Raw genomic sequence first — 45,552 nt, 5'->3', positions numbered from 1 at the left:
ACACACCCGCTTGGCACCAGAAAGACAACGGACGCGCCCGGGCTGGCGAGGCCGCGCCGGGGCGGGCCGGCGACGCCGTCGGCGCGGGCGCCGTGGGGACCGCCGACGTCGGCGCGGTCGCGCGGCCGGCGGCCGTCTGGGGCTGGTCGGGCGTGCGGGGCGCCGGCGCGGCCGGGCGGGACTCGAGCCGGGCGAGGCGGGCCTGGAGGGCCTTGACGGAGGGCTCGAGGTCGGGCGTCGCGGCCTTCACGAGGGCGAGCTCGAGCTGGGTGCGGGCGTCGGCGCCGTCCTTCATGGCGCGCATCGAGGCGGCGATCAACTCGATCAGGCGGACGACCTCGGCCTGGCCGACGCGCTCGGCCTGCTCAGCCAGGCGTGCATCCTGCTCGGCGGTGACGCGCAGCTCGGGCGGGACCTCGCCGAGCACCTGGACGACCATCAGGGCGCGGGCGTGGGCTTCGAGGTCACCGAAGAAGCGGCCGAGGTCGCGGCCGGACTCGGCCAGGCGGGCGGCGGCCTGCAGGGCCGAGCGGGCGTCGCCGGCGTGGACGGCGTCCACGGCGCCGAAGATCAGGTCCGAGTCGGCGGCGCCGAGCACGGCCAGCACGTCCTCGAGCGCGATCGACGAGCCCGAGTAGGCGAACAGCTGCTCCAGCGTCCCCAGCGCGTCGCGGAAGGACCCCGTGGCCGACCGGGCGACGAGGGCGATCGCCTCGTCGGGGATCGTGATCGACTCCGCGTCGGCGGCCCGGCGCAGCACGTGCGCGAGCTGGGGTACCGAAGGCCGGCCGAAGTCGAAGCGGTGGCAGCGGTCCACGACCGTCGGCAGGACCTTGTTGGCCTCGGTGGTCGCCAGCACGAAGATCGTGTGCGGCGGCGGCTCCTCGAGCGTCTTGAGGAACGCGTTCCACGCCTGAGGCGTGAGCATGTGCGCCTCATCGAGGATGTAGACCTTGTAGCCGCCGCCGACCGGGGCGAAGGCGACGCGCTCGCGCAGGTCGCGGACGTCGTCGACCGAGTTGTTGGAGGCGGCGTCCATCTCCACGACGTCCAGGGACGTCGCGCTCTGGATCGAGACGCACGACTCGCACTTCCCGCACGGCGAGACGGTGGGCCCGCCGTTCTGGCAGTTCAGCGAAGCCGCCAGGATCTTGGCCATGGACGTCTTGCCCGTGCCGCGGGAACCCACGAACAGGTACGCGTGGTGCACGCGACCCTGCTCGATCGCGTTGCTCAGGGTGCGGACGACGTGCTCCTGCCCGACCACGTCTGCGAACGTGCGGGGGCGATGACGGCGGTACAGCGAAGCGGCCAAGGGACGTTTGAGTCTAGTGGCGCGAGAGGCGGCGTCGGCGTGCGCGCCGCGATCGGAATCCCGCTCGGAGCGGTGCTCGCGTACGCCCTCATCGGCACGGGCTTCCTGAACTACGACACGGCCTACAGCCTGCTGTGGGGCGGCGACGTCCTCGACGGCCGCCGGCCCGACTTCGACCTGCCGCTCGCGCCCACCCCGCACCCGCTGGCGACGCTGCTGGGCATGCTCCTGACGCCGTTCGGCGACGTCGGCCAGACGATCTGGGTGCTCGTCGCCTTCCTGAGCCTCGGCGCGCTCGCCTGGACCACGTACGAGCTCGGCGCGCACTGGTTCGGCCCGGCGGCGGGGATCGTCGCCGCGCTGCTGATCATCACCCGCGTCCCCGTGCTGAGCTTCGGCGTGCGGGCCTACTTCGACATCCCGTACGTCGCGCTCGTCCTCGGCGCGATCCTCGCCGAGGCGCGCGGCAAGGACCCGCGCACGGTCCTGCTGCTCCTCGGGCTCGCCGGCCTGCTCAGACCCGAGGCGTGGGGCTTCGCGATCGTCTACGCCGCCTACCAGCGCGACCTGAAGCTGATCCCGTACGCCGCGGCCGCGCCGGTGATCTGGATGGCGCACGACTGGGCGATCGCCGGCAACCCGCTGCACAGCCTCCTCGACACCCAGGACAACGCGCAGGACCTGCAGCGGATCACGGGCCTCGACGACGTCCCGCTCACCGTACCGCGAAGGCTCGGCGAGATCCTGCGCGAGCCGGGCCTGCTCGGCGCGGCCGCGGGCGGTCTGCTCGTGCTCGCGTTCATGCGCCGCAGGGCCGCGCTGCCGATCGCCGCCGGGTTCGTGTCCATCGGCGCCTTCTGCGTGCTCGCCGGGGCCGGCCTGCCGATCCTCGGCCGCTACCTGCTGCTGCCCGCCGCGCTGCTGGCCGTCTTCGCCGGCGCGGGCGTGTTCGGCTGGCGCGCGCTGCCGGCCGATCACCCGTGGCGCACCCGCTGGGCGGTGATCGGCGCCGTCGTGATCGCCGTCGCGCTCGGCTTCACGCCCAGCCAGATCAACCGGATCCAGAGCCTGCGCAGCGCGATGCACACGCAGAACGACATCCTCGCCGACCTGCACGCGATCAGCGACGAACTCGGGTGCGAGCCGGTCACGGTGCCCAACCACCGGCCGGTGCCGCACATCGCGCTGTGGACGGGCATCCCGCCGGGAGAGATCGTTTCCGCGCAGCTCGAGCAGCCCACGACGGGCAGCTACATCGACCCCGCCAGCGAGCGCGTGGAGCGCAACTTCACGCTCGACCCGCGCGACCCGAAGCGCCTCACCGCCGCCGTGCCGCGGAACTTCGACGAGACGGCGCGCAACGCCAGCTGGGTGCTGTACGCCGCGTGCTGAAAAAGTGGACCGTGCACCCTCTGTCGAAGTCGGCCTCCGGGGACGCACACCTCACTGGCTCCGGTCGAGCGACCCCGCTACGCCCACCGGTGACCGCTTAAGGCTGCTTCCTTCCGGACCTGACCTGGTTCACGGGCCGACGTCGTGCGGGACCCGACCATCGACGCCGTGGCAGCGCACGTTGGCCCGGAGCCGTGCCCCTCGAGAGGGAATTCGGCCCCGCTAGAGCGGATTGCGAGTACAGGGCACCGCTAATTCCCCGCCTAGCACGGTCCGCTGCTTACGTTAGCGCCTCGCGCAGCTTGCGGAGCGCCCGATAGACGCGGCCTTCGATCGTCGTGAGCGGCTCACCGAGGATCGACGCCATCTCGGGGACGGTCAGCGCGGCGCCGAAGCGGAGCGAGATCGCCTCCCGCTCCTCGGCCGACAGGACCGCGAGCCCGCGCAGCAGCTCATCCCGTACCTCCACGTCGGCGAACGGATCGCGCGCGACACCCTCGTCGACCTTCTCGTAGGCGCGCGACTCCGCCGCCGCGCGCCGCAGGTGGTCGCGCAGGACGTTGAGCGCGATCGCGTACAGCCACGTCTTCGCCGACCCCTTGCGCGGGTTGAAGCGCCCCCGCAGCGCCCGCTCGAAGGCGTCCGCGAGCAGATCCTCCGCGAGCGCCCGGTCCCCCGTCCGATAGGCCAGGAACGAGAACAGCGAGGCCGCTTGATCCGCATACAGCTGCTCGAATTGGGCGTCGTCCAAAAATTTCTCAGTCGGGAATCGGGTGCGTGCTTCGTATCAGTCTGTGATGACCGAGTTCGACGACGTCATTCGGCGCCTCGAGGACGAACGGCCGCAGGCCACCGCGAGAGAGCTGGACGAGATCAAGCAGCGAGTTCGCCGCCGCGCGGCGGATCCCTCACGGAAGGGGAACCAGTCCATGAAGTCACGTTTTGCCATCCTCGCGATGCTGGTCACCGGCATGCTGTTCAGCACCGCCGGCGCCGGCCTGGCGGTCAGCGGGCTGCAGTCGGGTGGGGACGCATCCGTCGCCCAGTACGCCACGCCCACGCCGCAGGGCGAGGTGCTCCCGGCCGAGGAGGAGAGCCGTCCCGCCGAGGAGCAGCAGCCCACCGAGGAGGGCGGCGTCCTGCCCGCCGAGGAGCAGTCCACCCCGGCCCCGGCGGACGAGACCGGTGACGGTGGCGTCGCCGCCGCCACCACGGACCTGCAGCCCGAGCGTCAGGTCGCGGGCCAGAACACGAGCCAGCTGCCCGTGACCGGCTTCGCCGCGATCCCGGTGCTGCTCGGCGGCCTCGCGCTGCTCACCGGCGGCCTCGTGCTGCGCCGCCGCACGCGCGACCAGTAGAAGCTCCGACGTGGGCGAGCTCCGGCTCGCCCACGCTCACCCGCCCGGGAGCTGAGCCCGCGCCGCCGCGCGGAAGCGCTTGCCCGGGTCATCCGAGTCCAGCGCCTTGCGCAGGTCCTGGGCCAGCGGCTCGAACGGGTTCAGCCGCGCCGCGTCGGCCGCGGCCGGGCGCGGGTCCTGGCCCGCGATGGCCTGGGCCACGGCCAGGCCGTACGCGTAGCGCCAGTTGTCGGGGTCGCGGTCGCGCGCGGCCTGCATCTGCTGGACGGCGAGCTCGTACGCGCCCCCGCGCAGGTTGCAGTAGCCGAGCAGCTCGTACGGCTCCGGCGCGATCGGCAGCCGGTCGCGCGCGGTCAGGGCGGCGTCGACGGTGGCGCGACAGTCGCCGCGCGCGAACGCGGCGGACGCCGACTGCAGCGCGCGATCGGCGCCGGCGACCAGCCACGGGGTCACGGCCAGCAGCAGGCAGGCGAGCCCCGCCAGCACCCGTGCGGTGCGCCCCGGGTTGCCGGCGCGGGCGGCGCCCAGGGGCGCCGCGACGACCACCCCAGCGGCCGCGAAGAACCACACGAACACGGACGGCATCTCCCAGTCCCAGTCCACGCAGGCGTGCACCAGAAGCGCGACGCCCGCCGCGGCGACCACGGCGTGGGCGTCGTGATCCGGCGAACGCCGGACCAGGCCGCGTGCGAGCGCCACCGCGAGCGGCGTGAGCAGCACCGCCATCAGCAGGACGAGGCCGACGACGCCCAGCTCCGCGAGCATCTCGAGCGCGAGCGAGTGCGCGTCGCGGACGACGAAGAAGGACGGCCGCCGTTGCTCCCAGCCGAGCTCGAACGTCCCCGCCCCCGTCCCGAGCAGGCGTTGCTGCGCCCACACGTCGAGCGCCACCTCCCAGTGGCGCAGCCGCCCGTTGTTGCCGACCTGCGTGAGCCGGTCACGCGCGTCGCCGGTGTCCGGGACGACGGTGCCGGAGCGGAAGGACTCCACGGCCCGCTCCGCGTGCCCCGGCACGTCCACCCACAGCACCCCGGCCAACACGACCAGCCCGAGCGCGAGCAGCGCACCCGCTCGCTCAGCCGGACGCCGCGGCCCTTTGCCGTGCAGCAGGCCGTGCAGCTTCGGCTCCAGCGCCTGCGCCGCCAGCGCCAGCACCGCGGCCACGACTATCGACGCCGCGAGCACGAGCGCGACGCGATGCCCCTGGCTCGGCCCCGCACCCTCGGCGTAGTTCCCGGTCCCGAGCGCCTCGGCGCCGTACGCCACCCACAGCACGAGCGCCGTCGGCGGGGCGACCGCGACCAGCGTCAGCCACAGCCGCAGCGACCGCACGCACACGATGTAGAGGACGAGGCCGACCGCGCAGGCGGCGATCGCCCCGCGCGAGAAGGACAGGTACAGCGCCAGCGCGCCGATCGGCACGACCGCTGCGCTGAGCACCCGCAGGACCCGCGGCTGCTGCGCGTCGGCCGCGCCGGCGAGTGCCAGCATGGCGGCGATCGCGCTCGCGATCCCCATCGCGTTCCAGTACGTGAGCGGGAAGGCGAGCCGGCCGGCGACGAACCGTCCCGAGGTGGGGAACACGTCCGGCGCCAGCCGGCTCGCCAAGCCCGCCACGCACACGACGACGAACGCGAGCAGCAGCCAGCGCAGCAGCACGATCAGCGACGTGCGACCCCGCGGCGTCATCGCGAACAGCACGAAGACCTCGAGATACAGCAGCGCGCGGTCGAACTCCACCGTGGCTCGAACGGGCGCGTCCGACCAGGCCGCGGACACGAGCGTGAGACAGGCGAGCCCCGCTGCGCCAAGTCCCGTCACCGCCGCGAGACGGCTCCAGCCGGCGAACGGATCAGGGGACAGTGTCACGCGTAAGACCAGCGCGACCGCTCCCGCGATCGCCGCGACGGCGGTCGTCGCGGGGAAGAACCCGCCTGCCCGAAAGGCCAAGAACAAGGTGAGAGCGGCCGCGAAGGGCGCGGGAGCATGCTGAAGCAGGCGTCGCACCCGCTCGGCGCGACTTGCCCTTTCGTGCACCGAGTGGGGTGTCATGGGATCGGTCGAAAGCACCAAAAGTTTGTCGCACGGACGGATGTACTGGTTGAGTACGGCCGCGCCGACACCGAGAATCATCCCTGGACCCCGCAGAATTTGACGTCAGGCGCGTGGAGGCGCTCGCGATGGCAAGGACCGTTCGTCAATACCACGAAAGAACGAGTGTCTACGCTCTGATTTTGGGTAGTGCGGCGGCCGGGACGGCGGGGCGGCGCAACGCAAATCACGGCGGAACAAGGACGTAGGGCGGGCGCGTGAGCGATCAGACGGCTACAAGGGAAATGCTTTCGGGGACGCTGGAGCTGCACGCTCCTGGCCGCCGACGCACCAGCACCGCGGCGCGCCGCGGCAACCGTGCGCGCGTGCTCGCTCTGCTGAGCGTGGACGCGATCGCCTTTGTGCTCGCCGCCGTCGGCGCCCACGAGTGGAGCGCACAGCCGCTCGACCTGGGCACCGTCGCGCTCGTGATCCTCGCCACGATGGCCGCCTACGCCGCGGTCGGTTGTTACCGCCCACGCGCCACGCTGCCCGCCGGCGCCGAGCGCCGCAAGCTGATCACGATCCCGGCGCTCGTCGCGATCTCCGCCGCGTGCTTCGAGCTCGGGGCGGGCCACGTCGGCGCCGGCGACTCCGCCGCGCGCCTGTGGCTGCTGATGGCGACGCTGGTCGGTACGGGTCGGCTCGGAGTCGCGGGCGTCGAGGCGGTCACCCGCCGCGCGACGACGCGGACCGCGCACGCGACGCTGATCGTCGGCGCCGGCCAGGTCGGTCAGACCGTGGCCCAGCGCCTGCTCAACGAGCCGCAGTTCGGCTTCCAGCCGATCGGTTTCCTCGACAAGGAGCCGCTCGACGGTGACAGCGGGCTCACGCTGCCGGTGCTGGGCGCCTCGTGGGATCTCGAGGAGGTCGTCGCCGAGCACGACGTGGAGCACGTCATCGTCGCCTTCTCCACCGCGCCCCCGTCGGTCGTGCTGGACGTCGTCCGGCGCTGCTGGGCGCTGGGCATCGGGGTCAACGTGGTGCCGCGGCTGTTCGAGGTCGAGGGCCGGCGCACCCGCGTCGAGCACCTGGGCGCGCTGCCGATCGTCTCGCTGGACCCGTCCGACCCGCACTCGTGGCAGTTCACCGTCAAGTACGCGCTCGACCGCGTGATCGCGTCGCTCGTGCTGCTCGTCCTGACGCCGGTGGTGGCCGCGATCGCGATCGCCGTCAAGCTCAGCTCTCCCGGGCCGGTGCTGTTCCGTCAGCGCCGCGTCGGGCTGGACGGGCGCGCCTTCGACATGCTCAAGTTCCGGACCATGGCGGGCGAGCCCGGCCCGGCGGGCGAGAGCAACGCGGCGTGGGCGATGGCCGCGATCGGGATGTCCGCTGAGCCGGCGGCCGATGGGGACCGACGCACCCGCGTGGGCGCGTGGCTGCGCCGCACCTCGCTGGACGAACTGCCGCAGCTGTGGAACGTCGCCCGCGGCGACATGTCACTGGTCGGGCCGCGCCCGGAGATCACGCACTACGTCGAGCAGTTCGAAGACGCCATTTATCGCTACCCTGAGCGCCACCGGGTCAAATCGGGGCTGACCGGGTGGGCGCAGGTGAACGGGCTCCGCGGGGACACCTCTTTGCAAGACCGGGTCGAGTGGGACAATTTCTACATCGAGAATTGGAGTCCCCTCCTCGATCTGAAGATCGTCGCCAAGACGATTCCGGCCTTGCTCTTCGCCCGTGGCGACCGCTGACAGCCTGAGCGCCGCTCCCGGCCGCCGCGCGGCGGCTGATGACATCGTGGGCGTCGTCTGGCGGCGGCGCTGGATCGCGCTGAGCACGTTCGTCGCCGTGCTGGCCTCCGTGGCGGCGCTGACGGCCTCGCTGACGCCGGCCTACGAGGCGACGGGCTACATGCTCGTCACGCCGGACCGTCCGGTGTCCTCGGACTTCGAGCAGACGCAGATCTCGTCGGCGTTGCTGACCACGTTCGAGCAGCTGCTGCAGACGCAGAACCTCGCGGACGAGGTCAAACGGCGCGTGGGGAACCGGCCCGGCATGCCGCCCGAGCCGGCCAACGCGCTGACGGTCGAGGCCGTGACCGATTCGCAGCTGCTGCGCGTCACCACCGAGGCGGAGACGCCCGAGGCAGCGCAGTTGCTCGCCAACACCTACACGCAGGTCTTCCAGGAGCGCACGCGCCAGCTCGCGTCGGCCGGCGCCTCGACCGGCAAGGCGAGCGTCGCCGAACCCGCGACGCTGCCGACGAACCCCGTCCGGCCGCGACCGCGGCTGTACCTCGCCGCCGGCGCGCTGCTGGCCGCGCTCGCCGCGCTCGGCGCCGCGCTGGCCGCGCACCGGCTGGACCGCCGCCTCGAGATCACCGACTCGATGACCGAGGTGCTCGGGCTGCCGATCATCGGGCGCATCCCGCAGGGCTCGGGCGCGGACGTCGAGCGTCTGCTGCAGGGCGAGCGCCTGCAGAGCCGCGACGCGCGGGCGGCGGCCGAGGGCTTCCGGCTGGTGCTCGCCAACCTCACCTTCGCGAACGTCGGCCGGCGGCCGCGCTCCGTGGCCATCGTGTCCTCGGACGAGCAGGAGGGCAAGTCCACCGTCGCGCTCAGCGTCGGCCGAGCCGCGGGCGAGCTGGACCTGCCGACGCTGCTGGTCGAGGCGGACCTGCGCCGGCCGAGCCTGGCCAACAAGAGCGGCGCGGGCGCGAGCTCGCCACGCGGCTTCTCGAGCCTGCTCGTCCACGGGGCGACGATGGGCGAGGCGGTGTGGGCCGTCCCGGACTCCAGCATGGACCTGCTGCCCGCCGGGCCGCTGCCGCCGAACCCGGCAGCGCTGCTCGGGTCGGAGGCGCTGAGGGACTTCGACCGCGCCGCGCGCGAGCGCTACGAACTCGTCCTGTACGACACGCCGCCGCTGTCGGTGGCCGCCGACGCGTCCCTGATCGCCTCGGTGGCCGAGGGCGTGGTGCTCGTCGTGGACGCGCGCCGTACCCAGCGCCGGCTCGCCGAGCAGGCCGTGGATCAGCTGCGCCGCTCCCACACCACGATCTTCGGCGTCGTCGTCAACCGCGTCGATCCGGGCCCGTTCACCTCCGGCTACTACGCCGAGGGCCCACCGGACGAGCAGGACGGCGGCCGCCTCGGTCGGGCCGTTGAAAGTTCGCGCTGAGAACATTCTGGACGCTCATCGCAAGTTTGGACTTGTGTCCAGCGGGCACCCTGCCGATAACAGGTAGCGTCAGCCAACTTCCCGCCTGCGAAAGGGCAAATCCGTCGTGAGGCGGAGGCGCAAAGCCACGGGACTCCCCTGGAGTCAGCCGGGCTGCCGAACAGGACCATCGCGTAGGCGGACGCACAACGGGAGTCCGTCTTGCCACGTTCGCGAGTCCGCGCATATCTTGCTGCGATCTTCGCCGCCGCCATGGCCTGGTGCCTGATACCGGGCACGGCCGCGGCGGCCACCAAGCTGGCCGGCATGCAGACCCATCTGCTGTGGGGCGACGTCGACACCGCCGAGATGAAGCGTCAGCTCGATCTCGTCAAGTCGTCGGGCGCGACGATCACCCGCGTCGACGTCGGCTGGTCCTCGCTGCAGGAGACCGGCCCGGGCTCGTTCAGCGGCTACCACCTCGGCCGCCTGGACGCGCTCGTGGATGCGGCCGAGGCGCGCGGGATCAAGCTGCTGCTGACCTTCACGTGGACGCCGTGCTGGGCTTCCAGCGCGCCCGAGTCGATCAAGCAGAACTGCGCGGGCGAGTGGTGGTCGCGTGGTGTGGACCGGTACGCGCCGAAGGACCCCGCCGCGTACGCCAGCGCCCTGGCCAAGGTCGCCGCCCGCTACAAGGGCCGCGTCAAGGCGTGGGAGATCTGGAACGAGCCCAACCACGACGCCTACTTCAAGGCACCCGATCAGGCCGCCGCGTACGCCGCGATGGTCAAGGCGGCGTACCCCGCCGTCAAGGCGGCCGACCCGAGCACGACCGTCCTCGTCGGTTCGCTGTCCGGGTCCGACCACGCATTCACCGGACGCCTCTACACGCTCGGCGTCAAGGGCTTCTTCGACGCCTTCTCGATCCACCCGTACAGCGAGGACTACTCGCCGCTGGACCCGGTCGCCGGCCAGGACCCCCGCTACTCGTTCATCCGCGGCGTGCCCGCCGTGCGCGACGTGATGCTCGCCAACGGCGACGACAAGCCGCTGTGGCTGACCGAGGCCGGCTACAGCACGTCCACGGTCCGTTCCCGCGACCGCTGGAACAACGGCGTCACCGAGGAGACGCAGGCGCTCTACCTCAAGCAGCAGGTGCAGCAGATCGCCAAGTGGTCGTTCGTGGACGCGACGATCTGGTTCAACCTCCAGGACACCGGCCGCGACGCCAACGACCTGCACTCCAACTATGGCCTGAGGCGGTGGGACGGGTCGGCCAAGCCCGCTTGGGCGGCGTTTCAAGAAGGCACTGCGTTCCTCACGAATGGCCCAGAGCAGCCGGCTCAAGGCCCGCAACAGCCGCAAGTCCCGTCGGGCCCGCTGACCCCCGTCCCGCCCGCCCCGCAGCCTCCGGCCCCGGTGACCCCGGCGCCCGTGGCCCCCGTCGCGCCTGTGGCGCCGGTGGCGCCGATCGCGCCCGTCACCCCGGCGCCCCCCGCGCCGGCGGCACCGCCCGCGGCCCCGGCCGCGCCGCCGGTGACCAAGCGCCCGCCGGCCAAGACGCGCAAGCGGCCCAGCACGAGCAAGGTCTCCGCCAAGGTCTCACGCAAGGCGAAGGCCAAGGCCCGCGCCAAGGCCGCCGCCAAGCGCAAGGCGGCGGCCCGACGCGCCGCTCGCTGACGCCGCGCCGCCTACCATCGTCGGCGTGACCGTCGGCTCGCGCGTCCTGCTGTTGGGTGGCATCGCCGCCGCGTGCATGGTGGCGGCCGCCCAGGTCATGGTGATGGCGCAACTCGGCGCGCCGGCCGGGTTCGTCGTGCCGATCGCGATCGTGGTCGCGATCGCCGTCGTCCGCCGGCCCGTGCTCGGCCTGCAGCTCGCGCTGCTGGCCGTGCCGCTCGAGTTCTTCTCGTTCAAGGCCGGCGGCCTCGCCGGGTTCAGCGTCACGGAGCTGTTGCTGCTGCTCAGCGCCGCCTCCACGCTGCTCGAGTGGTCGATCCTCGGCCGCGTGCCTCCGGTGCCACCCGCGCTGCGCGCGCTGGCGGCCATCTGCCTCGTGATCGCCCTCGGGTTCACGGTCGCGCGCGACACCGCGCTCGTGACCAAGGTCCTGGTCATGTGGTCGGCATTCGCGGTCATCGGCACGCAGGTGGCCAACTTGCCGCTCAGCGAGGTGCGACGCACGCTGGTGTGCATGGCACTGGCCGGCGGGCTCGTCTCGTTGCTCGCCATCGCCACCAGCGGGACGCAGACGCTCGTCGCGGGAGGCGCCGCCGTCACGGGCCGCGCGCAGGGTAGCTTCTCCCAGCCGAACACGCTGGGCTTCTTCCTGCTGATGACGCTGCCGATCGCCATGGTGCTGGCCACGCGCGGCTCGGTGTGGTTGCGCGCCGTGATGGCCGTCGCGGCCGCGTTGAGCGTGGTGGCGCTGATGCTCTCGCTGTCGCGGACGAGCCTGCTGGGCGCCGCGCTCAGCTTCCTGGTGCTGCTGCTGTCGCCGCCGTTCCGCCGCCTGGCGTTCGTGGCGCTGGCGGTGCTGCTCGTGTTCGCGTTCGCGAACGCTCGGGCGCTGTCGCAATCGCACCAGGTGGAGGTGGTCACCTCGCGGCTGGGCACCCTCGGGCAGGGCACCAGCGTCGTCCGGGACGATCCGCGGTTCAAGATCTACAGCGCGGTCCCCGAGATCTTCGGCGAGCACCCCTGGCTCGGGGTCGGCGCAGCCAACTTCCGGCTGATCTCGCTGGCAGCGGGCCTGAACGAGGGCGGCGAGCCGTACGAGCACGCCCACAACGTCGTGTTGACGTTCGCCGTGGAACTCGGGACGGCCGGCGTGATCGCGCTGCTCTGGCTGCTCGCCGCCGTCGGCCGCCTGGTCGTGCACGCGGTCCGCTCCCGCGGCGATCCGGTCACGGGCGCCCTCGGACTCGCGCTCACCGCATCGATGGTGGGCAACGTGATGACGAGCCTCGGCGACTACCCGCCGCGCAACAACGTGGTCGCGGCGACGTTCATCGCGCAGGTCGGGATGCTCGTCGCGCTCGCGCGCGCTCAAGCCGCCGCGCGCTCGGCGTAGACCGCCTCGAGCTCGTCCACCATGCGCGTGAGCGAGAACCGCTCGGACCAGCGCTCGCGGGCGCGCGCGCCCATCGCGCGCAGTCCCTCAGGGTCCTGAGCCAGCGCGCCGATCGCTGCCGCCAGCGCCGGCGTGTCCTCGGGCGGGACGAGCCGGCCCGTGACCCCGTCCTCGATCGCTTCGGCCATCCCTCCGACATCGCTCGCGATCGTCGGCAGCCCGCACGCCATCGCCTCGAGGATGGCGAGCGGCAGCGACTCCCAGCGCGAGGGCAGCACGAGCATGTCGAAGCCGTGCAGGAAGCGCTCCACGGGCGGGTTGAAGGGCAGATGCAGGACCCGCTCGCCCAGGCCGTGGGCCGCGATCGCCTCGCGCACCTCGCCCTCGAACTGCCCGGAGCCGACGATCACCACCGTGCCGGGAAAGCGCTCGAGCGCCGCCGCCTCGATCAGCCGCACCGGCTCCTTCGGCGGGTCCAACCGCGTCAGGAAGCCGATGATCGGGCGTGGCAGGGCCGTGATGCGCGGGTCCGGCTCGACGCGTTCGCAGGCCGGCACGCCGTTCTGGACGACGCGCAGCTTCCGGTGCGCGCCGAGGAGGCTCCGCCGGCTCTTCGCCGCCTCCCAGCGCGAGCAGGCCACCACCGCGCCGGTGCGCGGCAGCAGCGCCTGTTCGGCCGCCCAGTAGACGGCGCGCGCGGCGCCGAACCCGGCCAGGAACGCGAAGCAGTGCGGCGTGTACACGATCCGCTCGGGGCGCGGCAGCGCCGCGCGGACCAGCGCGCCGGCCTTGGACGAATGGGCGTGGATGACGTCGTAGCGCCGTTCGGAGTCCAACTCGCGCAGGCGCGCGGCGGCCCGCGCGTCCCCGGCGCCGATCAGCCCCGTCATCGGCAGCGCGTGCACCCGCGCCCCCGCCGCCTCCAGCCGCGCGCGCTGCGGCGAGCCGGGCCCGGCCGCCTCGGAGGCGGCGACCTCGACCTCCCAGCCGCGCGCGCTGAGCTCGCCGCTCACGTTGGTCACGAGCTGCGGAACGCCTCCGTCGCGCGGCTGCATCACGTGCAGGATGCGCTTCACCGGGCGGCCTCGAGGTAGCGCTCCTGCATCCGCGCGCTCATCCGCTCGAGCGTGAAGTACTCGGCCACGCGGCGCCGGCCGGCGGCCGCGAAGCGCTGGCGCAGAGCCGGGTCGAGCAGCACGTCGGCGAGCCCGTCGGCCAGCGCTTCGGCGGTCGGCGCCACGAGCCGCCCGGCGTCGCCCAGGACCTCCGGGAGCGCCCCCGCCGCCACGGCCACCACGGGCGTACCGATCGCCATCGCCTCGATCGCCACCAGGCCGAAGCCCTCCCCCGGAGATCCGCCCGGGACGTGCGGCCCGCTCGGGACCGCGACCACGTCCGCGCCGGCGACCAGCCGGGCGGGATCGTCCTGCCAAGGAAGGAAGCTGATCGCGCCCTGCACGCCGAGCGCCGCTGCCTGCACGGGCAGCTCGTCCGCGACCTCCGGCTCCGCGATGTCGCGCTCCCCCGCGATCACGACGTGCGCGCGGGGAACGCGCTCGCGCAGCCGCGGTAGGGCCGCGACGAGCAGCCGCGCGCCCTTCACGCGGCTCAAGCGGCCGAGGAAGAGCACGACCGGCGCCGACGCGTCGAGGCCGAGCCGTTCGCGCAGCTCCGCCCGGGCCGCGTCCCGGTCCACGCTCACGGGCCGGGTGCCGTTGGGCACCACGTGCACGCGCGCGGACAAGGTGCCGGGTACGGCCGCCGTCACCGCCGCGCTCACGCCGACCACCTGCCGGCACAGCGCGGCGACCACGCTCGTGAGCCAGCGGCCGCCGGAGAAGTCGTGCTTGACCCAGATGACGGGCACGCCCGAGCCGATCGTCGCGAGCCCCGCGACCAGGGCCGCCTTCACGCCGTTGGCGTGGATGACGCGGGGCCGGACGCGCCGCAGCTCACGGCGTAGGCGCACCGCGCCCGCGAGCAGGTCGAGCCGCCGGCCCACCGGCACGACGGTCACCGGGTGCCCGGCCAAGTGCAGCCGATCCACCAGCCATCCGGCCTGCAGCACGATGACCTCCGCGATCCACGGCGGCCCGAGCTCGTCGAGCAACAGCTCGAGGTAGCGCTCCGATCCGCCCGGTTGTGCGTGCGAGGAGACGAACGCCACGCGCACGGGTGCGAGGGCGCTCAGAGGGTTCTCCGCCGTGCGACGTCCCAGAGCCCGTCGAGCAGTCCGCGCGCCCCCTGCCAGTCGGTGTTGACCGCGCGGTGGACGACGTGGATCGCCATCATCAGCCACCAATGCGCGTGCGCCCCACGCCGGTCCGAGAAGGACTTCTCGAGCGTGTAGTGGCGCCGGATGACGAGCCTGCGGTTGAACTCTCGCGCGCGCGAGGTGCGCAGGCCGGTGGCGCGGTGGACGAGACGGGCTTCCGGCGTGTAGATCAGGCGGCCACGTTGCGCGAGCCGGTACGCGAAGTCCTCGTCGTCGAGGAACGCGTAGCCGTTGGGCGCCTCGAGCCGCTCGTCGAAGCGCGTGGCGCGGGCATCGTCCATGCGCGCCGCCATGAAGCAGCCCGACATCGTCTCGACCGTGTGCCACTCGTCGACCGACCACACCCGGTTCGGATAGCCGCTGCGCGTCATCGTGCCCTGGGCGCCGGCACCGGGCAGCCAGCAGCGCAGCCGTGAGTGCTTGAAGGAGAACCGCCGCGAAGACGGCTCGACGAGCTTTCCCGTGGTACCGACCACGCCCGGGTCCTCGAAGGGCTTGAGCAGCTGCTCGAGCGCGTCGGGCTCGAGCAGCACGTCGTCGTCCAGGTACACGACGATCTCACCCTGGGCCTCGTCGAGCCCGCGGTTGCGCTGGCGACAGAGCCCGGGCGCGGAACGCAGATAGCGGAGCCCGAGCGCGGGATGCGCCGCCGCGGCGGCGCCGACCACGTCCCGGGTGGCCTCCCCATCGGACGCGTCCACCACGAGCACCTCGGCCGATTGCGGCGCACAGCCCGCAAGGCTGGCAAGGGTGTCGGCGAGGAGCGCCGGCCGATCCTTGGTCACGATCACGATCGACTGGCGCACGCGCGGACTAACACTAGCGGCGCTCCACCGGCGGCTAGCCTTGCCTGCGTGATGGAGCCCGTGACCGCCGTGATCCTGTCCCACAACCGCAAAGAGCGGCTCGTGGGGGTGCTCGAGGAGTTGCTCCGCCTCGACGTCTTCGACGAGATCATCGTCGCCGACTCCTCCTCCGACGGCAGCGCCGAAGCGGTCCAGGCGTTCGGCGAGCCGGTCCGGCTGGTGCCGGTCCCCAACCTGGGCGCCGCCGGCCGCAACCTGGGCGCGGAGGCCGCCCGCAACGAGCTGATCGTGATGCTCGACGACGACTCGCACCCGTGCCCCGGCGCGGTCGAGCGCCTGGTGGCCGCGTTCGAGGCCAACGATCGTCTCGGCGTCGCGACGGGCCTGGTCCGGGACGTCGACCCGGACTCCGGCGAGATCCTGGTGTCGACGGAGCTCGGCTCGTTCGACTGGTGGTTCCGTCGCGGCCGTCCGGGCGCGCCGGCCGAGGGGATGGACTGCTACTTCTTCGCCGAGGGCTGCTGCATGGTGCGGCGCACGCCGTTCCTGGAGGTCGGAGGCTTCTTCGCGCCGTACTTCTTCACGCTCTCGGAGATCGACGTCACCGTGCGGCTCGCCGGCGCCGGCTGGGAGACCCGGTACTTCCCGGACGCGCCCTTCGACCATCTGCGCCCGCTGTCGCGCAAGCCGGCCTCGGCGCGCACGCTGCAGCTGCGCACCCGCAACAACCAGTGGCACCTGTGGCTGCGGTATCCCGTGGCCATGGCCGTGCCGCGGATGGCGTTCCACGCCGTCTTCGATCTGGTCGACGCAACCTACCTCGGCCATCACAAGGCGTGGCTGCAGGGCATCCGCGAGGCCTGGACCCAGCGCGGGGACGTGGCCGAATACCGCCGCCCGATCCCGGCCGCCGTGCTGCGTCCCGTCGAAGGGCCGCGGACACGCCAGCACGTCGACCTGCTCATCGGGCAGCTGCGCAAGAAGCTGCGCAAGCGGCTGCCCTAGGAGCGGCGCAGCGTCGCCCACACGCGGCGGGCGTCCTCCGGGTAGCGCCAGCGCTCGACGGCGACCAGCACCGCGACGTACACCACCGGCGCGACGATCAGCGCCGCGACCGTGGGCCCGATCAGCAGCACCACGAGCGCGATCGCCGCACAGCCCGCGAGCGGCCCGCTCAGGATCCGGCCGGCGGGCAGGCGCCCGACCACGCGCACCACGTAGACCAGGAACGCCGCGGCCAGCAGCAGCTCCGACAGCGAGGTGACCAGGGCCGCGCCTCGGAACGACAGCGACGGGATCAGGATCAGGTTCGCGACGACGTTGAACGCCAGCACGCCCGCGACCACCACCGGCAGGATCCGTTGCCGCCCCTGGGCGATCAGGACCAACGAGGCGAAGTAGCCCACGCCGTACAGCGCCGCGGCGCCGCCCAGCAACCGCACCGCCGGGATCGCGGGGGCGTAGTCGCTGCCGTACACGAGGTCCACCAGCGGCTCGGCGAGCAGCGCGTACGCCGTCCCGAGCGGCGCCATCAGGCACAGGATGAGCTTCAGGCCCGTCGTCACGTACTCGCCGACCGGCGGGCTGCTGGTCCGCGACGCGCGTGACAGCGACGGCAGCAGCGCGCCGGTCAACGCGTAGGCCACGAACAGCGGGCTCTCGAGCAGGCGATACGCCGCGCCGTAGAAGCCGACGGCGGCGTTGTCCTTGATGACCGACAGCAGCACGGTGTCGATCCGGAACAGCGCCGTGTTGAGCAGGATGGTCAGGCCGATCGTGAACGTCATCTTCACCAGCGCGAACGAGCGCGCCGCTGAAGGCGACCGCTCGGGGCGGACGCCGACCGCCGCCAGGCGCGCGGCGACGAGCGCGGCCGCGGCCAGCGCGCACGCGAGGTAGATCGCCGCGACCACCACGATCCCGGCGCCCGCCAGCAGCGCGACGATGCCGAAGATGCCGATCGCGGCCCGCTCGATCATCGCCGCCGCCGCGGGCCAGCGCAGATCGTCGAGCCCCTGGAAGGTCGCGTTGAACGTGTTCATGAACAGCTCGGCGAGCGTGCCGAGCGCCAGCAGCGCGACCGCCGCCTGGACGGACGCCGAGTACCCCCCGATCCGCGTGAACAGCACCGCCGCGACGCAGCCCGCGACGCCGACGACGGCCTTGACCAGCAGGCCGTCCGTGATCAGCCGCGGCGCGGCCTGCGGGTCGCGCGCGACCGTCTTCCCGGTCCACTCGTCGATGCCGAAGCTGGCGAAGATCGTCGTCACCTGGGCGAGCGCGAGCGCGAACGTGTAGGCACCGAAGCCCTGTTCGCCGAGCACGCGCGCCATCGCCACGTAGAATCCGAGCGACGCCAACTTGCCCAGGACCTGGGCGGCCGAGACGACCAGCGCGTTGCGAGCGATCGTGCGAGCGCCGGTCACGTACCGCACCACCGTGGACGCAGCCGTGACCGACACCCACCCCCGGAACTAGCGCGATGCGCCGCGCAGTGGTGCTCGCGGGCGGCGAAGGCGTACGCCTGCGCCCCTACACGGCCGTGATCCCGAAGCCGCTGATGCCGGTCAAGGACCGGCCGGTGCTGGACATCGTCCTGCGACAGCTCCGGCGCGCGGGCGTCGAGCACGTCACGATCGCGACGGGCTACCTCGCCGAGCTGATCGAGGCCTTCTGCGGTGACGGCAGCAGCTACGGCCTGCGGATCAGCTACTTCCGCGAGCGCGTGCCGCTCGGCACGGTCGGCGCGCTGCGGCTGATCGAAGACCTCGACGACTCGTTCCTGGTGATGAACGGCGACATCCTCACCGACATGTCCTACGAAGCGCTGATGGCCGACCATCGCGAGTCGGACGCGGCGGCGACGATCGCCACCACCAGCCGCACGATCGAGGTCTCGCTCGGCGTCATGCACTTCCAGGACGTCGGCGACGACCGCCGCGTGACGGACTACACCGAGAAGCCCACGCTCTACTACGAGGCCTCGATGGGCATCTACGCCTTCCATCCGCGCGTGCTCGAGCACATCGAGCCGGAGGTCCGGCTGGACTTCCCGGACCTGATCCTGCGGCTGATCGACGCAGGTGAGGAGGTCCGGGCGCACCGGCCGGACGCGTATTGGCTCGACCTCGGCCGCCACGACGACTACGAGCGGGCGATGCAGGAGTTCGATCGCGTGCGACACCGGCTGCTGGGCGAGGAGACGGGTCAGGCCGCGGAGCGCTGACCGCGGACGAAGTCCATCCGCCGCGCATCGGCGCTCGCCGTGAAGCCCAGCGCGCTCAGGTCGCGCACGCAGTCCTCGATCGTGTAGTCGTGGTGCACCTGCAGGGCGATCTCGTCGACGCGATCGATCCAGTGCGGCGCCGACGGCGTGAGCAGCTGCGCCTCGACGCCCTCGACGTCCATCTTGAGGAAGTCGATGCGCTCACCGGCGGGCACGAAGCCCAGGATCGTGTCCATCGAGAACGCCGGCGCGTGCCCTTCGCCGCCTTCGTCGATGTAGAAGCCGAACTCGAGTCCGCGCTCGTTCACGTAGCTCACCTGGCCGTCCTCGGTCCACGCCGCGCCGTGATGCAGCTCGACGCGGTCCGCCCACTCGGCCGTGTTGCGCCGGGCGAGCTCGACGTTGCCCGCGTCGAGCTCGACAGCGACGATCCGCGCCTCCGGGTGGCGCAGCGCGTTGTCGGCGACCGTGATCCCGATGTTGGCGCCGACGTCGACGATCGTCCGCACGCGCGCCCGCGACGGGCGGTGCACGTTGTCGCGGAAGGTCTCGCGCAGCATCTGCGCGTCGCTGGTCCCGGGCCGCAGCTCCACCGCCCGGCCACCCAAGGGCTTGAGGCGCACCCGCTCCGTCGCGGCGTGCGTCTTCCCGCGCCCGTCCGCGCGCCGGAAGGCCCGGTAGCTCGGCAGGTCCGAGGCCAGCAGCGTGGCGAACCGCCAGCGCTGCCACTCGAGGTAGCCGCGGCGCACCGCTGCGTCCACGTGCCGCAGCCGGGGCGCGCCGACGACCCGATAGGCGTGGCGCAGGACGTCGGTCGGTCCGCCGGTGCGGCGTTCGTACTCGCTCATGCCGCCGCACTCACCGCCGCGCAGACGGCGTCCAGGTCCGCCTCGGACGTGCGGGCGGACAGCGGGAGCGCCAGGTGGTGGTCCGCGGCCGTCTCGGCGGCCGGCAGCGTGCCGTAGGCCGCGAACGGCGCGTACTCCGAGAGCGCGTGCAGGACGGGGTAGCGCGTGGTCTGGATCCCGCGTCCGGCGAGTCGGTCGCGTGCGCGCACGCGCGCGTCGCGGTCCGCGAACAGCACCGCGAACGCGAAGTGCGAGCCGGCCGCGACCGCGGCTTCGTCCCACACGAGGGTCACGCCGGGCACCCCGGACAGCCGCTCCCGGTACCCGCGGACCGCGGCGCGTCGGTGCTCGATCTCGTCCCGCAGCCGGCCCAGGCGCGCGAGGCCGAACGCCGCTCGCAGCTCGTCCATGCGGTAGTTGAAGCCGAAGTCGACGACGTCATAGGACTCCTGGCGGCCGGTGTGCCGGTCCCATGTGCCGGACGTCATCGCGTGCGAGCGCAGCGACCGCACGGAGGCGGCCAGCCCGTCGTCGTGGGTGAGCACCATGCCGCCCTCGCCCACGGAGAGCTGCTTCTTGGAGAAGAACGAGAGGCAGCCGAGCGCGCCCGCGGCGCCGGCGAGCGCGTCGCCGTCGACGTGCGCGCCGATCGCCTGCGCGGCGTCCTCGATCAGTGCCAGCCCGTGCGCCTCGCACAGCGCCCGGAGCGCGGGGATGTCGGCCGGGTACCCCCACATGTGCACGGCGATCACGGCGCGCGTGCGCGGGGTGATGCGGCGTTCCACGTCGGCGGGATCGAGGTTCGGGCGGTCCGGCGAGACGACGTCGGCGAGCACCGGGGTCGCGCCGCAGTAGCGCACACAGCCGGCGCTGGCCAGGAAGGTGAACGCCGGGACGATCACCTCGTCGCCCGGGCCGAGCCCGAGCGCGCGGCACGCGAGGTGCAGCGCCGCCGTGCCGCTGGACACCGCGATCGCGTGCGGCACGCCGTGCCACTCGGCCATCGCGCGCTCGAACGCACCCGTGCGGGGGCCCATCGTCAGCCAGCCGGACTCCAGGCAGGCGCGCGCCGCGGCGAGGTCCTCCTCGGTGACGACGACGTCCGTCAGGGGGATGCTCCAGCTCACACGGTGTCCTCGAGCGCGGCCACCACGCGTTCCTGCGCGGCGGCGTCCATCGCCATGTGGAGCGGGATCGTGATCTCCGCGCGCGCCGCGTGCTCGGTATGCGGCAGCGACTCGGCGCGGTAGCGCTCGCGGTAGGCGGTGAACTCGTGCACCGCCGGATAGAAGATCGACGTCTGCACGCCGTGGCGCTCGCGCAGCTCCAGCCGGATCGCGTCGCGGCGCTCGACGTCGCGGACCAGCACCGGCATCACGTAGCAGCTGGAGCGCTCGACGTCCTCGTCGCTGTAGGGCACGACGAGGCCGTCGACGTCCGCCAGCGCGGCACGGTAGGCGCGCGTCAGCGCGCGCCGGCGCGCGGTCTCCTCGTCCAGGCGCTTGAAGCGCGACAGCAGCAGCGCGGCGCGCGGCTCGTCCAGACGGTAGTTGAAGCCCAGGCCCTCGGCGTCGTACGTGGTCGTCTCGCCCGTGTGGCGGCTCCACGTGCCGGAGGTCATGCCGTGGCTGCGACGCGAGCGGGCGAGCGCCGCGACGGCGTCGTCGTCCGTGGCCAGCAGGCCGCCCTCGCCGCAGGCCAGCACCTTGTTGGAGAAGAACGAGAACGCGCCGGCGAGGCCGAAGGAGCCGACCGCGCGCCCGCCGACGTGCGCGTGCGGCGCGTGCGCGACGTCCTCGATCAGCGCCAGGCCGCGGTCGTCGCACAGCGCGCGCAGGGCTTCGACCTGGGCGGGATAGCCCGCGAAGTGCACGACGCAGACCGCCTTCGTGCGCGGCGTGATCGCGCGCTCGACGGCCGCCGGGTCCAGCGCCAGCTCGTGCGGCCCGACGATGTCGGCGAAGACGGGGTCCGCGCCGCAGTACACGACCGCCGCGGCGGTCGCGGCGAAGGTCAGCGCGGGCACGATCACCTCGTCGCCCGGCCCGACGCCCGCGGCCAGGTAGGCCAGGTGCAACGCGGCGGTGCAGGACGAGACCGCGACCGCGTGCTTGACGCCCAGGTGCTCGGCGAAGGTCCGCTCGAACTCGGCGGTCAGCGGCCCCATCGTCAGCCAGCCCGAGCGCAGCACCGCGAGCACCGCCTCGATGTCGTCCTCGGACAGCCGCAGGTCGAACAGCGGGATCTCGGGGGTGCGTTCGGTAGCGTCCATCCCGTTCCCGATGTTGACAGAGCCCTGATCGACCTACACGCGCACCTGCTGCCAGGGCTCGACGACGGCCCGTCCGACGAGGCGGGCGCGCTGGCCCTGGCCGAGCACCTCGCGGCCTCCGGCGTGCGGACGATCGCGGCCACCCCGCATCTGCGCCACGACTACCCGGACGTGCGCGTCGAGGAGCTGCCCGGGCGCGTCGCCACGCTCCAGGAGACGGTGCGGACGCGCGGCGTGGCGCTGGAGATCGTCACCGGCGGCGAGGTCGACGCCGTGTGGGCGCAGCACCAGAGCGAAGAGGCGCTGCGGATCGCGTCCTACGGCGGGGGCGGCACGGACCTGCTCGTGGAGACGCCGTACGGCGAGTTGCCGCCGGTGCTCGAGGAGCTGCTGTTCCGGATCCGCACACGCGGCTTCCGCGTGCTGCTCGCGCACCCGGAGCGCAACCCGACCTTCCAGCGCGACCCCGAGCGCCTCGGACGGCTCGTCGACGGCGGTGTCCTGGTCCAGCTCACGGCGGCCTCCCTGGTGGCGGGCAAGCGCTCGCGCGCGTGCGCCCTCGGCCACGCGCTGATCGCGGAGGGCCGCGCGCACGTGATCGCGGGCGACGCGCACGCGGTCGGCGGGCGCGCCACGCTCGCCGACGCGCTGGCCGCCACGGACCACCCGCGAGCCCGCTGGATGGTCACCGAGGCGCCCGCCGCGATCCTCGCGGGCGAGCCGCTGCCGCCCGCGCCGAGCGCTTCCGCGCCCCGCCGGCGGCGCTGGCGCCTGGGAAGTCGCTGACGCGAGCGCTCAGCCCGCGACGTCCGCCAGCGCGTCCGCGAGCGGCACCTGCGCACGCCAGCCCAGCGCCTGCTCCGCGCGGCTCGGATCCAGGCACGAGCGGCTGATCTCGCCGGCCCGGCCCGGACGCTGCTCGGGCTCCAGGCCGAGCAGCCGGGCGAGCTCCATGACGCTCGTCTCGCTTCCCGTCGACACGTTGAGCGCGCCGGTGACCGCGGACTCCCCGGCGGCCACGAACGCGGCGACGACGTCGGAGACGTGCACGTAGTCGCGCGTCTGCGTGCCGTCGCCGTAGATGACCGCCTGGCGGCCCTCGCGGGCGGCGCCGGCGAAGATCGCGACCACGCCCGACTCGCCGCCCGGGTCCTGGCGCGGGCCGTACACGTTGGCCATCCGCAGTGACAGCGTCGACAGCCCGTGCAGGCGTTCGAACAGCTGCATGTACGTTTCGGCCGCGGCCTTGCTCGCCCCGTACGGGCTGAGTGGCGCCACCGGTGCATGCTCGGGCGTGGGCAGCACCTCAGGGTCGCCGTAGACGCCCGCGGTGCTGGCCAGGATCACGCGCGGCGCCCCGACCTCGCGGGCCGCCTCCAGCACGGCGGCGGTCCCGCCGACGTTCACGTGCGCGTCCGTCGACGGGTCCTGCACGGAGCGGCGGACGTCGATCTGCGCGGCGAGGTGATAGACGACCGCCGGCCGGAAGGCCTGGAACGCGGCCACCATCGAGTTCACGTCCGTCACATCGGCCTTGTGCAGCTCCACGCCGGTTTCCAGCGCTCCCGCGAGGTTGTCGGTGTGGCCACGGCTCAGGTGATCGATCACGGCCACGTCGTGCCCGCGCGCGACCAGCGCGTCGACCAGGTGCGAGCCGATGAACCCGGCGCCGCCGGTTACCAGTGCGCGGGTCACGGGATGTTCCGATAGCGGCGCTCGAAGGCGTCCGGGAACCGGCCGGCGTCGAGCGCCGCCAGCAGGTCGCCGATCCCTTCCGGGACCGTCTTGGTGATCTCGTAGCCGAGCTTCGCCTTGACCTTCTCGAAGGAGACCTTGTAGTCGCGCGGGTCCTCCGTGCGCTGGACGAAGGACACCGTGCCCTTGTCGGTCTGTTCCCGGATGCGCTCGATGAGGTCCAGCTTGCGGTAGTTCTCGCGCGTGTCGCCGACGTTGAACACCTCGCCGGCGACCAGCTCGCGCGGCGCCTCGAGCACGGTGCGGATGCCGCGCGCGGCGTCGCGCACGTGCACGTAGGGTCGCCAGAACTGCTCGCCGAAGACCTCGAGCTCGCGCTGCGCCCACAGGTCGCGCGTGAACTCGTTGACGGTCAGGTCGAAGCGCATCCGCGGCGCGACGCCGTAGACCGTGGCGAAGCGCAGGCACGTGACCGCGAACGGTGCCGCGTCCAGCGAGAGCAGGTGCGTCTCGACGGTCACCTTCTGCTCGGCGTAGAGACTGACCGGCGCGAGCACGCCGGTCTCGTCGATCGGCGTCGTCGGGTCGGCCATGCGCCCGTAGTTCGAGCACGTGGAAGCCATCACGAAGTGCTCGACGCCCGCTTCGCCCGCCTCGGCGGCGAGCGCGAGGGACGCGTCGACGTTGACCTCCTGCGCGAGCTCCGGGTCGCGGGCGCACGCCGGGTCACCGACGATCGCGGCCAGGTGCACGACGGCCTCGGCGCCCTTCAGCGCGTGGCCGCGCGCCACCGGGTCGCGGATGTCGCCCTCGATGACCGTGACGCCGCGCTCACGCAGCTCGTCCGCCCGGTCGGTCTGGCCGTGCAGGAGGCGATCGAGGACCGTCACCTCGCGCCCGGCGTTCAGCAGTTCGTCGGCGAGCTCGATGCCGATGTAGCCCGCACCGCCCGTGATCAGCGTCCGTCCCATCGGCGGGAAGCCTAGACGGCGCGGCGTGGCGCGGCCGCACGTCTACAGAAGTGGTCGGTGGCGGCCGAAAACCAAGGGTGAGGGCCGCCGCCCTCGCTCCGACCGTCCCGACCAGGAAACCCCCATGCTGCGTACGTCCAGGGGCCCGCTGACCGCTGGCCTCATCGCCATATCGATGCTGACCTGCTGCGCCGACGCGTTCGGCGCGACGAAGACCGTGCGCTCCAAGACCGCACCCAGCGGCGCCGCGACCGTGACGCTGCACGCGTACGCGCTCGAGCCCGCCGACGTCGCCGCCAACCCGAGCTGGCAGCTGCGCGACACGGGCAACGCGCCGCTCTACGTCAACGGCAAGCCCGCGGCGGACTTCGGCAACGCAGCCTTTCGCACGTGGTGGATCCAGCGTGCCCAGGCGGCGGTGGCGGGCGGCAATGCGCTGTTCATCGACGACGTCTTCATGGAGCGCCGCACCTACACGTCCGGCGGCGCCCAGCGCTCCCCGAAGGACCCGCGCACGGGCATGACGATGACCGAGGGCAACTGGCAGAAGTACCTGGCCGACTTCATGGTCGCGGTGCGCGCGGCGCTGCCGAGCACCGAGATCGTCCACGACGTGCTGTGGTACAAGGGCAACAGCGGGAACGTGCTGCGCGAGCTGCAGGCGGCGAGCGCCGTGTCCGTCGAGGGCGGCTTCGTCAGCACCGTGTACAGCAGCGGCGGTGGCACCTACGGCTTTCAGACCCTCGCTGCCTGGGCCGAGTCCCAGCAGCTCCGTGGCGCCGGCGTCATCCTCGACCACTCGACATCGGCGCCTGCGCCGCGCCTGTACGGCCTGGCCAGCCAGTTGCTCACCGACCAGCTCGGCCGGTCCGCGATCGCCAACGACGCCGCGACCGCTCCCGGAGCCGTGTGGGCCGGCTACAGCACCGACCTCGGGCCGGCGGCCGGCAATCGCACGCAGGTCGTCGCGGGCGCGTGGCGACGTGACTTCCAGAAGGGCATCGTCTTCGTCAACGAGCCGTACCGCGAGACGCGCACGCTCACGGTGCCCGAGGGCTACCGGGACCTCGACGGTCTTCAGCAGCCGTCCGTGACGCTCGCGGGCGGCCAGGCCGCGGTGCTCGTCAAGGTCCCGCCCGCCCCGACCCCGACCCCGACCCCCACCCCGACGCCGGTCGCGCCCCTCGAGGAGCCGGCCCCGGTCGCGCCCGTCCCCGTCGCGCCGACGCCGCCCGCGCCCACGCCGACTCCCGGCCCGATCACGACCATCTCGACCGGCGGCAACGGCGCCGCCAAGGCCCGTACGAGCGGCACCGCGGGTGCGCGCCAGGCGGGCGAGACGTCGGTTTCCGTCCGCGGCTCCGCCACGCGTCTGAGCGGGCGTGTCCAGGGCGCGGTCGCCGGCTACGTGCGGCTGACCGTCGAGCGCAAGCGCGGCGGCAAGTGGGTCGTCGTCATGCGCACCCGCGGCTCGGTCAAGAAGGGCGGCGGCTTCTACCGCGACATCCCGCGCCTGCGCCGCGGCGCCTACCGCGTCAGCGGCTTCTTCGAGGGCACGGGCACCTCCAAGCCCTCCCGCTCCTCCGCCAAGCCCTTCCGCGCCTGATGCCTTTTCCTAAAGAGGGACTGTCCCTCTTTAGGAAAGTTAGGCGCGGCTGAGTTTCCTAAAAGGGGACTGTCCCCCTTTAGATTCAGACGATCGTGAGGATCTCGGAGAGGGCGCGGACCACGTGGGTCGCGCCGGCCGCCAGGAGCGGGCGGGGGTCGCCGTCGCGGTCGATGGCGATCCGGACCGGGACGCCGTGCTCGGCGCCGAGGCGCATGTCCGTCGGACTGTCGCCGACGGTGATCGCGCGGCGGGTCCAGCTCATGTCCGCGCTGACCTGCTCGTAGTGGGCGCGGCCCTTGCGGCAGGCGTCGGTGGAGCCGAGGACGACCTCGAACTCCCAGCCCTCCTGGTCGATGACCCGGCGGGCCCGCTCGGGGGAGGAGCCGGTGGAGAGCACGAGCTTGGTGCCGCGGGCGGCGAGCTCACGCAGCGTCGCGTCGGCGTCGGCGTAGGCGACGGTCGGCAGCACGCCGTTGAGCTCGTCCAGGCGCGCGAGGAAGCGCTCGGTGGCGCTCTGCGCGTCGGCCGTGTCGCAGCCCAGGCACTCGAAGATGTCCTGCGCCGGACGGCCGGGAAGCGCGTCCAACGTGCGGGTCATGAGCGCCTGGTCGATCCCGCGCTCACGGGCGACGCACGCGAACGCCTCACGCACGGCACTGGAGTGCACGAGCGTGTCGTCGAGATCGAAGATCACGATGCGCTCCATCCACCCCTTCATCGGCACTCCATTTGACAAATTCAGTTTCCTAATAGAGGATAGGCCCCATATGGCGACGCTCGATCTGGTCTCGGCACCGCTGTCGCCGCTGCGCCGCGCGGTGCTGGAGCGGTTGCGGGAGGCGCCGGCCTCGGCCACGGAGGTGGCGGGCGCGCTCGGCGAGTCACGCCAGCGCGTCAACTACCACGTGCGCGCGCTCGAGCGCGAAGGGCTCGTCGAGCTGGTCGAGGAGCGCGCACGGCGGGGGTGCGTCGAGCGCGTCGTGCGCGCGAGCTGCCACGCGGTGATCGTGGAGCCGACGGTCGTCGGCGCGATGCCGGAGGAGCAGGACCGGTTCGCGGCGGACACGCTGCTGGCCGGCGGCGCGCGGCTCGTGCGTGACGTCGCCGCAGCCCGCTCGGCGGCCGCGGAACGCGGGCAGCGGCTGCTCACGTTCGCGGTCGAGGCGGAGGTCGGCTTCAACCGCCCCGCCGACCTGGAGCGCTTCGCCGACGCGCTGGCCGCCCGCATCGCCGAGCTGGCGGCCGAGCTCGGCCCCGGAGAACGCAAGTACCGAGTGCTGATCGGAGGCCACCCGGCATGAGCATGGACAAGCCGTTCCGCGTCGAGGTCACGGTCGACGCGCCGCGCGACGCCGTCTGGCGCGCGCTGACCGAGCCCGAGCAGGTCCGCCACTGGTTCGGCTGGGAGTACGACGGGCTCGAGGCCGAGATCAAGCTGATCTTCGAGGACCACGCGACGCTGCGGCCGCCGGACCGGATCGAGATGCCCGAGGACGGCCTGATCGAGCTGGTCGAGGCGGGTGAAGACCGCACGCTGATCCGCGTGACCAAGCCGGGTGATCTCGACGCGCTCGAGTGGAAGGACGTCTACGGCGACATCGAGGAGGGCTGGATCACGTTCCTCAACCAGCTCCGGCACCGGCTCGCGTTCGCCCCGGACGGCGCACGACGCACGATCACGCGCTCGGGGAAGGCGCGGATGGTCGAGCTGCCGGGGACGGAGTGGCATGCGTCGCGCTACCAGCGCGGCTTCGCGGACGGCGCCGAGCTGGCCGTGCTGGGCGTCAAGCCGAGCGGCGACGGCATGCTGATCGTGACGCTCTACGACCCGTCCGAGGAGCAGTACGCGGCGGCCGAGACGCGCGCGGACGCGCTCTGGGCTCAGGCGAGCACCTGAGCCAGCCGCGTCCGGGAGCTGATCTCGAGCTTCTGGAACGCGCCGCGCAGGTGCGCTTCGACCGTCTTCTCGGTCACGAACAGCTGCTGCGCGATGCCGCGGTTGGTGAGCCCGCTGGCCGCGAGCTCGGCGACCCGCCGCTCGCTGGGCGTGAGTGCGTCGCGGCCGCTGAGCGCGATCCGCCGCGGACGCGCGCCGGCCGCCAGCAGCTCCTCGTGGGCGCGGCGTACCAGCGGGGCGGCGCCACAGCGGGTGGCGAGGTCGAGTCCGCGGGCGAGCGGCTCGCGCGCCGCGGCGCGCTGGCCACCGCGGCGCAGCGCGCTGCCCAGGCTCACCAGCGCGCGGGCGAGCTCGAGCCGCGCGGGCGTCTCCTCCAGCACGGCCACGGCCTCCTTGAGCGCCGGCAACGGCGGCTGGGCGCCGATCGTCCCGGCCACGCACAGCGCGACGCCGATCGCCCGCGGCGCGCCGAACGCGCGCGCGAGCTTGAGCTCCTCCCGCACGAGCGCGTGCGCCTCGTCATATTCGCCGAGGTCGGTGAGCAGCGTCGCGGCGCGCGAGCGCCACGCGGACACCGACGGGTTCTCGCCGCCCCACGACTGCCCGTAGGCGCCGCAGGCCCGGAAGTCCGCGATCGCGCCGGGCAGGTCGCCGCGCGCCGCCCGCGCCTCGGCGCGCGCGTGCAGGACGAGCATGTACGGCATCGTGTCCGGCTCGCCGTCGAGCACGGTCTCGTCGACGGCCTCGCCGCGTTCCAACGCCGCGGTCACCGCGCTCGCGCGGGCGCTGTTGAGCAGGGCCTCGGTGCCCGTCGCCTCGCGGCCGAGCGCGAGGGCCTCCGCCGCGTCGGCGGCCGCTTCGGGGAGCGCGCCGCGGCGCTCGTTGACGAGCGCGCTCTGGCCCGCCGCGGTCGCCAGCAGCACCACGGAGCCCTGCCGGCGCGCCTCGGCGCGCAGGTTCGCGTACAGCTGCGCGGCTTCGTCGAGCCGGTCGGCCCACATCAGCGCGACGCCGATGATGAGGTACGCGTAGCCGCCGCCCAGCGGGTCGGGCGGGAGCAGCTCGCCGGCCAGCGCGCGGGTGGCGAGGTCGGCAACCGTGTCGGCGTGGTCGCCGCGGGCACCCGCGTCGAACGCGAGCGCGGCGAGCGTGAACGCCTCCAGCCGGGTCCGCGGCACGCCGCCCGGATCGGTCAGCGACCGGCGGATCGCGGCGCGCGCGGCGACCGACAGGTACGCGAGGCCGAGCCGCTCGATCTCGAGCTCCTCCCCCAGCGGCCCGTCCGCGTGGCGGCGCTCGAGGATCGGGACCGCGCGCACCGACTCGCCGCGGAACTTGAGCACGCGCGCGAGCTCGATCGCGGCGCGGGTGCGCGCGGGCTCGTCGGCGGCGAGCTCGATCGCCTGCTCGAGATGCTCGGTGGCCGCGGCGTGGCCGGCGCGCGCCTCGGCGGCGCCGAGCTCGGTCAGGACCTCCGCGCGCTGGTCGGCGGGCGGAGGTTCCCGCAGCGCGCGGGTGAGGTAGGCGGCGGCGCTGCTCGCCCCGCCCAGCTCGCGGGCGCGGCGGGCGGCGTGCCGGAGCGTCGCGACCGTGGCCGGATCGTGCGCGGGCGGCGCCTCGAGCAGGTGCGCGGCGAGCCGCTCGGGGCTCGCGTGGCGGGACGCCAGCAGCGCGGCGGCGCGTGCGTGGGCCGCGGCGCGCTCCGCGGCCGGGATGTCGGCGTAGATCGCGCTGCGGACGATCGGGTGCGCGAAGGTGAGATCCGGCTCGAGGACGCCCGCGGAGACGAGGCGGCGGGTGGCGGCGTCCGGGTCCTCCACGCCGGCGAACGTCGCCGCCAGGTCGGTCCCGTCACCCAGGACGGCGACTGCACGGGCGAGCGCCAGCGCCTCGCGATCCAGGCGCCGTTTGACCGCTTCGGCCACCGCGCGCGGGCCGAGCGCGGTGGGGTTCGGCGCGGGCAGCTCGCGCGCCAGCTCGCCGAGATAGAACGGGTTGCCGCCCGTGCTCGCGTGACAGGACGCGGCCAGCGCGGGATCGAGCTCCGCGCGGGCGAGGAAGGCGCGCGTGCCGTCCTCGGTGAGCCCGCGGGGCCGCAGCACGCGGGCGTCGGGCTCGCTGATCAGCTCGCTCAGGGCCGGGTCGTCGTGCGCGGGGCGGGTGGCGACGGCCAGCAGCAGCGGCACGCCGTCGATCCGCTTGGCCAGGAACGCGAGAAAGCGCCGCGACGGCTCGTCCGCCCACTGGGCGTCGTCGACCAGGAGGATGAGCGGGCGCTCGGCCGCGAGGCCTGTGACCAACCACGCGAGCCCGTGCAGCAGCGGTAGCAGGTCCTCCTGCTCCGGGCGAGCCTCGCTGAAGATCGGCTGCGCGAGCCGGGCCGCGCCCTCGAACACGGTGTCGGGGGACGCGAGCACGACGGCGTCGAGCAGCTGGTGCACGACGCCGAACGCGAACGTGGCCTCCAGCTCGGAGCCTCGCGCCCGTAGGACGCGGCCCGGTGCGTCATGCAGGGTCTTCAGCAGCCGGGTCTTGCCGAGGCCCGGGGCGGCTTCGATCACGATCAGCCGCCCCGTGCCGCTCACGGCCGCGGCGAGGGCCTCGTCGAGGGCCGCGCGTTCGGCGTCGCGCTCGATGAGGTCGTCTTGCACGCGCCGATCCTATGGCGCGGAGGCGTCAGAGAACAGGCTTGTCCTGAACCGGGAGGCCGCTCACGCCCAGTCGTCGCCTCGTCGGTGGTCTTCACGGTCACTCGCAGCGGCACCATGAAGCCGGGGAACCGCAGCCGCTGCCACCGGGTGTAGGCGGTTCCGTCCGTTGGGGGGTAACCGCATCGGTGACGCCCCCGCGATTCGGTCCTGAGGTTTCCCCGGTCGGCTAGCCGCACCACGGCGACGAGCTGTCCGTACGGCTAGCGCGATTGACGCTGCGGAGCGGGCCGGGCTAGCGTTGCGGTTCAGCCCGGCGAAGCATCTTGGAGAACTGAATTGACACGGATTGTCGGATTGATCGCGGCGGTGCTCCTGTCCGTCGGGGCCGGGACGGCCCACGCGGCGGACGGGGATCTGTACCTGAGCGGCTGCCTCACGCGCGTGGCTTCGCAGGGCTGCACGGCGATCCTCCCGACGCACGCCCAGGGCGTCGCGGTCAGCAGCGACGGCAAGCAGTTGTACGTGGGCACGGCCTCGAACGGCGACTCGACGTACGCCGCCCTGCACGTGTTCAACCGCAACCCCACGACCGGGGCCGTGACCATGCGCTTCGGCAGCGACGGCTGTCACGGCGCGGGCGGAACGCCGTGCACCCTCGCGCACGGCATCCCGGCGATCGGCGGCGTGAGCGACGTGGCGGTCAGCCCGGACGGCCTGAGCGTGTACGCGATCGGCAACAGCGCCCTGTCCGTCTTCTCCCGCAACCCCGCCAACGGGGCGTTGACGTACGTGGGCTGCAACGGCCCCTCCGCGCCGTGCGACCCGTCCCGCGGGAGCGCCGGTGCGTGGGCGATCGCCGTGAGCCCGGACAGCCAGAACGTCTACCTGCGGACCAACGGCGGGCTCGCCGTCTTCGACCGCGATCCGGCCAGCTCGCGCCTCGTGCAGAAGGCCGGCACCACCGGGTGCATCGTCACGGCCCCGATCCCGGGTTGCGCGACGGCGGCGCACGGCCTCGCCGGCGAGGGCCTGCAGCTGCGGGTCTCGCCGGACGGCAAGCACCTGTACGTGCCGTTCAGCCCCGGCGGAATCACGGTCCTGGCCCGCTCGACCACCGGCGCGCTGTCGCAGCCGGTCGCCGGCAATCTCGGCGGGTGCATCAGCTGGAACGGCAGTGGCGGCACCGGGGAATGCAAGGACGGCAGCGACGCGCTCCTCAGCGCTCGGGTCACGACCGTGTCCGCGGACGGCCGTCACGTGCACGTGGGCGGCACCGACGGCCTCGTCACCTATACGCGCGATGCCGCGACCGGCTTGTTGACGCAGGCCGGCTGCAGCGGCACGAAGCCCGGGTGCGCCGGCGCCGCGGGGCCGCCGTCATCCGGCTTCTCCGACCTCGAGGTCACTCCCGACGGCAGCGAGGTCCTCGCCTTGGTCTCGACCGACGCGGGCAAGAACGCGCTGCTGTCGTATCGCATCGACCCCACGACGGGAGCCCCGACGCGGCGCGGCGGCCCGCGCGGCTGCATCTCCCACAGCGGCAGCGCGGGCGCCTGCCAAGGGCTCGCCGCGCTCGGCGACGGGCCGGGCCGGATCGCGATCGACTCGCGCGGGCTGTCGGTGTACGCGACCGGGTTCGCCACGGGCGTGCTGGCCACGCTCGAGCGCGACTTCGCACCCTCGTGCCAGTCGGTGAGCGTCGCGACCGCGCACAACACGCCGGTGACCGTGCCGCTGACCTGCACCGACGCCAACGGCGACGCCGTCACGCTGACCGTCGGACTTCCCGCTGCGGGCCGGGTCGATGTCAGCGGCGGCCAGGCCGTCTACCACCCGCGGGACGGCTTCGGCGGCGTCGACAGCTTCACGTTCCGCGGCGAAGGACGCGGCGTGCCGGGCGCCGCCGCGACCGTGTCGATCGCGGTCGCCGAGGCGCCCAGCGCCGGCGGTGGCGGCGGCGGTGGTGGCGGTGGCGGCGGGCCGGTTGTCCTGCCCGGGCCGGTCGACGCCGACCAGGACGGGTTCGCCGCCGCGCAGGACTGCAACGACGGCGACGCGCAGGTCCGCCCGGGAGCCGTCGAGGTCCGGGGCAACGCGGTCGACGAGAACTGCGACCGGATCGTCGCCCCGTTCCCGACGCTCGACTCCGGGGTCGTCACCAGCTGGAACGTCGTCGGCCGCAAGCTCACGTTGAAGGCCCTGAAGGTCACGCAGCGCTTCCCCGCGGGGTGGTCGGTGAAGATCACCTGCAAGGGCGCGAAGTGCCCGTTCAAGACCAAGGCGCTCAAGCCCGGCAAGCTCAAGGGCAACGCCTCCTCGGTGATCGGGTCCCTGAACGCCAAGCAGCGCACGTTCAGGGCGGGCCAGACCGTCGAGGTCTGGGTCGGCGCGCCGGGCTACAACACCAAGATCGCCCGCTACGCGCTGCGCCGGGGCAAGGTCCCGATCACGCAGCCGCTGTGCGCGCCGCCCGACCAGACCACGCCGCGCGAGCTCTGCGACTGATCGCTAGTCGCAGAGCGCCCGCTCGACGACCGCCTCGATGCGGCGGTGCTGCTCCTGCGTGCGCGGCAGGTTGGTGACGGCGACCGCGGCGGCGCGGCCGTCGTCGGTCGCCGCGTTGGTGGTGCTGTAGCCGGTGATCGTGCCGCCGTGGCCGTAGGAGAGGCCGCCGCACGCCAGCGGGCGGGTGACCATGCCGAGGCCGTAGCGGGCCTGCTCGCCGAAGTCGGGGGCGGGGACGGTGGTCAGCATCTCGCGCATGAGGTTCGGCGGGAGCAGGCGACCGTTCACCAGCGCGACGAAGAAGCGGTTGAGCTCGCTCGGCGTCGAGACCATCTGGCCCGCGGCCCAGCCGAACGACGGATCCTGCACCGAGACGTCCGTGAGCGGCAGCGCGGGGTCGTCGTGGTGGTAGCCGTGCGGGTGCGGGCCGCGCAGGCGCTCCTCCCCCGGGGTCGGGAAGTAGGTGCGCTTGAGGTTGAGCGGGCGGATGATGCGGTTGGTGATCTGCTCGCCGATCGGGCGGTGGGTGATCGCCTCGACGATCAGGCCCGCGACGAGGTAGTTCGTGTTGCTGTAGGCGAAGGCCGCGCCGGGCTCATGCGTGGGCTTGTCCTTGAGCGCGATGTCGAGCAGCGTGCGCGGCTCGGCGTACCAGTGCTGGTAGGGCAGCAGGCCCTCGGCGAGGAAGTTCGTGTAGTTCGGCAGGCCGCTCGTGTGGTTGAGCAGCTGGCGGAGGCTGATGTTCGCGCCGTTCGGGATCAGCCCGGGCAGGTAGCGCTCGACCGGCGCGTCGAGCTCCAGCTTGCCCTCCTTGACGAGCTGCAGCACGACGACCGCGGTGAACGTCTTGGTGTTCGAGCCGATGCGGACCTCGCCGTCGACGGGAACTCGCTCGCGGGTCTTGAGGTTGCCGACGCCGGCCGTGGTGTTCGTGACCCGGCCGCCGGCGGTGCGGGTCGACGCCAGCGCGGCGGGATAGCCGTCCTCCTTGACGAGCGTCTTGAGTTCGGCCTTCGTGTCGGCGGCGTGCGTGGGTGCGGCGACCGCGAACGTGGCAAGGGCCACGGCGGCTCCGGTGACCAGGCGATGGATGCTCATGCGCTGCAAGGTCGCCGCTGGACGGCGAAGCGTCGACCGCACAGGAACCTGGATGCGCATAGGTGCTGGCACCCTTGTCGCGGCGGTGGGGCACCCTAGGTTCGGTGTTGATGCGTGACATCGTGCGGCTGCTGCGCGTGGGGCTCGACGGGCTGGTCGGGCTCGTCGTGCTGCTCGGTGGCCCGGCCCGGGTGCGGGCCCGCGCGGATGCGGCCCGCGCGCGCTTCACGCCGCCGCTTCCCGCGGGCGGCGCGTGGTGGCGAGACGCGGCGTGGCTGGCGACCCCGCTCGGGTCGCTGCTCACCGTGTTCTGGCTCGACCTGTTCGCGGCCGGGCTGATGGGGTTGGCGATGCCGCTGCTGTGGGCGCTCGAGGACGACGGCCGGCTCTGGTACCAGTGGGTCATCGTCGACGACTTCGCGCTGGCCGTCTTCGCGATGCCCGTCGGCGCGTTGATGATCTGGATCGCGCTGCTGCTGGTGCGGCCGTTCCTTCGGGTCGAGCGCTGGCGCACGCGGCGGCTGCTCGCGCCGACGTTGGCCGATCGCGTCGAGTGGCTGACCGCGACGCGGTCGGCGGCGCTGGACGCGTCGGCGTCCGAGCTGCGCCGGATCGAGCGCGATCTCCACGACGGCGCGCAAGCCCAGCTGGTGGCGGTCTCGATGCAGCTCGGGATGGCCGAGGACATGCTCGACCGCGACCCGGCGGCCGCGCGCGATCTGCTGCTGGAGGCGCGGTCGGGTGCGAACACCGCCATGGCGGAACTGCGCGCGCTCGTGCGCGGGATCCACCCGCCGTTGTTGGCCGAGCGCGGGTTGGGCGGCGCCTTGGAGGCGCTCGCGTTGCGCAGCGCCGTGCCGGTGACGTGCTCGGTCTCGCTGACACGTCGGCTGCCGGCACCGATCGAGTCGGCGCTGTACTTCAGCGCGGTCGAGCTGTTGACGAACGCGATCCGTCACAGCGGCGCGGCGCGGGTGTCGATCGAGGTCGCCGAGCGGGACGGGCGCGTCGTGCTGCGCGTGCGCGACGACGGGCGCGGCGGAGCGGTCATGGGCGCGGGCAGCGGCTTGTCCGGGCTGGCGTCGCGGCTCGCGCCGTTCGACGGCGTGCTGCGGGTGTCGAGCCCCGCGGGCGGGCCGACGGTGGTCGTGGCGGAGGTGCCGTGCGCGTCGTCCTAGCCGAGGACCTGAGCCTGCTGCGCGACGGGCTCGAGCGCATGTTCACGGCCTACGGGTTCGAGGTCGTCGCGGCGCTGGAGGACGGTGCGGGGCTGGCCGAGCGGCTGGTGGAGCTGCGGCCGGACGTGGCGGTCGTCGACGTGCGCCTCCCGCCCACGTTCACCGACGAGGGTCTGCGCGCGGCGATCGAGGCGCGCCGCGCCATCCCGGGCCTCCCGGTCGTGATCCTCTCCCAGTACGTCGAGCCGTTGTACGCGACCGAGCTGCTGTCGGACCGCGCGGGCGGCGTCGGGTACCTGCTCAAGAGCCGCGTCGGCGACGTCCGCGAATTCGTCGAAGCGGTGCGCCGCGTGGCGAGCGGCGGCACCGCCCTGGACCCCGAGGTCGTCGGTCAGCTGCTCAGCCCGGGCACCCAGCGCGGCGGCCTGGACGCGCTCACGCCACGCGAGCGCGAGGTGCTCGCCGTGATGGCCGAGGGCCGCTCCAACGCCGCCATCGCCGCACGCCTGGTCATCACCGAGAAGTCGGTCTCCAACCACATCAACAACATCTTCGCCAAGCTCGACCTTCCACCGTCCGACGAGGACCACCGTCGCGTCCTCGCGGTCCTCACGCAGCTCGAAGCAGGCCGCTAGACTTGCTCGCCTCTCAAGAGGGCGATTAGCTCAGTTGGTTAGAGCGCACGCTTCACACGCGTGAGGTCACTGGTTCGAATCCAGTATCGCCCATGCTCCGCGGACCGAGGCGCGTAGCTCTCGGCCGTCGCGTCGGCGATGCTGTGACGCGTGCAGTACGTCTCCAGACTGCCGCGACCGCCGCTGGATGGGCTGATAGATGACCTCTACTACCTGGAGGGCGCGCCCCCGTACCCCCGGCTGACGCTGCCAGCGATGGCGGGCGCGCTGCTCATCGTGAACCTCGGGCCGCCGTTCCGCGTCCGCGCCTGCACCGACCTGAAGGCGGCGGAGTTCGCCGACGGCGTCGTGGTCACCACGCCGACCGGCGCCTGGGAGTTCGGCTACCCGCCAGGGACCCGGTCAGTCGGCGTGCACTTCAAGCCGTGGGGTCCGGCGCCGTTCCTCCCGATGCCCGCGAGCGAGCTCCGTGACCGGCCGGTGACGCTGGAAGACGTCTGGGGCCGCCCCACCGTCGCTGCGCTGCGAGACCGGCTGGCCACGGCGGCCGGCCCGCAGGAGATGCTGACGCTGCTCGAGGACCAACTCGTGCGGATGCTCGACGAGACCGCCGGCCTGGCGCTGGTCCGCCACACGAGCAGCGTCATCGCGGCGGCGACGGGAGCGGTGGCGATCGGCGAGCTGAGCGCGGCGGCCGGCGTCAGCAGCACGCACCTGGCAAAGCGGTTCAAGGAGGTCGTCGGCGTCACGCCGAAGCGGCTTGCCCGTACCTATCGCTTCACCGCGACGGTGCTCGCCATCGATCCCGCCCGCCCCGTCGACTGGGTCCAGCTCGCCCTTCGCGCCGGCTACTACGACCAGGCGCACTTCGGGCACGACTTCCGCGCGTTCACAGGGCTGACGCCCACCCGCTACCTCGACGTCCGACGGCGCTTCCTGCGCGAACACCCCGGCCACGTGCTCGACGTGGGACCGCTTCCAGCCGATTGATTTTCTACAAGACGTGCCGGTCCCGGCACGCCAGGATGGGCGCCCCCGAGCACAGGAGTGAGCGCCCATGGGCAAGGTCGTCATGTACAGCACGGTGTCGGTGGACGGCTTCATCGCGGACGCGGAGGACCAGCCCGGGCCGCTGTTCGACTGGCTCTCGAGCGGCGACGTCCCGCTCGACGAGACCGGGCAGCTGACGGTGTCGCAGGCGTCCTTCGATCTCACCCGGGCGTACTGGGACGAGATCGGCGTGACGATCGTCGGCCGCCACGTCTTCGACCTGACGGACGGCTGGGGCGGCAAGCCGCCGGGCGGGATCGCTCACGTGGTCGTCGTGTCGCACCGACCGGCGCCCGAGGGCTGGGATTCCGAGGCGCCGTTCCACTTCGCCGACGGCGTCGAGGCAGCCATGACCAAGGCGCAGGAGCTGGCGGGCGATCGCACGGTCGAGGTCTCCGCCGGCGACGTCGGCGGACAGATGCTGGCCGCAGGGCTCGTCGACGAGGTCGCGATGGACGTCGCGCCCGTGGTGCTCGGGTCCGGCAAGCGCTACTTCGGCTCCGTCGAGGCCCAGCACCTGCTGGAGGACCCCGACGTGGTGATCCAAGGCACCCGGGTCCTCCACGTGCGCTATCGGGTGCGTCGGTGACCGTTCCGAGCGGATTCGCGAGAAGCGCTAGCTAGGTCACGAGGTCCGCCAGCTGGCGGGCGAATCGGTCCAGCGTGGTGATGTCGACGCGCATGGCGAGGTCGAAGGACGAGTGGTTCGAGCGCCAGCGGACGCTGACGATGCCTCCGCCCTTCGACCGGGTGGAGACGAAGTCCTTTGGGGCGTCCGCGAACTCCAGCGCGATCCGAGCGTGCCGCGCGCCGAGCGCATAGTCGCCCACGAAGGGTTCGCCGGCGAGGTCCTTCAACGGGCGGTGGAGGTGGGCGGCGAGATCGTCGCTCAGCTGAAACAGGGCGTCGGGCAAGCCCTGCCGGTACAGCGTGATCTCGGACTCGGGCGGATCGTCCATGTCCCAGCCCTGTGGCACCCAGCGGACCACGACGTAGAGGATCTCGTCAACCCGCGTGAGGGTGACCGAGTCGCCTCCACCGGAGCTGTTCAGGAGCGCTGACGCCTTCATCGCGGCCCCGGTGTCACGCGCGAGGACGCTATCGGACCACGGGCGGGGACGGCCAAACGCGACGTGCCACCAAGTTGGTGTTGCAATGACACCAAAGTGGTGTCATACTGGCGCCATGCAGATCGCCAACTACGTCGAAGAGCTCCAGCGGCAGCTCGTCGTCGCCGCCGCCGCGGGAGGTGCTGAGGCGCAGGAAGTCGCCGAGCGGCTGACCGCCGCGCTCGACGCGGCCGCCCGCCTCGCGTTCTTCGAGGCGCTCTCCGACGCCGCCGGGGAGATCACCCGCGAGCTGGCGCCCGGTTCCGTGGACGTCCGCCTGCGTGGCCGTGAGGTCGAGTTCGTCGTGTCGAAGCCGGCCGCGGAACCGGTGGTGTCATCGGCGTCATCCACGCCGAATGAGCCGGTCGAGGACGAGGACGGCACGACGAGCCGCACGACGCTCCGGCTGCCCGACTCGCTCAAGACCCGCGCCGAAGCCGCCGCGGCCACGCAGGGCATCTCGCTCAACACCTGGTTCGTGCGCGCGGTCGGCGCGGCGCTCGAGCCGCGGCGACCGATGCCGCCCTCGCACGGCAGCTCGTACACGGGGTGGGTGCGATGAGCGCCGTCCGCGTCGAGCTCGAGGTCGGCAACGTGCAGTTGCTGGCCAAGGCGCGCTCCGACGTCGCGGTCGACGCCTCGCCGAGCAACCCGCGCCGTTCCGGTGACCGTGCTTCGGCCGAGGCGGTGCGCGTGGACCAGGTCGGCGACGCGGTCGTAATCCGCGGACCGCACAAGCCGCGCATCTTCGGCCCGGGCAAGGACTCCGTCGACCTCGTCGTCGAGGTCCCCGAGACGTCCGCGGTCGAGGCCACCGTCAAGTTCGGCACGCTGCGGATGACGGGACGCTTCGCGGCCGTGGACGCCGAGGTCCCGTTCGGCGAGTTCGTGCTCGACTCCGCCGAGCGGCTCACGCTCAAGGGCGGGCACGGCGACTACCGCGTCACGAACGTCGACGGCGACGCCGACATCCACTTCAAGTCCGGCTCGATGCGCGTCGGCCACGTCGGCGGCGCCCTGCAGCTGACGGGCGCCGACGGCCCCATCACGGTCGACCGCGTCGACGGGCCGGCCGAGCTGAAGACCTCCAGCGGCTCGCTGGAGCTCGGCACCGCCGCGTCCGACGCGACCATCCGCTCCGCCTACGGGAGCGTCCGCGTGCGGCAGGCCAACGCCGGCGTCATCCGCATCGACGGCTCCTACGGGAGCGTCGACGTCGGCGTGCGCCGCGGCACCGCGGTGTGGTTGGACGCGACCTCGCAGTACGGCGTCGTCCGCACCGACCTCGCCGCCGACGCCGGCCCCGCCGCGGACGAGCAGACGCTCGAGCTCCACGTCCGCACCGGTTACGGCTCCATCGACATCCACCGCTCCGACTCCTGAGGACCCACCATGCCTTCCGCCATCGAACTCGAAGGGCTCTCGAAGTCCTTCGGGGAGAAGGTCGTGCTCGACCAGCTCGACCTCGACGTGTCCCCCGCCGGCGTGTTCGCCCTGCTCGGGCCCAACGGCGCCGGCAAGACGACGATCGTCCACATCCTCTCGACGCTGCTGCGGCCGGACTCAGGCGTCGCGCGCGTCGGCGGGCACGACGTCGTCGCGCAGCCCGAGGCCGTCCGCGCCCTGATCGGGCTCACGGGCCAGTTCTCGGCCGTCGACAACCTGCTCACGGGCGAGGAGAACCTGCGCCTGATGGCCGACCTGCGTCACCTCGGCCGCAAGGAGGGCGCGCGCCGCACGCGCGAGCTGCTCGAGCGCTTCGACCTCACCGAGGCCGCGGGCAAGCCGCTGTCGACCTATTCGGGCGGCATGCGGCGCCGGCTGGACCTGGCGATGACGCTCATCTCGCGCCCGTCGATCGTCTTCCTGGACGAGCCGACCACCGGCCTGGACCCGCGCAGCCGGGTGGAGATGTGGCAGATCGTCCGCGAGCTCGTCGCCGCCGGCACCACGATCTTCCTGACCACCCAGTACCTGGAGGAAGCCGACCAGCTGGCAGACCGGATCGCGGTGCTCGACCGCGGCACGATCGTCGCCGACGGCACGCCGGCCGAGCTCAAGCGGCGCGTCCCCGGCGGACGCATCCGGCTCGAGTTCTCGGATGAGCACGCGCTCACCCACGCCGCCACGACCCTCCCCGACGCCACCCGCGACGACGCCGCGCTCGCGCTCGACGTGCCGAGCGACGGCAGCTTCGCCTCCATCCGCGCGGTCATGGACCGGCTGGAGAGCGAGCCGCTCACCTTCACCATCCACACTCCCGACCTGGACGACGTGTTCTTCGCGCTGACGGGTCACGAAGCCACGCAGGAGGCCGCTCGATGAGCACCCTCGCCCACACCGTGTCCGACTCGGCCACGATGCTGCGCCGCAACCTCAAGCACGCGGTCCGCTACCCGGTGATCACGTACCTGATCATGACCCCGCTGATCTTCCTGGTGCTGTTCGTGTACGTCTTCGGCGACACGCTCGGCACCGGCATCGGCGGCGCCGGCAGCGACGCCTACCTGGACTACGTCGTGCCCGGCGTCCTGCTGCTCACGATCGCGGGCGGCGTCACCGGCCCCGCACTGTCGGTCTCCAAGGACCTCACCGAAGGCATCATCGCCCGCTTCCGGACGATGGACATCTCCCGCTCGGCCGTGCTCAGCGGCCACGTGCTCGGCAACCTCATCCAGGTGCTGCTGGCCACGGCGATCGTGCTCGCGGTCGCGCTGCTGATGGGCTTCCGCGGCGACGCGTCGCTGTGGGGCTGGCTCGGCGCCGCCGGCCTGCTCACCGCGATCGGGTACGCGCTGTGCTGGCTGGGCGCCGCGTTCGGCGTGTTCGCCAAGGGCGTCGAGAGCGCGAGCAACCTGCCGATGCCGCTCATGATCCTGCCGTTCCTCGGCAGCGGCTTCGTGCCCACCGAGTCGATGCCCGGCTGGCTGCAGTGGTTCGCCGAGCACCAGCCGTTCACGCCGTTCATCGAGGCGCTGCGCGCGCTGCTGTTCGGCACCGAGCTCGGCGACAACGGCTGGCTGAGCCTCGTCTGGGTCGTCGTCCTCGGGCTGATCGGCTGGCTGTGGGCCCGCCACCTGTACGAGCGCAAGTCGGTGCGGGCCTAGCCGCGCGCGCGGCGGACCTCCGCGATCAGGCGCGGGAGGTACCGGCGCGCCGCCGCCAGCTGCTCGTCGGGCGGCGCGGTCTCCATCGCCCGCTCGAGCTCATCCAGCTGCGCGTCTGACAACGTCTCGGGCCCTTCGGGCGCGTAGTAGCGCACGGAGGCCCGCTCGCCGTCGAGCAGCAGCCCGACGTCGACCAGCCAGACGCTGCTGCCCCGCTCGCGGGCGCGGAAGTGGTGGTTGAGCTCCGTCCAGATCTCGGCGAGCTCGGCCAACGCGGGCTGCTCCGCGTCGCCGGATGCGGCCTGGAACCGGCGCGAAGCGGCTTCGAGGTCGCCGAAGAAGCCGGCGTGCGGGGCGTACGCGGGGCCGCGGGCGAACACGCCGTCGCTCCAGAACATCGTCCGCTCGTCCAGCTTGACGGTCGCGACGACCTCGCCCTCGCCCCCGCAGAACTCGACGGTCACGCTCACCCTCGCTAGAGGTGCCCGATCAGCGGGTGGTGTACACGCCGGTCGTCTCGGCGTGGTAGCCCTTCGCGCCGACGGCGAGGGTGAGCTCGGACCGCCACTCCTCGCCCGCGGCCAGGCGCTCGAGCGCGAACGCGAAGTCGTACTTCGGCGCCCAGTCGAGGTCCTCGCGCGCGGCGGTGTTGACGTACACGCGCTCGATCGCGTCGAACATGCGCCAGCCGAGGCGGTCGTAGAGAGCCGGGTAGGCGGGCGAGTGGCGGGCGACGACGGCGGGCGCGTCCGTGCGCAGCTCCGCGAGGTCGTCGCGCGTGAAGGGCGTCGTGGCGCTGATGATGTAGCGGCCGAAGCCGATCGCGTCGGCCCGTTCGAGCGCGCAGCGGTGCGCGCTCACGACGTCCTCGAGGTCAACACGGCGGTACAGCAGCTCGTTGACCTTCAGGTTCGCGTCGGCGAACGCGGTCCGGACGTCGTCGCGATCGTCGCTCTCCGGGAAGAAGCGCGAGGTGCGCAGGATCACGACCGGCAGGCCGTGGTCGCGGTGAATGAGCTCGCACAGGTCCTCGGCCGCGGTCTTGGTCGCGCCGTAGATGTTCTTCGGGACGGGCCGGACGTCCTCGGTGATCCAGGCCGCCGGCGCGCCCGGCGGCGGGACCAGCGCGCGGCCGAACGCGCTCGTGGTGCTCGTGAACACGAACCGGGACACGCCGGCCGCGACCGCCTCCTCGAGCAGGTTCAGCGTGCCGGTGACGTTGGTGTCGACGAACTCCTGGCGGCTGTGGGAGCCGACGTGCGGCTTGTGCAGCGTCGCCGCGTGCACGACGGCGTCGGCGCCCCTCAGCGCCTCGCGGACGAGGTCGCGGTCGGCGACCGAGCCCACGAGCGTCGTGTGCGGCGACGGGAGGACGTCGGTCGAGACGACATCGACCCCGTCGTCGCGCAAGACGCGGCACAGCGCCTCGCCGAGATGACCGGAAGAGCCCGTGACGACGATGCGCATACGTATGAATGTACTGGCTACTCCACGATCACTTCAACCCGGCCGGGCCACGGGGCGAGCAGACCGGCGATCGGCTTGGCGTCCTCCTCGGACGGCTGCTCGTAGACCCAGAACGCGTCCTCGACGTCGGGCGCGGAGAAGTAGGACGCGTCGCCCTTGAACGGGCAGTGCGACGTGGTGTCGGTGGGCGTGAGGAGATCCATGCGGACGTCCTCACGCGGCAAGTAGTAGCGGGTCGGCAGCCCCGTCTCGTGCAGCTCGACGGCCCGACTGCTCTCGGCGAGCACCTGGCCGTTGGACTCGACCCGGACGCGGGCCTCACTCGGGGTGGTGCTGATGCGGTGGGCGGACATACGTTCATGGTGACGGGTGCACGAACGAGTGATGCTCGTGCGCGATGCGCCAGCGGCGGTCCTCCCGGCGGAGCCCGAAGGTGAGCCGCAGCCGCTTGCCCGGCTCGGCCTCGTACCACTCGGGCGGGCCGCAGCGCAGTAGCGCGTGGGCGAAGGCGACGTCCTTGCCGGCGGTCACCTCCAACTCGGTCAGCTCGAACCGCGCGCCGCCGGCCTGCCAGGCCAAGAACTCGGGCCAGGCCGCTCTGTACTCCGCCATCCCGCGGTGGCCCGCGTGCGGCGGCGGGACGTCGAACATCACGATGTCGTCCGTGTGATCGGCGAGCACGCCTTCGAGATCGGCGCGGTCGACGGCGTCGACCCAGCGCCGGATCAGGGTCTGGATCTCACGTTGTGCGTCCATACCGGTTATGACGCGACCGGGCGCGAGAACTCATCACGGCGCTACAGCTTGGTGAGATCACGCCAACTGCCGTCGGCCTGGCGCAGCTGGGCGCGCGTGAGCTCGCCGGCCATGCCCGAGTGCAAGGCGACCTCCACCTCGGTGCCGTCGTCCAGCGTCGTGCGCAGCTGCTTGTCGCCGTAGAAGACCTTCCCGGTGTCGACCCGGTCACCGTCGACGAGCAGGTTCGCCTGGTTGAGGACCACGCGCCGCGTGTCGAACTCCAGCACGACCTCGTGTCCGGCGACCTCGCCACCGAAGCGCTCCACGTCGTACATGTCCGCCTCCCTTTCCGTTAGTCTGACTAACGGAATGCTACCCCGCCGGGCGTGAACGACAACCCCCCGCGTCGCGGCCGTCCGCGTGACCCTTCGATCGACCGCGCGATCGTGGACGCCTGCGTGGAGTTGTTGGAGGAGGTCGGCCGGCACCGCCTCAGCCGCGAGCAGATCGCTCGCCGCGCGGGCGTCAGCCTCCCGGCGGTCAACCGGCGCTACGCGGACGTCGACGAGATCCTCGAGGCGATCGCCTCCACGCCGATGCACCAGGAGCCGCTGCCCGAGGCCGCGACGCTGCGCGAGCACCTGATCGCCGGCTTCACCCGCGCCGCGCGGACGCTGGCCGCGCAGCCTCTCCGGCGTTCGGCCGCCGAGCTGCTCGCGGCCGCGGCCGGCAACGAGCGCATCGACGCAGCGCTCGCCGCCTCCCTGCGCGAGGTGCGTGAGCCGGCGCTGCGGCTGGTGGCCGCGGGCATCGAGCGGGGGCAGCTGCGGCCGGACTGTGACGGCGACCTCGTGCTCGACCTGCTCAACGGCGCGCTGTACTACCGGCTGCTGTGGCAGGACCGGCGGCTGACCGAGGCCGAGGTCGAGCCGCTCGTCGACGGCGTGTTGGCCGGGTTCGCGCTCAGGCCGCCAGGCGGGTGACCCTCGCGCCGGTGGCGCTCGCGAGCGCGTCAGGCGCGATCGGGAAGACCGCGTGCGGGTTGCCGGCGGCGGCCCAGACGGTCTCGAAGCGCAGCAGGTCCTCGTCGAGCACGGTGCGCACCGGAGCGGGATGGCCGACGGGCGGGACGCCGCCGATCGAGAACCCCGTGACCTCGCGCACGTAGGCGGCGTCGGGACGCTCGATGCCCTCGCCAACGGCCGCGGACACGAGCTCGAGGTCGGCGCGGTTCGAGCCGGACACGAGCGCCAGGACGGGCTCGCCGGTCTTCACCCCGCGCATCACGAGCGACTTGACGATCGCCCCGACCTCGCAGCCGACGGCCGCGGCGGCCTCGGGCGCGGTGCGGGTCGAGTCCTCCATCCGGTGGATGTCGGCGGGCAGGCCGAGCGCGACCAGGGCGTCGCGCACGCGGCGGGCGGAACGGGGCAGGTCGGTCAAAGCGCGATCAGCAGCACGACGAGGATCACGATCGCCAGCAGCACCGCGCCGGCGATCACGATCGGCGGCGTCGGCTGCTTCGGAGCCGGTGGCGGTTGCGGGGGCAGGTCGCGCGGCGGCTGCGTGCGCTGATGCTCGGGCGGCTGCCCGCGATAGTGGCTGCGGCCGGGCAGGAACGCGTCGGGGGCGACCGCGTCGTGACCGCCGCGCCGGCCCACACGCGGCGCCCGGCGGGCGGGTGCGGGGGGCGGGGGGCCCGCGGGCGGGGGCAGACCGGGGGCGCCCTGCTCCTCCTCGGCGCGGCTCGGCGGTCGCGACGGGGCCGGCGCGATGTAGGTCTCGAAGATCGTCGGCGACTGGGGCGCGTCCGGCGGCGGGTCGGCGGCGGGCGGCGACGAGTCGGCGACGGGCGACGACTCGGCGGCGCGCGGCGAATCGGCGGCGGGCGGCGCGTCAGCGGCGCGCGGCGAGTCGGCCGCGGGTGGCGGCGGAGAACCGGCGGCGGGCGGCGAGTCCGCGGGATGCGGCGGCGGAGAACCGGCGGCGGGCGGCAACCCCGCGGGCGGCTGCGGACCCGCGGCGGGCGGGGGCGAGGCGGCGACCCGCGGCGGCGGGGGATCGGCGGCGGGGAGGCGGAG

44 protein-coding genes, 1 tRNA gene, 1 other RNA gene, 1 pseudogene and 1 riboswitch are annotated in these 45,552 nt (G+C 73.0%); of the genes and pseudogenes, 23 read left to right on the top strand and 24 right to left on the bottom strand.

Going from position 1 to position 45,552, the window contains the following annotated elements:
- The coding region (gene dnaX / locus OJ962_RS27795; protein ID WP_270006749.1) for a DNA polymerase III subunit gamma/tau at positions 1-1,315 on the bottom strand (1,315 nt) is incomplete at its 3' end.
- 39 nt (positions 1,316-1,354) lie between these two features.
- Between dnaX and OJ962_RS27790 the strand changes: the two genes are divergently transcribed.
- A complete protein-coding gene (locus OJ962_RS27790) occupies positions 1,355-2,707 on the top strand; it encodes a hypothetical protein (protein ID WP_202956367.1) in 1,353 nt (450 codons plus the stop codon).
- A 9-nt stretch (positions 2,708-2,716) separates the two neighbouring features.
- Here the strand turns inward: OJ962_RS27790 and ffs are convergent.
- Positions 2,717-2,979, bottom strand: an RNA gene (gene ffs / locus OJ962_RS27785) — signal recognition particle sRNA large type.
- 8 nt (positions 2,980-2,987) lie between these two features.
- A complete protein-coding gene (locus OJ962_RS27780) occupies positions 2,988-3,458 on the bottom strand; it encodes an RNA polymerase sigma factor (protein WP_202956366.1) in 471 nt (156 codons plus the stop codon).
- A gap of 178 nt (positions 3,459-3,636) precedes the next feature.
- On the opposite strand from OJ962_RS27780, the gene OJ962_RS27775 reads away from it, so the two are divergent.
- On the top strand, positions 3,637-4,065 hold the full coding sequence (locus OJ962_RS27775) for an LPXTG cell wall anchor domain-containing protein (protein ID WP_270006748.1): 429 nt from the start codon (positions 3,637-3,639) through the stop codon (positions 4,063-4,065).
- A gap of 36 nt (positions 4,066-4,101) precedes the next feature.
- Here the strand turns inward: OJ962_RS27775 and OJ962_RS27770 are convergent, their stop codons facing one another.
- Positions 4,102-6,015 (bottom strand): O-antigen ligase family protein, encoded by a 1,914-nt coding sequence (locus OJ962_RS27770; protein ID WP_202956364.1) that lies wholly within the window; start codon positions 6,013-6,015, stop codon positions 4,102-4,104.
- Positions 6,016-6,374: 359 nt separating this feature from the next.
- Between OJ962_RS27770 and OJ962_RS27765 the strand changes: the two genes are divergently transcribed.
- From OJ962_RS27765 to OJ962_RS27750, 4 genes are all read left to right on the top strand, one after another.
- The gene (locus OJ962_RS27765) at positions 6,375-7,853 is read left to right on the top strand and encodes an exopolysaccharide biosynthesis polyprenyl glycosylphosphotransferase (RefSeq protein ID WP_270006747.1); all 1,479 of its coding nucleotides are present in this window, start codon (positions 6,375-6,377) and stop codon (positions 7,851-7,853) included.
- On the top strand, positions 7,840-9,282 hold the full coding sequence (locus tag OJ962_RS27760; protein WP_202956362.1) for a polysaccharide biosynthesis tyrosine autokinase: 1,443 nt from the start codon (positions 7,840-7,842) through the stop codon (positions 9,280-9,282). Before OJ962_RS27765 ends, OJ962_RS27760 begins: the two co-directional genes overlap by 14 nt.
- Before the next feature lie 84 nt (positions 9,283-9,366).
- A riboswitch (cyclic di-GMP riboswitch) is annotated at positions 9,367-9,443 on the top strand.
- 91 nt (positions 9,444-9,534) lie between these two features.
- Entirely contained in the window at positions 9,535-10,941 is a 1,407-nt protein-coding gene (locus OJ962_RS27755) for a cellulase family glycosylhydrolase (RefSeq protein ID WP_202956361.1), read from the top strand.
- A 25-nt stretch (positions 10,942-10,966) separates the two neighbouring features.
- Positions 10,967-12,334, top strand: a complete 1,368-nt coding sequence (locus OJ962_RS27750) for an O-antigen ligase family protein (protein WP_202956360.1) — start codon at positions 10,967-10,969, stop codon at positions 12,332-12,334.
- Here OJ962_RS27750 and OJ962_RS27745 read toward each other — a convergent pair.
- The 3 genes from OJ962_RS27745 to OJ962_RS27735 are packed head-to-tail and all read right to left on the bottom strand — an operon-like array spanning position 12,310 to position 15,415.
- Positions 12,310-13,410 carry a glycosyltransferase gene (locus tag OJ962_RS27745; protein WP_202956359.1) on the bottom strand — a complete coding sequence of 367 codons (1,101 nt, stop codon included), beginning with the start codon at positions 13,408-13,410 and terminating at the stop codon, positions 12,310-12,312. The two genes, OJ962_RS27750 and OJ962_RS27745, sit on opposite strands and share 25 nt — an antisense overlap.
- Positions 13,407-14,507, bottom strand: coding sequence for a glycosyltransferase family 4 protein (locus OJ962_RS27740; protein WP_202956358.1), 1,101 nt, complete (start codon positions 14,505-14,507; stop codon positions 13,407-13,409). Before OJ962_RS27740 ends, OJ962_RS27745 begins: the two co-directional genes overlap by 4 nt.
- A 14-nt stretch (positions 14,508-14,521) precedes the next feature.
- Complete coding sequence (locus tag OJ962_RS27735; protein WP_202956357.1) at positions 14,522-15,415, bottom strand: glycosyltransferase family 2 protein; 894 nt, start codon at positions 15,413-15,415, stop codon at positions 14,522-14,524.
- A gap of 51 nt (positions 15,416-15,466) precedes the next feature.
- Here OJ962_RS27735 and OJ962_RS27730 point away from each other — a divergent pair, with 51 nt between their 5' ends.
- Positions 15,467-16,420 (top strand): glycosyltransferase family 2 protein, encoded by a 954-nt coding sequence (locus OJ962_RS27730; protein ID WP_202956356.1) that lies wholly within the window; start codon positions 15,467-15,469, stop codon positions 16,418-16,420.
- Here OJ962_RS27730 and OJ962_RS27725 read toward each other — a convergent pair.
- Entirely contained in the window at positions 16,417-17,877 is a 1,461-nt protein-coding gene (locus tag OJ962_RS27725) for a flippase (protein ID WP_202956355.1), read from the bottom strand. The two genes, OJ962_RS27730 and OJ962_RS27725, sit on opposite strands and share 4 nt — an antisense overlap.
- 20 nt (positions 17,878-17,897) lie before the next feature.
- On the opposite strand from OJ962_RS27725, the gene OJ962_RS27720 reads away from it, so the two are divergent.
- Entirely contained in the window at positions 17,898-18,641 is a 744-nt protein-coding gene (locus tag OJ962_RS27720) for a sugar phosphate nucleotidyltransferase (protein WP_202956354.1), read from the top strand.
- Here the strand turns inward: OJ962_RS27720 and OJ962_RS27715 are convergent.
- The 3 genes from OJ962_RS27715 to OJ962_RS27705 are packed head-to-tail and all read right to left on the bottom strand — an operon-like array spanning position 18,623 to position 21,761.
- The gene (locus OJ962_RS27715; RefSeq protein ID WP_202956353.1) at positions 18,623-19,489 is read right to left on the bottom strand and encodes an FkbM family methyltransferase; all 867 of its coding nucleotides are present in this window, start codon (positions 19,487-19,489) and stop codon (positions 18,623-18,625) included. The genes OJ962_RS27720 and OJ962_RS27715 overlap by 19 nt on opposite strands.
- The gene (locus tag OJ962_RS27710; protein ID WP_202956352.1) at positions 19,486-20,616 is read right to left on the bottom strand and encodes a DegT/DnrJ/EryC1/StrS family aminotransferase; all 1,131 of its coding nucleotides are present in this window, start codon (positions 20,614-20,616) and stop codon (positions 19,486-19,488) included. The genes OJ962_RS27715 and OJ962_RS27710 overlap by 4 nt, the downstream gene beginning before the upstream one ends.
- On the bottom strand, positions 20,613-21,761 hold the full coding sequence (locus OJ962_RS27705; protein ID WP_202956351.1) for a DegT/DnrJ/EryC1/StrS family aminotransferase: 1,149 nt from the start codon (positions 21,759-21,761) through the stop codon (positions 20,613-20,615). The genes OJ962_RS27710 and OJ962_RS27705 overlap by 4 nt, the downstream gene beginning before the upstream one ends.
- Before the next feature lie 24 nt (positions 21,762-21,785).
- Here OJ962_RS27705 and OJ962_RS27700 point away from each other — a divergent pair, with 24 nt between their 5' ends.
- Entirely contained in the window at positions 21,786-22,547 is a 762-nt protein-coding gene (locus OJ962_RS27700; RefSeq protein WP_238932121.1) for a tyrosine-protein phosphatase, read from the top strand.
- A 9-nt stretch (positions 22,548-22,556) separates the two neighbouring features.
- Here OJ962_RS27700 and OJ962_RS27695 read toward each other — a convergent pair whose 3' ends face one another.
- Both OJ962_RS27695 and OJ962_RS27690 read right to left on the bottom strand, forming a co-directional pair.
- Positions 22,557-23,456 (bottom strand): NAD-dependent epimerase/dehydratase family protein, encoded by a 900-nt coding sequence (locus tag OJ962_RS27695; RefSeq protein ID WP_202956349.1) that lies wholly within the window; start codon positions 23,454-23,456, stop codon positions 22,557-22,559.
- Positions 23,453-24,427 carry an NAD-dependent epimerase/dehydratase family protein gene (locus OJ962_RS27690; RefSeq protein ID WP_202956348.1) on the bottom strand — a complete coding sequence of 325 codons (975 nt, stop codon included), beginning with the start codon at positions 24,425-24,427 and terminating at the stop codon, positions 23,453-23,455. The genes OJ962_RS27695 and OJ962_RS27690 overlap by 4 nt, the downstream gene beginning before the upstream one ends.
- 175 nt (positions 24,428-24,602) lie before the next feature.
- Between OJ962_RS27690 and OJ962_RS27685 the strand changes: the two genes are divergently transcribed.
- On the top strand, positions 24,603-26,033 hold the full coding sequence (locus OJ962_RS27685) for a putative glycoside hydrolase (protein WP_202956347.1): 1,431 nt from the start codon (positions 24,603-24,605) through the stop codon (positions 26,031-26,033).
- 85 nt (positions 26,034-26,118) lie between these two features.
- Here OJ962_RS27685 and OJ962_RS27680 read toward each other — a convergent pair whose 3' ends face one another.
- Positions 26,119-26,742, bottom strand: a complete 624-nt coding sequence (locus OJ962_RS27680; protein ID WP_202956346.1) for an HAD family hydrolase — start codon at positions 26,740-26,742, stop codon at positions 26,119-26,121.
- 61 nt (positions 26,743-26,803) lie between these two features.
- Between OJ962_RS27680 and OJ962_RS27675 the strand changes: the two genes are divergently transcribed.
- Both OJ962_RS27675 and OJ962_RS27670 read left to right on the top strand, forming a co-directional pair.
- On the top strand, positions 26,804-27,337 hold the full coding sequence (locus OJ962_RS27675) for an ArsR/SmtB family transcription factor (protein ID WP_202956345.1): 534 nt from the start codon (positions 26,804-26,806) through the stop codon (positions 27,335-27,337).
- On the top strand, positions 27,334-27,933 hold the full coding sequence (locus OJ962_RS27670) for an SRPBCC family protein (protein ID WP_202956344.1): 600 nt from the start codon (positions 27,334-27,336) through the stop codon (positions 27,931-27,933). Before OJ962_RS27675 ends, OJ962_RS27670 begins: the two co-directional genes overlap by 4 nt.
- Here OJ962_RS27670 and OJ962_RS27665 read toward each other — a convergent pair.
- Positions 27,918-30,584 carry an AAA family ATPase gene (locus OJ962_RS27665; RefSeq protein WP_202956343.1) on the bottom strand — a complete coding sequence of 889 codons (2,667 nt, stop codon included), beginning with the start codon at positions 30,582-30,584 and terminating at the stop codon, positions 27,918-27,920. The genes OJ962_RS27670 and OJ962_RS27665 overlap by 16 nt on opposite strands.
- A gap of 366 nt (positions 30,585-30,950) precedes the next feature.
- Between OJ962_RS27665 and OJ962_RS27660 the strand changes: the two genes are divergently transcribed.
- Entirely contained in the window at positions 30,951-33,089 is a 2,139-nt protein-coding gene (locus OJ962_RS27660; RefSeq protein ID WP_202956342.1) for a MopE-related protein, read from the top strand.
- Positions 33,090-33,092: 3 nt separating this feature from the next.
- On the opposite strand, the gene OJ962_RS27655 is transcribed toward OJ962_RS27660, so the two are convergent.
- The gene (locus tag OJ962_RS27655; RefSeq protein ID WP_202956341.1) at positions 33,093-34,187 is read right to left on the bottom strand and encodes a serine hydrolase domain-containing protein; all 1,095 of its coding nucleotides are present in this window, start codon (positions 34,185-34,187) and stop codon (positions 33,093-33,095) included.
- A 110-nt stretch (positions 34,188-34,297) separates the two neighbouring features.
- Between OJ962_RS27655 and OJ962_RS27650 the strand changes: the two genes are divergently transcribed.
- The 5 genes from OJ962_RS27650 to OJ962_RS27630 all read left to right on the top strand — a co-directional run bounded on the left by OJ962_RS27650 (position 34,298) and on the right by OJ962_RS27630 (position 37,639).
- Positions 34,298-35,365 carry a sensor histidine kinase gene (locus tag OJ962_RS27650; RefSeq protein WP_202956340.1) on the top strand — a complete coding sequence of 356 codons (1,068 nt, stop codon included), beginning with the start codon at positions 34,298-34,300 and terminating at the stop codon, positions 35,363-35,365.
- Positions 35,350-36,000, top strand: a complete 651-nt coding sequence (locus OJ962_RS27645; protein ID WP_202956339.1) for a LuxR C-terminal-related transcriptional regulator — start codon at positions 35,350-35,352, stop codon at positions 35,998-36,000. The genes OJ962_RS27650 and OJ962_RS27645 overlap by 16 nt, the downstream gene beginning before the upstream one ends.
- Positions 36,001-36,019: 19 nt before the next feature.
- Positions 36,020-36,093: transfer RNA gene (locus OJ962_RS27640), tRNA-Val, on the top strand.
- 57 nt (positions 36,094-36,150) lie between these two features.
- Positions 36,151-36,990, top strand: coding sequence for a helix-turn-helix domain-containing protein (locus OJ962_RS27635; protein ID WP_202956338.1), 840 nt, complete (start codon positions 36,151-36,153; stop codon positions 36,988-36,990).
- Positions 36,991-37,057: 67 nt separating this feature from the next.
- Positions 37,058-37,639, top strand: coding sequence for a dihydrofolate reductase family protein (locus tag OJ962_RS27630; RefSeq protein ID WP_202956337.1), 582 nt, complete (start codon positions 37,058-37,060; stop codon positions 37,637-37,639).
- A 31-nt stretch (positions 37,640-37,670) separates the two neighbouring features.
- Here the strand turns inward: OJ962_RS27630 and OJ962_RS27625 are convergent, their stop codons facing one another.
- Positions 37,671-38,120: a hypothetical protein gene (locus tag OJ962_RS27625; RefSeq protein WP_202956336.1), complete on the bottom strand. Its 450-nt coding sequence runs from the start codon at positions 38,118-38,120 to the stop codon at positions 37,671-37,673.
- Positions 38,121-38,235: 115 nt separating this feature from the next.
- Here OJ962_RS27625 and OJ962_RS27620 point away from each other — a divergent pair, with 115 nt between their 5' ends.
- The 4 genes from OJ962_RS27620 to OJ962_RS27605 are packed head-to-tail and all read left to right on the top strand — an operon-like array spanning position 38,236 to position 41,266.
- On the top strand, positions 38,236-38,721 hold the full coding sequence (locus OJ962_RS27620) for a toxin-antitoxin system HicB family antitoxin (RefSeq protein ID WP_202956335.1): 486 nt from the start codon (positions 38,236-38,238) through the stop codon (positions 38,719-38,721).
- Positions 38,718-39,542 (top strand): DUF4097 family beta strand repeat-containing protein, encoded by an 825-nt coding sequence (locus tag OJ962_RS27615; RefSeq protein ID WP_202956334.1) that lies wholly within the window; start codon positions 38,718-38,720, stop codon positions 39,540-39,542. The genes OJ962_RS27620 and OJ962_RS27615 overlap by 4 nt, the downstream gene beginning before the upstream one ends.
- 9 nt (positions 39,543-39,551) lie before the next feature.
- Complete coding sequence (locus tag OJ962_RS27610) at positions 39,552-40,484, top strand: ATP-binding cassette domain-containing protein (RefSeq protein ID WP_202956333.1); 933 nt, start codon at positions 39,552-39,554, stop codon at positions 40,482-40,484.
- The gene (locus OJ962_RS27605) at positions 40,481-41,266 is read left to right on the top strand and encodes an ABC transporter permease (protein ID WP_202956332.1); all 786 of its coding nucleotides are present in this window, start codon (positions 40,481-40,483) and stop codon (positions 41,264-41,266) included. Before OJ962_RS27610 ends, OJ962_RS27605 begins: the two co-directional genes overlap by 4 nt.
- Here the strand turns inward: OJ962_RS27605 and OJ962_RS27600 are convergent.
- Genes OJ962_RS27600 through OJ962_RS27580 form a run of 5 tightly spaced genes read right to left on the bottom strand, consistent with a single transcriptional unit; the run spans position 41,263 to position 43,806 of the window.
- On the bottom strand, positions 41,263-41,736 hold the full coding sequence (locus tag OJ962_RS27600) for a hypothetical protein (protein ID WP_270006746.1): 474 nt from the start codon (positions 41,734-41,736) through the stop codon (positions 41,263-41,265). The genes OJ962_RS27605 and OJ962_RS27600 overlap by 4 nt on opposite strands.
- A gap of 19 nt (positions 41,737-41,755) precedes the next feature.
- Positions 41,756-42,733, bottom strand: a complete 978-nt coding sequence (locus OJ962_RS27595) for an NAD-dependent epimerase/dehydratase family protein (RefSeq protein WP_202956330.1) — start codon at positions 42,731-42,733, stop codon at positions 41,756-41,758.
- 17 nt (positions 42,734-42,750) lie between these two features.
- On the bottom strand, positions 42,751-43,086 hold the full coding sequence (locus OJ962_RS27590; protein WP_202956329.1) for a DUF427 domain-containing protein: 336 nt from the start codon (positions 43,084-43,086) through the stop codon (positions 42,751-42,753).
- Between the two features lie 4 nt (positions 43,087-43,090).
- Positions 43,091-43,489: a YybH family protein gene (locus OJ962_RS27585; protein ID WP_202956328.1), complete on the bottom strand. Its 399-nt coding sequence runs from the start codon at positions 43,487-43,489 to the stop codon at positions 43,091-43,093.
- Between the two features lie 41 nt (positions 43,490-43,530).
- Complete coding sequence (locus OJ962_RS27580) at positions 43,531-43,806, bottom strand: hypothetical protein (protein ID WP_202956327.1); 276 nt, start codon at positions 43,804-43,806, stop codon at positions 43,531-43,533.
- A gap of 51 nt (positions 43,807-43,857) precedes the next feature.
- Between OJ962_RS27580 and OJ962_RS27575 the strand changes: the two genes are divergently transcribed.
- Positions 43,858-44,454, top strand: coding sequence for a TetR/AcrR family transcriptional regulator (locus OJ962_RS27575; protein ID WP_202956326.1), 597 nt, complete (start codon positions 43,858-43,860; stop codon positions 44,452-44,454).
- Here OJ962_RS27575 and OJ962_RS27570 read toward each other — a convergent pair.
- Together OJ962_RS27570 and OJ962_RS27565 are read right to left on the bottom strand one after the other, a co-directional pair.
- Complete coding sequence (locus tag OJ962_RS27570; RefSeq protein WP_202956325.1) at positions 44,435-44,914, bottom strand: YbaK/EbsC family protein; 480 nt, start codon at positions 44,912-44,914, stop codon at positions 44,435-44,437. The genes OJ962_RS27575 and OJ962_RS27570 overlap by 20 nt on opposite strands.
- Positions 44,911-45,552, bottom strand: a pseudogene (locus OJ962_RS27565) (hypothetical protein); the annotation flags it as partial. The pseudogene OJ962_RS27565 and the gene OJ962_RS27570, both read right to left, overlap by 4 nt.

It is taken from the genome of Solirubrobacter deserti (genome assembly GCF_027587175.1).
GTDB lineage: Bacteria > Actinomycetota > Thermoleophilia > Solirubrobacterales > Solirubrobacteraceae > Solirubrobacter > Solirubrobacter deserti.
Note: the sequence above shows the minus strand (reverse complement) of the source record. Positions and strands in the feature narration are given on the sequence as shown.

Bases quoted from the DNA above. Each gene is read 5' to 3' on its own strand.
- OJ962_RS27585 (WP_202956328.1), bottom strand. From the start codon at position 43,489: ATGGACGCACAACGTGAGATCCAGACCCTGATCCGGCGCTGGGTCGAC.
- OJ962_RS27715 (WP_202956353.1), bottom strand. From the start codon at position 19,489: ATGAGCGAGTACGAACGCCGCACCGGCGGACCGACCGACGTCCTGCGC.
- OJ962_RS27605 (WP_202956332.1), top strand. From the start codon at position 40,481: ATGAGCACCCTCGCCCACACCGTGTCCGACTCGGCCACGATGCTGCGC.
- OJ962_RS27705 (WP_202956351.1), bottom strand. From the start codon at position 21,761: ATGGACGCTACCGAACGCACCCCCGAGATCCCGCTGTTCGACCTGCGG.
- OJ962_RS27620 (WP_202956335.1), top strand. From the start codon at position 38,236: ATGCAGATCGCCAACTACGTCGAAGAGCTCCAGCGGCAGCTCGTCGTC.
- OJ962_RS27615 (WP_202956334.1), top strand. From the start codon at position 38,718: ATGAGCGCCGTCCGCGTCGAGCTCGAGGTCGGCAACGTGCAGTTGCTG.
- OJ962_RS27595 (WP_202956330.1), bottom strand. From the start codon at position 42,733: ATGCGCATCGTCGTCACGGGCTCTTCCGGTCATCTCGGCGAGGCGCTG.
- OJ962_RS27630 (WP_202956337.1), top strand. From the start codon at position 37,058: ATGGGCAAGGTCGTCATGTACAGCACGGTGTCGGTGGACGGCTTCATC.
- OJ962_RS27675 (WP_202956345.1), top strand. From the start codon at position 26,804: ATGGCGACGCTCGATCTGGTCTCGGCACCGCTGTCGCCGCTGCGCCGC.
- OJ962_RS27775 (WP_270006748.1), top strand. From the start codon at position 3,637: ATGAAGTCACGTTTTGCCATCCTCGCGATGCTGGTCACCGGCATGCTG.
- OJ962_RS27650 (WP_202956340.1), top strand. From the start codon at position 34,298: ATGCGTGACATCGTGCGGCTGCTGCGCGTGGGGCTCGACGGGCTGGTC.
- OJ962_RS27610 (WP_202956333.1), top strand. From the start codon at position 39,552: ATGCCTTCCGCCATCGAACTCGAAGGGCTCTCGAAGTCCTTCGGGGAG.
- OJ962_RS27625 (WP_202956336.1), bottom strand. From the start codon at position 38,120: ATGAAGGCGTCAGCGCTCCTGAACAGCTCCGGTGGAGGCGACTCGGTC.
- OJ962_RS27580 (WP_202956327.1), bottom strand. From the start codon at position 43,806: ATGTACGACGTGGAGCGCTTCGGTGGCGAGGTCGCCGGACACGAGGTC.
- OJ962_RS27680 (WP_202956346.1), bottom strand. From the start codon at position 26,742: ATGGAGCGCATCGTGATCTTCGATCTCGACGACACGCTCGTGCACTCC.
- OJ962_RS27655 (WP_202956341.1), bottom strand. From the start codon at position 34,187: ATGAGCATCCATCGCCTGGTCACCGGAGCCGCCGTGGCCCTTGCCACG.
- OJ962_RS27590 (WP_202956329.1), bottom strand. From the start codon at position 43,086: ATGTCCGCCCACCGCATCAGCACCACCCCGAGTGAGGCCCGCGTCCGG.
- OJ962_RS27690 (WP_202956348.1), bottom strand. From the start codon at position 24,427: ATGGGACGGACGCTGATCACGGGCGGTGCGGGCTACATCGGCATCGAG.
- OJ962_RS27730 (WP_202956356.1), top strand. From the start codon at position 15,467: ATGGAGCCCGTGACCGCCGTGATCCTGTCCCACAACCGCAAAGAGCGG.
- OJ962_RS27720 (WP_202956354.1), top strand. From the start codon at position 17,898: ATGCGCCGCGCAGTGGTGCTCGCGGGCGGCGAAGGCGTACGCCTGCGC.
- OJ962_RS27670 (WP_202956344.1), top strand. From the start codon at position 27,334: ATGAGCATGGACAAGCCGTTCCGCGTCGAGGTCACGGTCGACGCGCCG.
- OJ962_RS27685 (WP_202956347.1), top strand. From the start codon at position 24,603: ATGCTGACCTGCTGCGCCGACGCGTTCGGCGCGACGAAGACCGTGCGC.
- OJ962_RS27755 (WP_202956361.1), top strand. From the start codon at position 9,535: ATGGCCTGGTGCCTGATACCGGGCACGGCCGCGGCGGCCACCAAGCTG.